This is a genomic window from Arthrobacter sp. 10T419, from assembly GCF_056394105.1.
Genome location: NZ_JBFTHF010000003.1, coordinates 1 through 55,268, shown reverse-complemented (window position 1 = coordinate 55,268; position 55,268 = coordinate 1). Strand labels below are relative to the sequence as shown.

Sequence of the window (55,268 nt, the reverse complement as noted above, 5' to 3'; positions counted from 1 at the left end):
CTGCTCCGAGACCTGCAGGGCGAGCGAGGACGGGAACGCCAGCGGCATCATGCCGGAGTTGAACTGGCCCAGGTAGATCTCGTCGATCTGGCCCGGCTCGACGCCCGCGTTGCCGATCGCCTCGGTGGCAACCTGGACGATGAGGGACTCGAGGGTCTCCTCCGTGAGCTTGCCGAAGCGGCTGTGGCCCCAGCCGGTGAGCAGGACATCCTTGCCGAACTGGTCCTTGAGGCTCATGCCGTGGCTCCTTCCAGGCTGCCGGCGGCACGCGTCGGGGCTGCCTCGAGGGAGGGGTCGACGTCGAACTCGGCTTCAGTCTTTTCGCGGATCTCCGCCGCGGTTACGCCGGGGGCGAGGCGGGTGAGCGTGAGCTGGCGAACGCCCGTTTCCGCATTTTTCACCAGGTCAAACACTGCGAGGTCGCTGATGATGCGGTCCACGCAGCTCAGCCCGGTGAGCGGCAGGGTGCATTCCTTCACGATCTTGGCGGTGCCGTCCTTGGCGTTGTGTTCGGTGAGGACCACGACGCGCGGGGTGCCGGCCACGAGGTCCATGGCGCCGCCCATGCCCTTGACCATCTTGCCGGGGATGGTCCAGTTGGCCAGGTCGCCGGCGCCGGAGACCTGCATGGCGCCGAGGATGGCGACCTTGACGTGGCCGCCGCGGATCATGCCGAAGGAGGTGGCAGAGTCGAAAATGCTGCCGCCGGGCAGGACGGTGACCGTCTGCTTGCCGGCATTGATCAGGTCCGCGTCCTCCTCGCCCTCGTAGGGGAACGGACCCATGCCGAGCAGGCCGTTCTCGCTCTGCAGCACCACGCGGACGCCCTCGCGCAGGTTGTTGGCGACGAGCGTGGGGATGCCGATGCCGAGGTTGACGTAATCGCCGTCATTGAGTTCTTCGGCCGCGATGGCGGCCATTTCGTTCCGGGTCCAAGCCATGGTGTTTCTCCTGAAAAGTGTGGGTGGCGGCGCTCAGGCCGGATTAGACGGTGACGGCGGAGGCGGCAGCGTTGTCCGTCTCGGCCGCTTCGGCGCGGGGCCGGACGGTGCGCTGCTCGATGTCCTTGGCCCGGTCGCTGGCCTGCACCAGGCGCTGCACGAAGACGCCGGGGGTGACGATGTGGTTGGGATCGAGTGCGCCGGGTTCGACGATCACCTCGGCCTCCGCAACGGTGACGATGCCGGCCGTGGCGACCACGGGATTGAAGTTCTGCGCGGTGTAGCGGTAGATCAGGTTGCCGTCCGTGTCGGCGGTGTGCGCGTGGACCAGGGAGACGTCGGCCTTGATGGCACGCTCCTGGACATACGTTTCGCCGTCGAACTCCGCCAGCGGCTTGCCTTCGGCGACGAGGGTGCCGACGCCGGTCTTGGTGTAGAAGGCCGGGATGCCGGCGCCGCCGGCGCGGAGGCGCTCGGCGAGGGTGCCCTGCGGGGTGAACTCGACCTCCAGCTGGCCGGCGAGGTACTGCTCCGCGAAGAGCTTGTTTTCGCCCACGTAGGAGGCAATGACCTTGCGGACCTGGCCCGCCTCGATGAGCACGCCGAGGCCCTTGCCGTCCACGCCCATGTTGTTGGAGACCACGGTGAGGTCCTTGACGCCGGAGTCCCGGACCGCCTCGATCAGGTCTGCCGGAATGCCGCTGAGGCCGAAGCCGCCGACCGCCAGCGTCATGCCGTCCCGCAGCACGTCCTGCAGCGCCGCTGCCGCGCCGGATTTCACCTTTGACATTTGCATCTCCTCATTGAGCTTCTGAGTAACCGGCGGCCTGGCCACGGGACCGCCGCCGTGATCCACTTTGTGGACTGTTCGCCTGAGGAAGGAGCCTATGGTGTGGCGTAGAGCACTGTCAACGCCGCAAATCCGCAACTTTCCGTGCTTTTTTACAGTGTGGACGCTAGGCTGGGCACTGTCCACAATGTGGATGGGTTGATGATTGTTTTGAGGAAATGCGAGGAAAAGATGAACTCCGTCCCCGTACAGGGAGCCCAGGTGGTAAGCCGCGTCGCGGCCCTGCTGAGGATCGTGGGACGGAAGCCGGAAGGCTCCCCGCTCGTGGAACTGGTCCGCGAATCCGGTCTGACGCGTCCCACCGCCCACCGGCTGCTCACTTCCCTGGCCGCCGAGGGACTGCTGGACCAGGATCCGCACAGCGGCAACTGGGTGCTGGGCCCGGAGATCCTGCTGATGGGATCGGTGGCTTCGGCGCGTTTCCCGCTGGAGGACATTGCCCGGCCCAGCCTGCGCCGGCTGGCAGAGGAAACCGGGGAGAGCGCCTTCTTCTCGATCCGCCGCGGCGCCGAGACGGTGTGCCTCCTGCGGGAGGAGGGCAGTTTCCCGGTCCGCTCCTTCGTGCTGCATGAGGGTGTCCGTTTTCCGCTGGGCGTTGCCTCCGCCGGCACCGCCATCATGGCGTTCCTGCCCGCGGCGGAGCAGGAAGAACTGCTGGCCGGCTGGGCCACCCACGCCGGGAGCTTTGCCGCCGCCCACAGCGAGGAAGTGGTCCGCGCGAACCTGGAAGCGACGCGGCAGGCAGGCTATTCGGTCAACCCGGGCCTGGTGCTGGAAGGCAGCTGGGGAATGGGCGCCGCCGTATTCGACCAGCGCGGCCGGCCGGCGTGGGCGCTGTCCCTGACCGGGATTGAACCGCGCTTCCGGGCGGACCGCCGCGAATACCTCGGGCGCCTGCTGATGGACGAAGCGCACCGGATATCCCTGCAGCTGCAGGGCAGTTGAGCCGCCGCCGGCGCCGTCTCGACAAACCGGCTGGCGCGGAGCACGATTGGAATTGCAGCCGTGGCTGCATGCGCTTTAGACAGCGCCCATTCCCCAGTCCGGGTGGCGCGTCTGGCCCAAAAACTACTTCCCCGCCTTAATGCTGGGGGACTGGGAGCAGGAGAAGAGAGCGGCGGACGCGGTCCAGGCCGGAGCGAAACGGCGTCGCGGGAAGCGGCGTCGGCGCACCAGATGAGCCGGTTTCCCGGCCGCAATCCTCCAGCCCCAAAAAGGAATGAGTCCCATGACTCGCCGAGCAGAATCCCCCCACGCGCCGCGCTTGCTGCGCGTTCTCATCGCTTTCATCGCCGCGCTCGTGTTGCCATTTACCGTCAGTGCTCCAGCCGTCAGCGCTGCCGCCGTCGCGGGTGGCGAAGAATCCGCCAGGACGTGGACGGTCCAGGTCGGGTCCGAATCCTCGAGCCAGGCCATCCAGGGCATGGCCTTCCTGCCCGGAAACATCTACATCAACGCGGGCGACAAGGTCACCTGGGAGGCCAACTCCGCCGAGATCCACACCGTGACGTTCCTGGCCAAAGGCCAGTCCCTGAGGTCCACCCAGCCCTTCAACCCATCGCTGCCGCAGAACATCTACCAGCGCGGCGGCAAGGCCTATGACGGGCATTCGTATTACAACTCCGGGGTCATGACGAACGTGTCCGACAGTGGCTTTAAGCAAGTCACGAAATACACCCTGGCATTCCCGCGCAAGGGCAACTTCACCTATTACTGCCTGGTCCACGGCATGGCCATGAAAGGAGTAGTCCACGTCCGGGCGGCCGGAACCGACTACCCGTACAGCCAGGCGCAGTACGACCGCCAGGCGGAGAGGCAGGAACGGGCCATCCTGCGGGACGGACGCCAGGCATGGGAGGACGCCCGGGACCAGGCGGACGAACACACCGTGATCGCGGGAACGGATAACGGAACGTCCATGGTGATGCGCTTCGTCCAGCAGAAGGTGGAAATCCGGGTGGGCGAGAAAGTGACCTTCGTCAACAGCGGCATGGGCGCCCCGCACACCGTCACTTTCGGCAAGGAACCCGCCAATGTCTTCGTCCCCCGGGGCAACTCGGCGAAGTTTGCCGGTGGAGACCTCAACTCAGGAATCATGCCCCCGCACAGCAAGTTCACCGTGACCTTCACCAAGGCCGGCGAGTTCGACTACATCTGCGGCCTGCATGACTTCATGGGCATGGTGGGCACCGTGGAAGTCCGGAGGTGACCGGGCGGAACGATCCGGCCAGGAACCCTTAGCGGAGCGTCACTGCTTCCACCAGGTGTCGAAGATGGTGACCGGGACGGTGCGCTTGTGCCGCGTCCGCAGGTATTTCTGCTCGATCAGCTCGGCCGCGGCGTCGGGGATCTCGCGGCCTTCGAGGTAGTCATCGATGGTGTCGTAGCTCAGGCCGAGTTCTTCCTCATCGGTGCGTCCGGGCTTGTGGTCCAGGAGGTCCGCCGTCGGGACCTTCTCCCAGATGCGGGCCGGGGCGCCGAGTTCGGCCAGCAGGGCGCGGTTCTGGCGCTTGTTCAGGCCGAACAGCGGCAGGATGTCCGCGCCGCCGTCGCCGTATTTGGTGAAGAATCCGGTCACGGATTCGGCGCCGTGGTCGGTGCCGATCACCAGGTAGTTGTGCTCCCCGGCCAGGGCGTACTGGGCGATCATGCGTGTGCGGGCCTTGGTGTTGCCCTTGTGGAAGTCGGAAATGCCGTTGCCCACGGTCTTTTCGAATTCATCCTCGAAGCCGTCCACCGCGGCCGAGATGTTGAAGGTCCACTCCGTTTTGGCCCGCACAAAGTCCAGGGCCGCCTGGGCGTCGTCCTCATCGTGCTGCACGCCGTAGGGAAGCCGCACCGCGACGAAGTTCGCCTCCACGCCCTCGGCGTCGAGCTCCTCGACCGCGAGCTGTGCCAGCCGTCCTGCCAGCGAAGAGTCGAGGCCGCCGGAGATGCCTAGGACGAAGCCCTTGGTGTGGCTCGCCTTGAGGTAGTCCTTGAGGAACATGACGCGTTTGCGCACCTCCCCGGCGGGGTCGATCCGGGGCTGCACGCCCATTTCTTCAATGATCTTCGCCTGGAGTTCACGCATGCCTCACAGCCTAGCCAGCCGAGTCAATCGTGCTCAACTGTTGCCGACCGGCCGGGTGCCCGGTTTCGCTATGCTTCCGGACCGCCGCTGAGCTTCCGGACGGCCGCTAGGCGGGTCCGCGCTGCGTCTGTCCGGAACCGCCGCCCGAATCCGGAAGCGCCGCCAAGACCCCTCCCGCCGGCACCCCTCGCAGGCGTAGCGTATGGCCATGGAGACGACGGGATGCGTGGTGGTCGGCGGCGGTCCGGCCGGGATGATGCTCGGCCTGCTGCTGGCCCGGGCCGGGGTGCAGGTGACGGTCCTGGAAAAGCACGCGGATTTCCTGCGCGACTTCCGCGGCGACACGGTGCACCCGTCCACCATCCGGCTGATTGACGAACTCGGCCTCGGCCAGGAGTTCCGCCGCCTGCCGCAAAGCCGCCTGAAGAGCGTCGTGTTCCCGGTCCCGGGCGGGCCGCCGGTGACCATGGGCGACTTTGATTCGCTGCGGCCGCCGTACAACTACATCGCCATGATGCCGCAGTGGGATTTCCTCAACTTCCTGGCCGCAGCTGCTGCCGAGGAGCCCGGCTTCACCCTGCTGATGAGCCACACGGCCACGGGGCTGGTTCGCGACGGGGGCCGTGTCCGCGGGATCCGGTTCCGCGACCCGGACGGCGCGCAGGACGAGCTCCGGGCGGACCTGGTGGTCGCGACGGACGGCCGCCATTCCGCGTTGCGTGCCGCCGTCGGGCTGGCGCCGAAAGAGTTTCCGGTTCCTTTCGACACCTGGTGGTTCCGGCTGCCCCGGTATCCCGCCGAACTTGGCGAAGTGGCCGGGCTGGTGCCGGCGTTCGGTCCCGGAGAGGCGCTGGTGGCCTTGTCCCGCAACGATTACTACCAAATGGGCTACCTCGCCCCGAAAGGCACCGACGCCAGGATCCGTGCGGAGGGCGTCGAGGGCTTCCGGCGCCGGATCGCCGGGCTTCGGCCGGACCTCGCGGACCGGGTGGACGCCATCCGTTCCCTCGATGACCTGCACTGGCTCGACGTCCGCCTGGACCGGCTGCAGTCGTGGCACGTCAACGGTCTGCTCTGCATCGGCGACGCCGCGCATGCGATGTCCCCGGCCGGCGGTGTCGGCATCAACCTCGCCATCCAGGACGCCGTGGCGGCGGCGGAAATCCTCGCCCCCGCGCTGCTCCGCGGCCGGGTCACGGCGGCGGACCTCCGACGCGTCGAACGACGACGGCGGCTCCCGACCGTCGTCGTGCAGACGGGACAGCGGCTCATGCACCGCGCGGTCTTTGGCCCGATCATGGCCGGACAACGCACCAAGTTTCCGGCCGTCGCGCTCTTCCTGGCCCGGCGGATTCCAGCGGTCCGCCGCATCATTCCCCGGCTCATCGGCTTCGGACCCCGCCCGGAACACGCCCCCGCCTTCGCGCGCCGCGCCGAGGCCCGGCCCCAGCCGCACGCCTAGCCCCTAACTGAGGTCGATGGCTCCACAGGTGCCCATTGGCGTCACCAAAACGGCGGTTACGGAGCCGCGGATGCGCCTCAGCCGTGCGCGACGAGGTAACTAATGAGGCCATCGACCGTGGCGACTGCCGGATAGTCGCGCTCCGGGATGTCCACGCCGGTCGCCGTGTCGATGGTTTCAACGAGCCGCAGGAAATCCAGCGAGTCCAGCTCGAGGTCCTGCCGGAGCCGGGCCTCGCCGCCGACGTCGTCCAGCTCAACATCCGGTGCGACTTTCCCCAGCGCGGCACGCACCGCGGCCCGGGCATCCTGTTCATTCATGGTGTCTCCGTCTTCACAGTTCGTCCGGTTTCTGCAGCAGCTCTTGGATCCGGGCAAGGAAGCGGCCGCCGCGCAACCCGTCGCTGACCCGGTGGTCGGCCGAGAGGGTGGCGATCGCGGCGGCCCGGACGCCCAGCATCCCGTTCTCCGCCCAGGGTTGCTCCAGCACGCGGCCAAAGCCCACCATCGCCACCTGCGGCGGATAGATCACCCCGTAGACGCTGTCCACGCCGAGGTCCCCGAGATTCGTCACGGTGATGGTGGGGTCCGCCATCTCGGCGCGCTGCAGCCGTCCGGCCCGCGCGCGGCTGACCAGGTCCCGCAGCTGTTCCATCAGCTCGTCGAGGGCCAGGGTGTCGGCGTCGTGGAGCGCGGGGGCCACCAGGCCACCCTGGCGCAGGGCCACCGCGACGCCCAGATGCACCGCGGCGCTGGGCCGGTACTCCCCGTCCAGATAGAAGCCGTTGACCTCCGGGACTTCCTTGGCCGCGAGCGCCGCCGCCTTGAGCAGGAGGGCGGAGGGCACTAACCGGGACGCCACCGGCCGCTGCGCATTGACGGTCTGCATCCAGCCGACGGCGGCGCGCAGGTCCAGGGTTGTGCTCAGGTAGTAGTGCGGGATGGTCTGCTTGGAGCGCGACATCAGCGCCCCGATGGCCCGGCGCAGGGTGGCCACCCGTCCGCGGGCCTCCGCGGGCTTCTCCGCAGCCTGCGCCGGCGCTTCCGGCGGGGCCGCTTCGGCCTCAGCCGCTTCCGCAGCCTGCGCCGATGCCGCCGGCGCTTCCGCAGCCGCCCCTCGCGGTCCCGCCTCCCGGAGACCGGCCTCCGGCTGGCGGGACCCCTCGCGGTCCCGCCTCCCGGAGACCGGCCTCCGGCTGGCGGGCTGCGGCGCCCTGCACGTCTTCGACGGTCACGGCGCCCTCCGGTCCGGTGCCGGCGACGGACGAAAGCTCGACGCCGAGTTCGGCGGCGAGCCGTCTGGCCCGCGGCGAGGACCGCACCCGCCCTGCGGCCGCCGGACGGGCTGCCACGGCGTGCTCCACGTCGGCGCGGGTGATCGCGCCATCCTTGCCGGTGCCGTGGATCCGTCCGGTGTCGACGCCGAGCCGGTGCGCGAGGTGCCGGACCGGCGGCGCGATCGGAGGGGCTTCCGGGGGAGGGGCCGGCTTCGCGGCCGTGGGCCGGGGCGGCGGCGCCTCGCGGCTGGGAGCCCCGACCTCGGCCGGGGTCTGCGTGATCCGGGCCAGCGGCGTGCCCACCGGCACGGTCTCGCCGATGTCCACGAGGAGGTCCGCGACCACCCCCTCCTGGAAGGATTCGACGTCCATCACGGTCTTGTCCGTGTCCACCACGGCCACGAGGTCGCCGCGGCGGACGTAGTCGCCGGGCTTGACCAGCCATTCGACGATCTTGCCGTGCTCCATATCGGCCCCGAGCGAGGGCATCAGGAAGTCACCCACGTGCCCCGACCGCCTCCCGCGCTGCCGCGACGACCCGTTCCGCAGAGGGCAGGGCGGCGAGTTCAAGGTGCTTGGAGTAGGGGATCGGCACCTCGGCGCTGCAGACCCGGCCTACGGGCGCGTCCAGCTCGAAAAACGCGTGTTCGCTGATCCGGGCGCTGATTTCGGCGGAGATGCTGCCGCTGCGCCAGCCCTCGTCCACCACCACGGCACGGTGTGTCCTGGCCACCGAGTCGAGGATGGCGGTGTCGTCGAGCGGCCGCAGCGTGCGCAGGTCCAGCACTTCGGCGTCGATGCCTTCGGCGGCGAGCTGCCCGGCGGCCTCGAGGGTGAGGGGGAGCGTCCCGCCGTAGGTGATGAGTGAGACGTCGGCGCCGGGCCGCCGGATGGCGGCGCTGCTGATGTCCACCGCCCCGGCGTCCTCGGCGAGTTCGCCGGGGACGTTGTAGAGCGAGCCGTGTTCGAAGATCAGCACCGGGTCCGGGTCCTGGAGCGCGGTCCACAGCATCCCGCGGGCGTCTTCGAGGGTGGCGGGGGTGAGGATCCGCAGCCCGGGGATGTGCGCGTACCACCCCTCCAGGCTGTGCGAATGCTGGGCGCCAAGCTGGCGGCCGGCCCCGGTGGTCATCCGGATCACCAGCGGCACGTGGAACTGGCCGCCGGACATGTGCAGCAGGGATGCGGCGTTGTTCACGATCTGGTCGAGGGCCAGGAGGCTGAAGTTGACGGTCATGATCTCCACGATGGGTCGCATCCCACCGAGCGCGGCGCCGATCCCGGCGCCGACGAACCCGGACTCGGACAGCGGGGTGTCCCGGATCCGTTCCGGCCCGAACTCCTCCAGCAGGCCCAGGCTTACGGCGAAGGAGCCGCCGTAAGCGCCCACATCCTCGCCCATCAGGAAAACCCGCTCGTCACGCTGCAGGGCGTCGCGGATCCCGGCCCGGAGCGCCTCCCGGTAGCTGGATTTCATGACCCGTCCCCTTCCTGCCAGGCGCCGGGGTCGCTGTACACAAAACGAGTGAGGTCCTCGAGCGGCTCCGGCGTGCCGGCCTCCGCAACCTCGACGCCGGCCGCGACTTCCGCTTCGGCGTCGGCCTGCAGTTGCTGCCAGTCCGCCTCGGTCAGCTGGCCGGCGGCCTCCATCGCCGAGCGCAGCAGCGTGATCGGATCACGCTCCAGCCACCGCGCCACCTCGGCCTTGTCCCGGTACCGTTCCGGGTCGAACATCGAATGCGCCCGGAACCGGTAGGTGCGCAGTTCCAGGAAGTGCGGCCCGCCGCCGGCCCGGACCGCGTCGACGGCGCGACGGGCGGTCTCCTCGACGGCCAGCACGTCCATCCCGTCCACGGCCCAGGCGGCAATCTCGTAGCCGGCCGCCTTCAGCGCGATGTCGGTCTGCGACTCGGAACGGCCCAGCGCCGTGCCCATCGCGTAAAGGTTGTTTTCACAGCAGAACAGCACCGGCAGCTGCCAGAGAGCGGCGAGGTTGAGGCTTTCATGGAACTCGCCCTCCGCGACGGCGCCCTCACCGAAAAAGCACACGGTGACGCGGGACCGGCCGGCCATCTTGTCCGCGAGCGCCAGCCCGACGGCGAGCGGCAGTCCGCCGGCGACGATCGCGTTCCCGCCGTAGAAGCGCGTGGCGGCGTCGAACAGGTGCATGGAGCCGCCGCGGCCTCGGCAGCAGCCCTCCACGAAGCCGTACATCTCGGCCAGGATCGAGCCGGCGGACACGCCGCGCAGCAGGGCGTGGCCGTGCTCCCGGTAGGTGGCGACGACGGCGTCCTCCGGCGCGAGGGTTTCCAGCACCCCGGCCGCCACCGCCTCCTCGCCGATGTAGACGTGCAGGAAGCCGCGGATCTTGGCGGCGCTGTACAGCTCGACGCACTTCTCCTCGAGCTGGCGCACACGCAGCATCTGCAGCAGCAGGTGCCGGCCGTGCGCGGGATCCAGCGGCCCGGCGGACGCCGCCATTGGCCCGGTCACTGCGGTCCCTCCGGCGCCGTGCCGGCTGCCCGTCCCGCAGCGCCGGGCTGCCCGCCGGGCTGGCCGTCGGGCTGGCCGTCGGGCTGGCCGTCGGGCTGGCCGTCGGGCGCCGCCCCCGGCGGGGACTCGATGGTGGACGTGTCGCCCTCCGGGAGCCCCAGTTCGCGGGCCTTGATCAGGCGCCGGAGGATCTTCCCGCTGCGGGTTTTCGGCAGCGCCGTGGTGAAGTCCAGCAGCCGGGGTGCCACCGCGGGCCCCAGCCGTTTGCGCGCGAACCCGATGATATCCAGCTGCAGTTCCTCCGACGGCTCCCAGCCGGGGCGCAGCTCCACGAAGGCCTTGACCACCTCGCCGGCCACCGGGTCCGGAACGCCGATCACGCCGGCCTCGGCCACCGCCTCATGTTCCATCAGCGAGCTCTCCACCTCGAACGGGCCGATCAGGTGCCCCGAGGACTTGATCACGTCGTCGCCCCGGCCCACGAACCAGTAGTAGCCGTCGGCGTCGCGCTTGGCGAGGTCGCCGGTGAGGTACCAGCCGCCCACGAAGCACCGCCGGTAGCGCTCCTCCTCGTGCAGGTAGCCGCGGAACATCGAGGGCCAGCCGGGCCGCAGCGCAAGCTCACCCATCGTGTCCGGCGCGGTGACCAGCACCGCCTGCCCGTCCCTGAGCACCGGCTTGTCCTGTGCGTCCCGCACCACCAGCGCGGCTTCGATGCCGGGCAGCGGCCGGCCCATGGAGCCCGGGCGGATCTCGGTGGCCGCGAAGTTCGAAATCATGATGCCGCCGGTTTCGGTCTGCCACCAGTTGTCATGCACCGGCTGGCCGAAGGCTTCCTTGCCCCAGACCACGACCTCCGGATTGAGCGGCTCGCCGACGCTGGCGACAAAGCGCAGGGCGGACAGGTCGTGCCCCGTGGCGCGGTCCGCCCCGGCCTTCATCAGCATCCGCAGCGCGGTGGGCGCGGTGTACCAGACGGTCACGTGCTGCTCGGCGAGGATCCGGTACCAGCGGTCCGCGTCCATCTCCTCCTCGTCCACGATGCTCGTCACGCCGTGGCTGAGCGGGGCCAGGACCCCGTAGGACGTGCCGGTCACCCAGCCGGGATCGGCCGTGCACCAGTAGATGTCCTCCGGATGCAGGTCCAGCGCAAAAGTGCCGGTCGCGTGGTGGGCGGTGACGGCGTCGTGGACGTGGATGGCGCCCTTCGGTGTCCCGGTGGTGCCGGACGTGAAGTGCAGCAGCGCCATGTCCTCGGGCCGGGTCGCCGCGATCTGCCCGTCGGCCGGGGCCGTCTGCAGCAGCGCGGCCAGGTCCAGGGTGCCCGGTTCCGGGCTGCCGTCGGCGTCGATCAGCAGCACATGCCGCAGCTCCGGCAGCGAGTCGCGCAGCTGGGCCACTTTCCGCCGGTAGAGCGCCCGGGTGGTGATGAGCGCGCGTCCGGAGCCCAGCTGCAGCCGCTGCCGCACGGGCTCCGGCCCGAAGGCCGAGAAAAGGGGGCAGAACACGCTGGCGTTCTTGAAGGTGCCTAGCATCGCAATGTACAGGGACGGGTTGCGGCCGGTGAGGGAGAAGACGCGCTCGCCGCGCCCGACGCCGAGGCTGCTCAGCACCGCGGCGAACCGGCTGCTTTGCTCTGCCAGCTCCGCGTAGCTGAGCGCATGGCTGCTCCCGTCGGCCCGGATGAAGCGCAGCGCCTCGCGGCCGCCGAGCCCGCCGGCCGCATGCCGGTCGGCCGCCTCAAAAGCGATATTGAGGCCCCGGCCATCCGGCAGGCCGGACAGCTCCCGGCGGGCGTGATCCCAGGAGAACGCCGCGCAGCTGGCGTCATAATCCAAGAGGTTGGGCCGGACCCGGAAGCTGCCGGGGTCCTTGGGGATTGCCGGCCAGCGGGTGGAAGGTTCGGTTCCTGCCGTCATGCTTACATCGGACGCCCGCCCCGCGCCGGCTGCCAGTGCCGTAAGTCCCGTGCGGGCAGGCCGGCACGGGAGGAGGCCGCCGCGGTGCCGACATCTGGCGTCCGGACTGGGATCCGGGCCGGCGCCTGCCACTAAACTGGGTCCCATGACTGCCACCAGTGACTTTGCGGCCGACGCCGCTGCCGCCCGTGCCCGCCTCCTGGAACTGATCAAGGAGCTGGCCGTCGTGCGCGGCAAGGTCATCCTCTCCAGCGGCGCCGAGGCCGACTACTACATCGACCTGCGCCGCATCACCCTGCACCACGAGGCGTCCAAGCTCGTCGGCCAGGTCATGTTGTCCCTGCTGGACGACGCCGGGATCGACTTTGAGTGCGCCGGCGGGCTGACGATGGGGGCGGACCCGGTGGGCACCGCCGTCATGCATGCCGCCGTCGACGCCGGCCGCCCGGTGGACGCCTTCGTGGTCCGCAAGGCCCAGAAGTCCTACGGCATGGGCCGCCAGGTCGAGGGGCCCTCGGTTGAGGGCCGCAAGGTCCTGGTCCTCGAGGACACCTCCACGACGGGCGGCTCCGCGCTGACCGCCGTCGAGGGCGTGCGCAAGGCCGGCGGCAACGTCGTGGCCGTCGCCGTGATCGTGGACCGCGACACCGGCGCCAAGGAAAAGATCGAAGCCGAAGCCGGCGTCCCCTACCTGTTCGCTTTCGGCAAGGACGAACTGGGCCTGAGCTAGGGTTTCACCGGCGGCGGACACGTATGGACGGTGCTTTGGGGGTGACTTATCATTTCTTAAATACCCCCATCGGTACCTCTGTACCCGTAGTTGGAGAAACGCGCTATGCTCCCGCCCCAGGAATACCCTGCAACCGTCAGCACCGTCGACCAGGTCCAGAACCTCATCCTCGACAGCACTGACTTCGAAGAGTTTCTCAACGAACTCGCGCGTTTTTCCGCGCACCAGGTGGCAGGCAAGGGCGACGACGCGCTGTGCGGGATTACCCTGCTGCGGGACCGGAAGGCTGCGACCATCGGCTGGAGCAGCGAATCCGCCCGGGAAGTGGACGAGATCCAGTACCGGCTGGCGCAGGGTCCCTGCCTGACGGCGGCGCAGGAAGAGCGCGAGGTCTACGTCCCGGACCTTTTCGAGGAAGACCGCTGGGGCCCCGATTACGCCACCGCCGTCGCCTCGCACGGGCTGCGCTCGGTGCTTTCGGTGCCGTTCCACCTGCAGGGCGAAGCCCAGGCCGCGCTGAACCTGTATTCGGACGCACCGCACAAGTTCGACGGCGACGTCGCAGACCGGGCGCGTGACTTCACCCGGCAGATCTCCCAGGCGCTGCGCATGGCCGTGCGCTTTTCCCTGCACACGGACAGCGCCACGAACCTGCGGGCCACGCTCGAATCCCGCACGGTCATCGATATGGCGGTCGGCATCGTGATGGCGCAGAACCGCTGCAGCCAGGAAACGGCGGTCCAGATCCTCACCGACGCGTCGAGCCACGGCAACGTGAAACTGCGCGACATTGCCACCTCGCTGGTGGAGTCCGTTGGCGGTTCGGCGACGCGGACGCACTTCCAGGAGCCGGGACGGCAGGCCGCCGGCTGACTAGCCGGCTGATCCGGGGACTTGTGCCCGCCCCGTCCCGCCGTTACGCTGAGTGAGGTTGAGCCGTCGGCCATAGACACTTTCTTTGGAGTACCTATGGACCAATCTCTCAATGCCCAGGTGAAGCTCGATGTCGCCGCAGACGTCATCCGGATCGATGTCCGGGGCAGCCTCAGCCAGGATTCCCGCCCCGCCCTGATGCAGCTGATCCAGCGCATCCGACGCATGGGCGTCAGTTCACACATCCGCGTCGATCTCGCGCACGCCGACTTCGTGGAATCGGCCGCCCTTGCCGGTCTGCGCAACGACCTCAACGCCATTGACGGAGGACCCGGCCAGTTCGACGTTGCCGGGGCCATGCCTGTTGCTGCCGGGGTTTCGCTTGAACTGCAGATGTTCGGCGACGACTTCGGAAAGGTGTTCCAGCCGCTGGACCTCTCCGCGGATTTCGTGGCCTCGATTAACCCGTCCGGGACCCGACCGCTGGCCCGCTACTCCGACGATGAGCTGCTGGCCGCCAGCGACTGTGTCTTCGGCAAGCTGGATGATCCGCGGAACGGTGCGCCCTCGGAGCTCCTGGCCAGGTACGAAGACATCAGCCTGGAGCTCGCCCGGCGCGAAGTCGGCCGCGCGCCCGAACCGGCCTAGGACGATCCCTCCGTTCCGCGACGCGGATAGTCCTCCGCGACGCGGAAAAGTCCGCTCGACGCGGGATTTCCGGCGCGCCAGGAATATTGCGCGTCGCCGGGCCGGAACCGCGTCGCGGATCGCTGTTTCACCCTCCGTTTCTGCTGCACCGTCGCAGTGGCTACGGTAGAGGTGTGCCGCATGAGACGGAAGCGAACGACGGGCGCGAATCCCGGGACGCCGAGGCCCGCGTACTCCGGCATGCCGCTGAACTCGAACGGTTTTCGCGGCGGAACTTCCTGATCGGCGCGGGTGCCGCCTCGGTCCTGGCCGGGGACATGCTGTTCACCCGCCGGGTGCAGGCCGAGCGGCGGGTGAACAAGATCCTCCCGGTGCCCGACGACGTCGCGGAACTGTATTTCCCCCACGCCAGCTGGTTCCTTTTCCCCGGCTACAAGACCAGCTGGGAAGAGGCGCAGTGGATCCTGAACTCGCTGCGCGGCGCGCTGACCAAGCGGGGCCAACTGGCCGCCGTCGGCTATTCCAACCTTGGCCTGGACATCGACAAGATCGTGATCGCGGTCATCGAGTACATCCGCGCCCACCAGCTCGACACCATCTACTTCTACGGCCACAGCTTCGGCGGCATGGTCGCGGTGCAGGTCGCCGCCCGGTTGCTGGAACTGCATGGCGTCAAGGTGGCGTTCATCCTGCTCGACTCCAGCCCTTCCAGCCGGTATGACGTCCTGGACCAGAGCTGGTTCGAGGGGGTGGTGTTCCTGTACGAGAGCGGGTTCCGGTTCCCCACCGTGCTGCGCGGCGGCTACGAGCTCGGCGAACGCATGCTGAACAAGCATGAACGCAGCTGGGGCCAGGTGCTGGACCAGACCCTGGAACAGCTCTCGCCGATTGCCCCGTCCAGCGTGCTGATCCAGACCGAATCGGCCTACATCTACCACTTCGACCTGAACCGCTTCGTCGGCAAGCTGGGGGACGCGAAGATGGCATTCATCGGCAACCCCGGGGACCAGACCGTGAGCTACGAGACGGCGCGGGACACCTGGATGCTGCGGTTCAAGGCGAACATGGTCTCGGATTCATTGCGGACGGACGGGGCGCGGCCGGCGCATGCCAGCCCGCAGTGGAACCCCTCGGTCTACCGGCCGCTCATCGAGGAGCTCCAGGACGAGTTCCTGCCGCTGCCGTCCGGCGGCGGCAAGAAGACCGCCTTCTAGGACGAGGGCGGACCCCTCGGACTAGTCCGTTCAGATCTGGTTCTTCAGGTCCGCGACCGAGTTCAGGATCTGGTTGGGCCGGAACGGGTAGGCCGCAATGTCGTCCTTATGCGTGATGCCGCTGAGCACCAGCACCGTGTGCAGCCCCGCCTCCATGCCGGCGATGATGTCCGTGTCCATCCGGTCCCCGATCATGGCGGTGGTCTCCGAGTGCGCGTCGATCTGGTTCATCGCCGAACGGAACATCATCGGGTTCGGCTTGCCCACAATGTAGGGTTCGCGGCCGGTTGCCTTGGTGATGAGCGCGGCGATCGCACCGGTGGCCGGCATCGGTCCGTCCTTGGAAGGCCCGGTGGCGTCGGGGTTGGTCGCGATGAAGCGGGCGCCGCCGAGGATCAGGCGGATGGCCATGGTGATGGCTTCAAAGGAGTAGGTCCGGGTTTCGCCGAGCACCACAAAGTCGGGGTCCTGGTCGGTGAGGATGAAGCCGGCCTCATGCAGCGCCGTCGTCAGCCCGGCCTCGCCGATCGTGTAGGCGCGGTTGCCGGACTCGGAGCCGCGTACCTGGTCCTTGAGGAACTGCGCCGTGGCCAGGGCCGAGGTCCAGATGTTCTCCTCCGGGATTTCCAGGCCGGAACTCTTCAGCCTCGCCGCGAGGTCCCGGGGGGTGAAGATGGAATTGTTGGTCAGGACCAGGAACCGCTTGGACGTGTCCACCCAGCGCTGGATCAGTTCCGAGGCGCCCGGGATCGGCTGGTTCTCGTGGACCAGCACGCCGTCCATGTCTGTCAGCCAGCACTCGATCTCCTGGCCGCTGCGGTACACCGAGGACGTGGACCGCACGTCATCGGAGTCTGAACGCTGGTCTGTCCCTTGGTCTTCATACTGGTCCGCCATGGTGCCCTCCGCCGATAGTGTGCCGCAACAGGTCCCAGTCTAATGTTGAGTCGTGACTGAACCCGAGACTCCCAGCGAACCCACTGCCGGCAGCGTGGCCGTTCCGGACGGCGAGGCGGAGCCCAAGGCGGAGGTCGGCGTCGGCCCCTGGCAGGGGCAGTGGCCGGAGGGCGAACACTGGGACCCGGACCTGCTCGCGGACGGCGACCGCCGCAACGTGGTGGACAAGTACCGTTACTGGAAGCACGAGGCGATTGTCGCCGAGCTGGATTCGCGGCGCCACAATTTCCACATCGCGATTGAAAACTGGCAGCACGACATGAACATCGGCACCGTCGTCCGCACCGCCAACGCGTTCCTGGCCAAGGAAGTCCACATCATCGGACGACGCCGGTGGAACCGCCGCGGGGCGATGGTCACCGACCGCTACCAGCACGTCCGCCACCACGCCACCGTTGAGGACTTTGTCGCCTGGGCGCACGGGGAGGGGCTGGCCGTGATCGGGATCGACATCTTCCCCGATTCCGTCCCGCTGGAAACCTACGAGCTGCCCCGGGACTGCGTGCTGGTATTCGGCCAGGAAGGCCCGGGCCTGACGCCGGAGGTCCACGAGGCCGCCGTCGCGACGCTGTCGATCGAGCAGTTCGGTTCCACCCGCTCGATCAACGCCGCCTCCGCGGCCGCGATCGCGATGCACGCCTGGATCCGCCGGCACGTCTTCAACCAGCTCCCGGGGTAGCGGCACCCCGCGAAGTGACACTTGACGGCAGTGTTTGCGCCCGACACTGCCGTGAAATGCCACCTCGGCGCGGATTGCGGCAAAGGGCTGTGGATAACCGCATCGGACAGTGCCCGAAGCGGCAAGACTGGGCCCATGCGCCGGGCACCGCTTCCGTTCCATCTGACCACCGGATCCTTCTCACTCCGTGCCGCGGACAAGGCCGGCGTCACCCGTACGCGGACCGCGGCGCGGGATCTGGTGACCGTGTCCCGCGGCATTCGGGTCCCGACGGACTCGGCGGCCGCCGGAGCGGCCGCCCTGCGCGCCTATACCGACCTTGATGACGATTCCATCCTCGCGCTCGGCTCGGCGGCCCGCCTCTGGGAAGCACCGCTGCCGCCCTGGCAGGGCGAAGACTGGCGCATCCACCTTGCCCGCCGCAGGGGCTCCAGCATGCCGCGTCAGGCAAACGTCGTCGGGCATCTTCTGACGCTGCTGCCGGACGAAGTGGTGGAGCTCGACGGCGTCCGGCTCACCTCGCCGGCCCGGACGTGGCTGGACCTGGCCGCGGTTCTGGGGCCGGAGGAACTTGTTGCCGTGGGCGATTCCCTCGTCTGCGAACACGGTCAGGGACATCCGTTTCCCCGCCGGGCATTGTGCAGCGTCGCGGACCTGAGGGAGATGGCGGCCCGGCACCCGGGAGTCCGCGGCGTGCGCAAGGCGAGGACCGCCGCCGAACTCATCCGGGTGGGCGCCGACTCGGCGCCGGAAACGCAGATGCGCCTCGCCCTGGTGCGCGCGGGCCTGCCCGAGCCGGTGCTGAATCACGTGGTGTGGGGCGAGCCGATGTGGGGTGGGGACACGGCCCCCGTGCTCTGGCCCGACGCGGCGTACCCGCAGTGGAGGCTCGCGCTGCAGTACGACGGGGCGCACCACAACGGGGAGGAACAGTACCTGAAGGACATCCGCCGGGCCGACACCACCGCGAGGTTCGGCTGGCTGGAGCTCCGGGTTTCCCGTTTCGACCTCGCCGGTGACCGCCCCGCCGTCGTCCGCAAGGTCCGGGCGGCGCTGGAGAGCCGGGGCTGGCGCGCGAAGTGACAGTTGGCGGCAATGTTGGGCGGCCACACTGCCGCGTGGTGCCATCTCGGCGGGAGGCGACGCAAGGCGCGGGAGCGAGTGTTACAGCCCCCGCGTGACCGGAGACACTGCCGTGCGCAGGAATGGCTAGGATGGTTCGTAGCCGACGAGGTTCACTCCAGGGTCAACCCAGCCCGCAGACGAAATTCACTTTAGGAGTCAGCATGCCCATTGCAACCCCAGAGATCTACTCCGAGATGATCGACCGCGCAAAGACGGGCGGCTTCGCGTTCCCGGCCGTCAACGTCACTTCCTCCCAGACCCTGAACGCCGCCCTGCGCGGCTTCGCCGAGGCCGAGTCCGACGGCATCGTCCAGGTCTCCACCGGCGGCGCCGCCTACTGGTCCGGCGCCTCCACCAAGGACATGGTGGCCGGTTCCCTGGGCTTCGCCGCGTTCGCCCGCGAAGTGGCCAAGAACTACGGCGTCAACATCGCCCTGCACACGGACCACTGCCCCAAGGACAAGCTGGACGGCTTCGTCCTGCCGCTGCTCGCCGCCTCCGAGGCCGAGGTCAAGGCCGGCCGCAACCCGCTCTTCAACTCGCACATGTGGGACGGCTCGGCCGAAACCCTGCAGGAGAACCTCCGGATCGCGCGTGAACTGCTCGCGCGCACCGCCGCGGCCAAGATGATCCTCGAGGTCGAGATCGGCACCGTCGGCGGCGAGGAAGACGGCGTCGAGAACGCCATCAACGACAAGCTCTACACCACGGTCGAGGACGCCCTCGCGACCATCGACGCCCTCGGCTCCGGCGAGAACGGCCGCTACATCACGGCCCTGACCTTCGGCAACGTGCACGGCGTGTACAAGCCGGGCGGCGTCAAGCTGCGTCCGGAAATCCTCAAGGACATCCAGGAGCAGGTCGGCGCGAAGATCGGCAAGGCCAACCCGTTCGACCTCGTCTTCCACGGCGGCTCCGGCTCCTCCGAGCAGGAGATCGCGGACGCCGTCTCCTACGGCGTGATCAAGATGAACATCGACACCGACACCCAGTACGCCTACACCCGCCCGGTGGTGGACCACATGTTCCGCAACTACGACGGCGTCCTGAAGGTCGACGGCGAGGTCGGCAACAAGAAGCTGTACGACCCCCGTGTCTGGGGCGCGTCCGCCGAAGCCGGCCTGGCCGCCCGCGTGGTCGAGGCTGCCCAGCAGCTCGGCTCCACCGGCAAGACGTTCTAGTCATGTCGGACGAGTTCCGCAAGAACCTGATGGGCCCCGAGCCCACGCTGCTGCCTGCCGAGACTGAGGTCAACGCGGGGCTGGATGCGGGCCAGGAGGCGCTGGATCTGGTGGAGAAGCACCCGACGTCCTCGCTGCTCTGGGCCGTGCTGGCCGAGGAAGCGTGGAAGGAAGGCCGGACCATCGATTCCTACGCCTACGCCCGGGTCGGCTACCACCGCGGCCTGGACTCGCTGCGCCGTAACGGCTGGCGCGGCGTGGGCCCGATCCCGTGGGAGCACGAACCGAACCGCGGCTTCCTGCGCGCCCTGTACTCGCTGGGCCGCGCGTCCGCGGCGATCGGCGAGGCCGAGGAGCCCGAGCGGATCGAGAAGTTCCTCAAGGACTCCGACCCCACCGCCAAGGCAGCCATCGAAGCCGAGGGCTGACAGGCACCGCGACTTAACGCAACGCGGGGTCACTTACGGCCCATTCCGCCACCGCGGATGGGCTGTAAGTGACCCCGCGTTGGGGTTTAAGCGACGACGGCGGGCGCTCACCTTTCGGTGGGCGCCCGCCGTCGTTAACGCGGGTGGGTCAGCTGGCCTTGGCCAGTCCGGTGCGGGCCATGGCGTCGGCGTAGGCGACGCGCATGTCCTCGAGGTACTGCTCCTGGCGGGCCGGGGTGCCGGCGAACGCGCGGCCGCTAAGCGAGCGGACCTTGTACGTCTTCAGGCCGCGGCGCCAGATCATCGGCACCTCGGTCTTGAGCAGCAGGTTGGCCAGGCGGTTGGCTTCGGTTCCGTGCGCCACAATGACGGACGCGCGCGGCACCAGGGCGAGGAACTTCAGCAACGGCTTGAGGCCGGCCGAGATCTGGTCCGGGGTGAACTTGCCGTTCGGCTCCTCGCCCACGTGCCACGGGTGCACGTTCCACGGCATGACGAACTCCGGGCGCAGGCCCAGCTTCCACTGGATGCCGAGCATGCGGGTGGCAGCTTCCTCGTCCCCGGCGGTGATGAAGCCGGACGGATCCGCCGTGCCGATGTTGGAGTACAGGCTGATGATGCGGCACTCGTCAATGTCGTGGGCGGGATCCACGTAGGGGACCGTGGTGCCAGCTTTGGCGGTCTGCAGTGCGTCGCACAGTTCGTTGACCGGCGCGACGTTAGCTTCGTAACGGCGGCTCAGGAGCTGTTCGCGGAAATTTTCAGTGGCCAGGGCTGTCATGTATTGCTGGGTCTCCTGCGGATTGGTAAAGCTGCCAGACCGGCTGCGGGCACGCCAAAGACAGGGCGCGCGGAGGCCGGAGTGGTTTGAAAATGTGGTGTGGACCGATTCCTGTTCGGTCTCTACCAGTCTATCAAGCCCCGCGAAATGTCCGGCGAGTTGCCCGGGCCGGCAGCGGCCGGCCGGCCCGGTTCGGCTACCAGAGCCGCTTGCTGGCCCGCTGTGCGCCTTCCCCGAGCGCTTCGAGCTTGGCATAGGCGATCTGTGGATGGACGCGGCCGCCGAGGCCGCAGTCCGTGGACGCAATCACGTTTTCGCGGCCCACCAGGTCCGCGAAGCGCACGATCCGGTCCGCCACCAGGTCCGGGTGCTCCACGACGTTGGTGGCGTGGGAGACGACGCCGGGGATGATCGACTTTCCCTCGGGAAGCTTGGTGTCCTCCCAGACCCGCCATTCGTGCTCGTGCCGCACGTTGGCCGCCTCGAAGGAGTAGGCGCCGGCGTTGATCTGCAGGACGGAGCCGATGATGTCCGCGAAGGGGATGTCCGTGGTGTGCGGTCCGTGCCAGGATCCCCAGCACACGTGCAGTCGGATCTGGTCCTGCGGGAGGTCGCGCAGCGCCCAGTTGGTGGCTTCGACCCGGAGCTGGATGAACTTCAGGTAGTCCTCGAGGCTCGGCTCGGGGTTGATCTGGTCCCAGCTCTCGGCCAGGGAGGGGTCGTCGAGCTGGACGGTCAGGCCGGCGTCGATGATGGCCTTGTATTCCTCGCGCATGGCATCGGCGCAGGCGTAGAGGAGTTCCTCATCGCTCTGGTAGTACTCGTTGGCGACGCGGGCGCAGGAGCCGGGGGAGAGGGAGGCGACGAACCCCTCGGTGAGGCCGGCCGCGGCCAGGCCGGTCTTGAGGTTGGTGATGTCCGAGGCCACGAGCGCCTGGCCGGTGTACGTCAGTGGTCCGGCGATTTTTGGCTGTGTGACGGCTTTGCGGTGGGCCAGGATCCCGGAGGAGGGGTCGTTGTACGCGTCGTTGAACTTTTGCCGGTCACGGCGGTCCGGGAACGAGGTGAGGACGATGTGGCCGGGCGAGGAACGGTGGACCTTGGCGTCGGCCCAGCGGTCCACCTCGGTGGGTTCCAGTCCGCCGAGCCGGGAGAAGGAGTAGTTCCACCAGGCGCCGTAGTCCACCGTGCTGGACATCGTGTGGCCGTACTCGCCGTCGTTGGGGATGTCGACGCCCAGATCCTTCTGGCGCTGCACGACGTCCACCACCGAGGTCTCCAGCAGATCCAGGAACTCGGGGGTGACGCCGTCGGCTTCCTTGGCCTCGTTCGCGGCGATGAGCTCCGGCGTCCGGGGCAATGAGCCGGCGTGGGTGACGCGGATGTGGTCGGTGTTCTGGGACATGGCGCGGTTTCCTTCCATCGGTCCTGGCGGTAGCACCCTCGCTGGCAGGCCGGCCACGGAGGCAGGCTGAGTCCGGCAGGGTTGCTGCGGCGTCAACGGTCCAGGTCCCTCGGCCGCTCGGGATGGTCACTCTCACTTAATTCCACCCACGCCTTTGCCGCAAGTCGTGCCCGCTATGTGTCGCAGTGTCCACGCGGGGAGCAAAAACGGTGCCGGCCACCGATTTCGGCTAAACTTGGGTGGTAAGAGCCCCGGACTCTGGCGTTGATGGTAAGAGCACAGCGGTAGATCCGGGGCATTCTCATGAACGGTGCTGAGCTGCGGTGACCACCTGGTGGATCACACACAGTCCGGCCCGAACGAATGGGGGAGGATCCCATGCCAGCAATCGTGATCGTCGGAGCCCAATGGGGCGACGAAGGCAAAGGTAAGGCCACCGACCTGCTCGGCGGCCGTGTCGACTACGTCGTGAAGCCCAACGGCGGCAACAACGCCGGGCACACCGTCGTCGTGGGCGGTGAGAAGTATGAGCTGAAGCTCCTTCCTGCCGGCATCCTGAGCCCGAACGCAGTCCCGGTGATCGGCAACGGTTGCGTGGTGAACCTTGAAGCCCTGTTCCAGGAGATCGATGGCCTCGAAGCCCGCGGCGCGGACACCTCCAAGCTGCGCGTCTCCGCCAACGCCCACCTCGTGGCGCCGTACCACCAGGTGCTGGACAAGGTCACCGAACGGTTCCTCGGCAGCCGCGCGATCGGCACCACCGGCCGCGGCATCGGCCCCGCCTACATGGACAAGGTGGCCCGCCTCGGCATCCGCGTCCAGGATGTGTTCGACGCCTCCATCCTGCGGCAGAAGGTCGAAGGCTCGCTGCGGCAGAAGAACGAACTGCTGGTCAAGGTCTACAACCGCCGGGACATCGAGGTGGACGAGATCGTGGACTACTTCCTGTCCTTCGCCGAACGCCTGCGCCCGCTGGTCATCGACAGCACCTTCGTGCTGAACAAGGCGCTGGACGAGGGCAAGGTGGTCCTCATGGAGGGCGGCCAGGCCACGTTCCTGGACGTCGACCACGGCACCTACCCGTTCGTGACCTCCTCGAACCCCACCGCGGGCGGAGCCTCCGTGGGCTCGGGCATCGGCCCCACCCGGATCTCGCGCTCCATCGGCATCATCAAGGCCTACACCACCCGTGTCGGCGCCGGACCGTTCCCCACGGAGCTGTTCGATGAGATGGGCCTGTACCTGCAGAAGACCGGCGGCGAGTTCGGCGTTAACACCGGCCGTCCGCGCCGTTGCGGCTGGTACGACGCCGTCCTGGCGCGCCATGCCTCCCGCGTGAACGGCTTCACGGACTACTTCGTGACCAAACTTGACGTGCTCACCGGCATCGAGCAGATCCCCGTTTGCGTGGCGTACGACGTCGACGGCGTCCGCCACGACGAAATGCCGATGACCCAGACCGAGTTCCACCACGCCAAGCCGATTTTCGAGTACTTCGAGGGCTGGACCGAGGACATCACCGGCGCCCGCACCCTGGACGACCTGCCGGAGAACGCCCGGAACTACGTGCTGGCCCTGGAAAAACTCTCCGGCACCCGGTTCTCCGCGATCGGCGTCGGCCCGGACCGCGACCAGACGATCGTGGTCAACGACCTCATCAACGACTGACGCTTCAGCAACCGGCGCACGACGGCGGCGGCGGGTCACCTGCAATGGTGACCCGCCGCCGTCGTCGTTAAAGCCGCAGTTCGGGACCGTCGCGGGGGCCGCCCAAAAAACAAAAAAGAAATTCTCATCGATGCGTAACCTTTCGGTGTGCCCCAGCGATTACTCCTTTGTAAGCGCCGCCCGGAGCCCTGGTCCCCCCACCAAGTCCGGCCGGCCTTGTAGCTGAAGATCCGACCGGCGCCTGCCCCCATCAGGCGCCGGGGACTTCGAGAGAGATCCGACGGGCACCTGCCCCATCAGGTGCCGACAGGACTTCGACCGTAAGTGCCGGCTGGCGCCTGCCCCCATCAGGCGCCGGCCAGCCTTCAACCAACCAAAGGATGTACGTTTTTCATGAAGAGTGTTAGCAAGACCACCAAGATTGCTGTCGGCGCCGCGATTCTCGCGGTCGGAGGTTTCTCCGGAATCGGCCTGGCCAACGCGGCCCAGACGTCCAGCACCCAGCAGGCTGAAGTGAACCAGGCTACGCCCGCCACCCCCGCTGTTCCGGCTACCACGGAACTGCCCGACGCACCGGCCACCCCGGCCGTTCCGGCCGTTCCGGCTACCCCGAACGCTGACGGGTCCGCCAAGGGGGACGCCGACGTCGAGGGCACCGAGGGTGCCGCTGAGGGCTCCGTGTCCGCTGACAAGGACGGCGTTGCCGTCGACGGTGCCGCCAATGCCAAGGGCGCTGCCGAGGCCAAGGCCCACGCCGGCGTAACCGTCGCCACCCCGGCCGTTCCCGCCGCCAAGGGCGCCCCGGCTGTCAAGGCCGTGCCGGCTGTTCCGTCGGTTGAGCAGCCCAAGCTCGACAAGTAAGCACCAAACGCCTCTCTTCGGAGGCGACGGGGTGCGGCCGCTAGACTATCGGGGGCCGCACCCCCTGCAGTAACGGAAGGAAAGCCTCTTGGCAGACCAGCTGAGCGACGACGAACTGTCAGCAGCTCTGGCTGGCGACCCGTCAGGATTCAGCGCCGTCTACACCGTGATCTCCCCGGCGGTGCTCGGCTACTTCCGGGCCAAGGGCGTTGACGACGCCGAGGCCCTCACCCAGGACGTCTTCGTGGACGTTCTGCCGAGGCTGGCCAACGTCACCGGCGGCCACACCGGGTTGCGGACCTTCATCTTCTCCGTCGCCCATGCCCGGCTGGTCGACCACCACCGGCGCGCCGAGCGCACACCGTACCTGGCCGAATATGACCCGCTGAACGACGCGCGGTGTTCCGCTTCCGCGGAGGACGAGGCGCTTGGTTCCCTGGGCGGCCTGTCCCACACACTTGCCCGGCTCAACGAAGAGCAGCGGGAAGTCCTGGTCCTGCGGATCGTCGCAGACCTCTCCATCGATCAGGTGGCCGGCATCATGGGTAAGACCCCGGGTGCCATCAAACAGCTTCAGCGGCGCGGGCTCAGTGCCCTGCGCGAACTTGTAACCGAAAAGGACCACGCAGCATCATGACCGGCACGCGCGACCCCCAGCAGGATGGCAGCATCCAGGCGATGCTCCGTGACTCCGGCCTCGAAGCTGCCGCCGAACTCCGCAGCACCCTCGAGCAGCTGCAGGCCCTGGTGCCGGAACAGGCACCGGCGCCCCGCGCAGACCTTGCCGCGCTGCTCTCCGCCGGTTCGGCTGATGCGGTGGCCCGCTCCGCCGACGACCTTCCGGCCGGTGTGAGCAGCCTGGCGGACCGGCGGCGCGGCCACAAACGCCGGATGGCCCTGATTGGTGGCGCCGTAATCGGTGCAATGAGCCTCGGTGCCGGCGCCGTGGCGGCCTCCAGCCACGACTTCCGTGAGAATGTGGGCCACACCCTCGGCGTTATTTTCCACCCCGCCGCACCCAGCCGGACCCCTGCCCCTTCCGGCGGCACGCCCTCGGATCTGCCGGCGGCCCCGGTTCCGGTGCCGGCTGGCACGTCTCCGTCCCTGGCTGGTCCGGCGGCGCCCTCGGCCCCCGCAACGGCGCAGGTCCCGAAGCATGCCGGCCCCGTCGCTACTCCTCCCGCCGTCGGCCGCGGCGGAGTTCTTCCGACGCCGGGACACCGGCCCGTAAAGCCCGGCTCCCAGGGCCAGAACGGCCGGGGCCTCGTACCCGGGCCGCTGCCGACGTCCCCCGCACTTCCCGGGCTTCCGACGGCTTTCCCCACCGCCAAGCCGTAGCGGTCGCGCCGCCTGGGCATCCCGGTTAACCCAAGTAGCTCGCAGTTGTTGTCGTTTTGAGTGCTCAATACGACAACAACTGCGAGCTAGTTGGGTTAAGGGCCCCTCGTTAGGCGAGGACCTGCCGCTTGGAGGAGATGACACCGGTGTCGAAGCCTGCCAGATGCAGGCCGCCGTGGAAGCGGGCGTGCTCGATCTTCACACAGCGGTCCATCACGACGTCGAGTCCGGCCGCTTCGGCTTCCTTCGCGACGTCCTCGTGCCACGAGCCCAGCTGCAGCCAGAGCGTCTTGGCGCCCGCGGCGATGGCCTCGTCCAGCACGCCGGGCAGGTCATCATGCTTTCGGAACACGTCGACGATGTCCGGGCTTTCCGGCAGGTTAGCGAGCGAAGCGTACGTCGGCTCGCCCAGGATCTCCTTCACCACCGGGTTCACGAAGTAGACCTTGTAGCGGGTCGAGGACTGCAGGTAGGTCGCGACGAAGTAGCTCGCCCGCGACGGCTTGTCCGAGGCGCCCACAATCGCGATCGACTTGGCCTGGCGCAGCAGGGCCAACCGCTCGGGCGCCGACGGGCCGGTCCAGGTACGGGTTTCTTCGGTGCTCATGCGTTTGCTCCGATCGTGCAGGTATCCGCGGGAAGGACTTCCCCGGCGGATGTGTCCGGGGCTGGCTCTTCGGTTGCCGCGTCCAGGGCCTGGTCGAGGTCCCAGAGGATGTCCTCGATGTCCTCGAGGCCGATCGAAATCCTGACGAGGTCCTCCGGGATGCCGGCGGATTCGAGCTGCGCCGGGCTGAGCTGCTGGTGGGTCGTGGAGCCGGGGTGGATCACCAGGGTCCGCGAGTCGCCCACGTTGGCCAAGTGCGAGGCCAGTTGCAGGGACTCGATGAACTTCTGGCCCGCGGCTCGGCCGCCCTTGACGCCGAAGGAGAACACCGAGCCGGGGCCCAGCGGCAGGTACTTCCGGGCCCGGTCGAAGTGCGGGTGCGAGGGCAGGCCGGAATAGTTCACGTAGGCCACCCGCTCGTCGGCTTCAAGCCATTCGGCCACCGCCTGGGCGTTCCTGAGGTGCTCGTCCAGGCGTTGCGGGAGCGTCTCCACGCCCTGCAGCAGCTGGAACGCCGACTGGGGGGGCAGTGCGGGTCCGATGTCGCGCAGCTGCTCGCAGCGCAGCTTGGTGAGGAAGCCGTACTCGCCGAAGTTCCCCCACCAGGAGACGTTGCCGTAGGAGGCCACCGGTTCGGTCATGGTGGGGAACTTGCCGTTGCCCCAGTTGAAGCGGCCGCTTTCGACGATGACGCCGCCGAGGGTGGTGCCGTGGCCGCCGAGGAACTTCGTGGCGGAGTGGATCACAATGTCCGCGCCGTGCTCGATCGGCCGAACCAGGTACGGGGTGCTCAAGGTGGCGTCGACGACGAGCGGGATGCCGGCGTCGTGTGCAACCTTGGCCAGCCCCTCAAGGTCCTGGACCTCCGACGAGGGGTTGGCCACCACCTCGACGAAGATCGCCTTGGTGTTGTCCCGGACTGCGGCGGCGTAGTCCGCCGGGTCGGTGCCGGCCACGAACGTGGTGTCCACCCCGAAGCGGCGCAGCGTGACGTCCAGCTGAGTCACTGTGCCGCCGTAAAGCTGGGATGCCGCCACAATGTGGTCGCCGGACTGGGTGAGCGCGGCAAAGGTAATGAACTCCGCGGCCATGCCAGAGGATGTGGCCACCGCGCCGATGCCGCCCTCCAGCGAGGCGATGCGCTCTTCAAACGCGGCCACCGTGGGGTTGCCGATCCGGGAGTAGATGTTGCCGTATTTCTGCAGCGCGAACAGGTTGGCGGCGTCCTGGGTGTCCTTGAACACGAACGACGTCGTCTGGTAGATCGGCACGGCCCGGGCGCCGTGTTCGGCGTCGGGCGTGCCGCCGGCGTGCAGGGCGCGGGTGCGGAAACCGAACTTGCGGTCAGCCATTACGCGTTCACCAGCTTGCTGGCAGTGCCGGTGGCGGCCGGGGTGCCGGACAGGTCGAGCTCGAAGCCGTGCTTGCGGGCGAGGTCCGCCTCGAGTTCGCGCACGATCGGCAGGATGTCCGCACCGAACGCGGCGACCTCCTCCTGGAAGTGCAGGTAGCCGGTGAGGAAGAGGTTCACGCCGATCTTCTTGTACTCCACAATCCGCTCGGCGATCTGCTCCGGGGTACCGATCAGCTGGGTCTTGAAACCGTCGTTGTACTGGACCAGGTCCTCGAAGCTGGAGTCGGCCCACATGCCCTTGCCGTCCTTGGTGGACGCGCCGGCCTCCTGGACGGCGGCGCGGAAGCCCTCGACGGCGGGCTTGTGCGCCTTCGCGACGATCTCGCGCAGGGTGTCGCGGGCTTCCTTCTCGGAGTCGCGGGCGATGACGAAGCCGTTCAGGCCGAACCTGGGGGAGGGGAGAGCGGCCGGGAGGGTTCCCTGGGCACCGCGCCCGGTGTCACCGGCAGCGGCAACCACGCCGGCGATGTTCTCCTTGAAGCCTTCCAGGTCCTTGCCGTTGGAGAAGTACCAGTCCGCGACCCGGCCTGCCGTGGCCTGGGCCGCGGTGGAGTTGCCGCCGAAGAAGATCTCCGGGTGCGCCCGCCCGGGCACATCCACGGGTGCCGGCTGCAGGGTGAAGTCGGTGATGTTGTAGTACTTGCCGGACTGGCTGTACTCCTGCTCGGTCCACAGCCCGCGGAGCACGCGGATGAACTCCTCGGTCCGGACGTAGCGCTCGTCGTGTTCGAGCCATTCGAGGCCGAAGTTCTCGAATTCGGCCTTGAGCCAGCCGGAAACGATGTTCACGGCGGCGCGGCCGTTGGAGATGTGGTCCGCGGTGATGATGAATTTAGCCAGCACGCCGGGGTGCCACATGCCCGGGTGGACGGCGGAGATCACCTTGAGCCGCTCGGTGGCGGCCAGCAGGGCGAGGCTGAACGAGGTGGCCTCGTGCTGCTTGTCCGCGCCGTAGGAGGCGGCGTAGCGGGTCTGGGTCAGCGCGTATTCAAAGCCGGAGTTCTCGGCGATCCGGGCCAGCTTCTTGTTGTACTCGAAGTCCCAGCCGGTGCGCTGTTCGATGGTGGACACCACCAGGCCGCCGGAGACGTTGGGGACCCAGTAGGCGAACTTCAGGGGTTCGGAAAGACGGGCGACGCTGCTGGTGTCAGTCATTGGTGTTCCTTACTTCTGGGGTATTTCCGGTGTTATTGCGGTCGCGCAGGACGGTCTGGATGCCGGCGATCGACGGTTCATTCTGCAGGGAGGTCGTGTCGCCGAGCGTGGTTCCTTCGAACAGTTGCGTCAGCAACCGGCGCATGATCTTGCCGCTGCGGGTCTTCGGCACGTCGGGAACGACGACGACGTCGCGCGGCTTCGCGATCGGCCCGATCCTTTCTCCGACCCAAGCCTTCAAATCGGCGGTGATTTCCTCCGTAGCCGCGCATCGCGCGAGCGAGGAACGAGCGAGTGAAGTGATCGGACCGGGGTCCCCGGGCGAGCTTGCGAGCTCGGGGGAGTCCGGGAACGCTAAGCGGCGGGAGGGGATCATCGCCGATTCCCGAAGCACAACGAACGCCACAATCGCGTGCCCGGTCTTTGGGTCGGCGACCGGGCAAACGCCGGCCTCCACGACGTCCGGGTGCGAGACGAGGGCAGATTCGATCTCGATCGTGGAGAGCAGGTGCCCGGAGACGTTAAGGGTGTCGTCCACCCGCCCGAGGATCCAGATGTCGCCGTCGTCGTCGTACTTGGCGCCGTCGCCGGCGAGGAACCAGCCTTGCTCGGCGTACTGGCGCCAGTAGGAATCGAAGTAGCGTTGCGGGTTCCCCCACACGGTCCGGGCGATGGCAGGGCCGGGGGCGTCCACCACGATGAAGCCCTGGACTCCGGGCGGGACGGTGTTGCCCGCCTCGTCCACGATCCGGGTGCCGACGCCGGGCAGCGGCCGGGCCGCGCAGCCGGGTTTGAAGTCGGTGTCCGTCGGGGCGGGGGAGAGGATGGTGGCGCCGGTTTCGGACTGCCACCAGGTGTCCACCACCGGCGCCGTGCCGGCGCCCACGTTCTCCCGGAACCAGCGCCATGCCTCGGGGTTGACGGCTTCGCCGACGGTGCCCAGCAGACGGATGGAGGAGAGGTCGTAGCCGGCCGGGACGCCGTCCGGGAACCAGCCCATCAGCGACCGGACCAGGGTGGGGGCGGTGTAGTACTGCGTGACGCCGTAGCGTTCGATGATTTCGAAGTGCCGGCCCGGGTGCGGGGTGTTGGGCGTGCCCTCGAAGATCACCTGCGTGGCGCCGTTGGAGAGCGGGCCGTAGAGCTCGTAGGTGTGGGCGGTGACCCAGGCCAGGTCCGCCGTGCACCAGTGCACATCCAGGTCGCGGAGGGCCGGGTCCGGGTTGCTGAAGAGATGCTCGAAGCTCCAGGACGCCTGCGTGAGGTAGCCGCCGGAGGTGTGGACCAGGCCCTTGGGCTTTCCGGTGGTTCCGGAGGTGTACATGATGAACAGGGGTGTCTCGGCGTCGAACGCCTCGGGTTTGTGGACGTCGGAGGCGGCCCCGACGGCGTCGTGCCACCACACGTCACGGCCTGCGGCCATCGGGACGGCGGCCAGGTGTTCCGGCGCGGTGGTGCGGTTGACCACCAGGACGTGTTCGATCGCGTTGTCCCCGGCGACGGCCGCGTCCGCGTTCGCCTTCACCGGCACGGCGACGCCGCGGCGGAACTGCCCGTCGGTGGTGACCAGCAGCTTGGCGCCCGTGTCTTCCACCCGGAACTTGAGCGCCTCGGCCGAGAAACCGCCGAACACGAGCGAGTGGATGGCGCCGATCCGGGCCACGGCCAGGGTGATGATCACCGTTTCGGGGATCACCGGAAGGTAAATGACCACCCGGTCGCCCTTGGCGATGCCGAGCTCCAGCAGGGCGTTGGCGGCCTTGGCCACGTCGCGCTGCAGTTCGGCGTAGGTGATGGTGCGGCGGTCGCCGGGCTCGCCCTCGAAATGCAGTGCCACCTTGTCGCCGCGTCCCGCCGCTACATGACGGTCGACGCAGTTGTAGGCGACATTGAGCTTCCCGCCGTCGAACCAGCTGATCTGCGGGCCCATGCCCGCCGCGGCGTCGGCCGGGACGCAGCGGTGCGCGGTGTGCCAGGGCTTGTCCTGGCCCGGCACGTCCGCCCAGTCGAGCCGGAGGGCGGCCGCCTCCCAAAACGCGATGCGCCCTTCCCCGGTGGAGGGGAGACTGGCCGGTGCTGTCTCGGTAGCTACGCCCATCGTTTCACCGCCCATTTTTCGGCGAGGCCCAGCAGGGCGTCGGTGACCTTGCCGATCACGGCCAGCAGCACGATCGCCAGCAGGAGCCGGTCCGTGCGGCCGTTGTTCTGCGAATCCGTCAGCAGGAAACCGAGCCCCATTGAGGAGGCGATGAGTTCGGCGGCGACCAGGAACAGCCAGGCCTGGGCCAGCGCGAGCCGGAGCCCGGAGAACACGGCCGGCACGACCGCCGGGAGCTGGACCGTGGTCAGCAGCTTCACGCCCTTGAGCCCGAAGGCCCGCGCCGCTTCGACCAGGTTCCGGTCCACGTGACGCAGCGCGAGTGAGACCGTGGTGAAGACCGGGAAGAACGCGCCGATCAGGATCAGGGTGATCTTGGAGTCCTCGCCGATCTTCATCCAGAGGATCAGCAACGGCACCCAGGCCAGCGACGGGACGGCCCGGAGCGCGCCGATGGTGGGCGCGAGCAGGGCATCCGCGAACCGGGACAGGCCCACCAGGGACCCAAACACCAGTCCCAGCGCCGCGCCGGCCGCGAAGCCGATCAGCACGCGCTGGGTGGAGATCGCGATGTGCTGGCCGAGCTGGCCGCGCTGGAGCAGGTCTAGGCCGGCCTCCAGCACCATGGCCGGCGGCGGAAGCTGGACCACGCTGAACACCCCGGCGGCCGTGGAGAGCTGCCAGGCGGCCAGCACCGCAGCGGGAATGATCAGTCCAAGGAGCAGACGCGCCCAGCCGTTGGCCAGGATCCCGGCGGGGGACCATCCGTTCGCCGGGGAGCCGCCTCCACCCGTGACGGGGGAGTCCGGCTGGGCGGCGTCTGCCGGAGTTGCGGGGACGGCTGCAGCGCGCCCGTCCGCAACGTTGTTGCCGGTGAGGTAGGGATTTCCGAGGTGGGTCATCAGGAATCCTTGATGGCGGACGCGTCCGCCTTCTTCACCAGCGAGTCATCGAGAAGCGAGGCGACGGCGTCGTCGATCTGCTTCTGGCGTGCAACGTCCCCGGTTTCCACGAAGGTCGGGCCGATCTTCGCCAGCACCTTGCGCTGGGCCTCGCCCGGCGCCGGGTTGACATCGAGGTTGCTGCGCTGCAGCACCACGGTCTTCGCGACGGCGAGGTCCAGGCCTGCGGCGTCGGCGAGGATCTGTGCGGTTTCCTCCGGGTTGGCCGCCGCCCAGGCACGCGCCTTCTCGTAGGCGTTGACGACGGCCTGCGCCTGCCTGGGCTTCTCCTTCAGGAAGGATTCGGTGGCGTTCAGGAAGCCGTAGGTGTTGAAGGAGAGGTTCCGGTAGAAGAGCTTGGCGCCCTTCTGCTCGGCCCCGGCCATGATCGGGTCGAGCCCGGACCACGCATCCACCGAGCCGTTTTCCAGCGCCGCACGGCCGTCGGCGTGCTGCAGGTTCTGCACGGTCACGTCCTTGGCGGACAGGCCGGCTTCGGAGAGCGACTGGAGCAGGAAGAAGTACGGGTCGGTGCCCTTGGTGGCCGCCACCGACTTGCCCTTGAGGTCGGCCACCGTGCTGATGCCGGAGCCCGGCTTGGTTACGAGCGCCGCCCACTCCGGCTGCGAGAAGATGTCAATCGCCTTGATCGGCGATCCGTTGGCCTTGGCCAGGAGGGCAGCCGAGCCGGCGGTGGAGCCGACGTCGATCGCGCCGGACCGCAGCGCCTCGTTGGCCTTGTTCGAGCCGGCGGACTGGACCCAGTTGACGGTGACGCCCTGGTCCTTCAACGCTGTCTCGAGCCAGCCCTTCTTCTTGATCACGAGGCTCAACGGGTTGTAGGTCGCGAAATCGATGTTCAGTGCGGCGGTCCCGGCGGCGCCGCTTGCTGCGGGCTTGCCGGAACCCTCGCCGGCGACGCAGCCGGTGAGGGCCAGGGCGGCGGAGACGGCCGCGGCCGTGAGGACCGAGCGGCGGGTGACGGAGCGGCGGTTGGTCTTGCGGGCGAAGGGCATGGAGGTTCCTTTGAGAACGGTGGATGCGGATGCGGAGGAGGGGAAGGACGGTGGGGCGGGCCGGCGCGGCAGGCTCTGGCTGTGGCGCGGCCCGCGGCCGGTTGTCCGGGGAGCGGTGGGTGGTTAGTGGCCGTCGACGCCGAGGCTGGCCAGGAGCGAGGCCCGCATTCGGGCCAACTCCGCGGAAGCCCGGTCCCGGGGACGTTCGCCGGGGACCACGACGGTGCGGACAATCGTCGCGCCCGGCGCCGGGGTGCCGGATTCGGTTGCGCGGGCCGGTTCCTTGCCGAGGACGATGATGCGGTCGGCCAGCTGGAGGGCTTCGTCGACGTCGTGGGTCACCAGCAGCACGGTGGTGGGCTCCGCCCGGTGGACCTGCAGCAGCAGGTCCTGCATCTTGATCCGGGTCAGGGCGTCGAGGGCGCCGAAGGGTTCGTCGAGCAGCAGGACGCCCGGGTTGCGGGCCAGGGCGCGGGCCAGGGAGGCACGCTGGGCCATGCCGCCGGAGACCTCGCGCGGCCGGTGCTTGGCGAAATCCTCCAGGCCCACGAGTTCAAGGAGCCGGGCGACCTTGGCCTTGCCGTCCCTGACACCGGTGGGCAGGCCGATGGCGATGTTGGCCTGCAGGGTGTGCCAGGGCAGCAGGCGCGGCTCCTGGAAGGCGAAGGCGCAGCGCGCATCCACACCCTGTACCTGGACGCCGTCGATCTCGACGGCGCCGGCACTGGGGGCATCGAGGCCGGCGGTGGCGCGCAGCAGGGTGGACTTGCCGCAGCCGGACGTGCCCAGGATGGCGAGGACTTCACCGGCCAGGACATCGAAGTCCACGTCGCGGAGCACGGTGTGGGCCTCGCTGCCGGAACCGAACGCTCGGCGCAGGCCGCGGAAGGACACCGGCAGCGCGGGCGTGCGGGTGGTTTCCCCGGCGGAGGCGTCCGCGGACGCGACAGTTGCGGAGGGGGACAGGACAGCAGTCATAGGAGTACTCCATCGGTCCTGGCAGTAGCACCCTACGGAACGAGCCTCCGGCACGGGTGGTCAGTCCGGCCGTTCCCGTGGCTCGCTACCTTGCTATCGGCGGGTTCCGGGGAGGAACTCCGACGACCAGGGTTGCTGCGGCTTCATCGATCCAGGTCTCTCGGCCGCTCGGGATGGTCACTACCCACTAAAACGGAATCACCGATTTCCCCCAAATCCGGCGCGTAATATTCGGACACCTGCCCGCGTTGCGCGGGCTGCCGGTCGATTGTTCGAAATGCGGCCCGGGCGGCCCGGTGCGGCACGGCCCAGTCAGTGGTCGGCCATAGGCTGTCTACATGACCCATGTGAACGACCCCGCGGTTATCGAACGGCTCCTGCGCACCAAGGGCAGGTGGGCGATCGTGGGCCTGACCACCAACGAGTGGCGCGCCGCCTATGACACGTCGCTGTATATCCGCGACCGGCTCGGCATGGAGATCATCCCGGTCAATCTTCCGGCCGACCCGGTACACGGCGAGACGGGCTACGCCAGGCTGTCCGACATTCCGGCGGCCAAGCAACCGCTCGACGTCGTGGACTGCTTCGTGAATTCGCACAGGGTGGGCGACGTGGTGGACCAGGCGATAGCCGTCGGAGCGAAGGCTCTCTGGCTGCAGCTGGGCGTCATCGACGAAGCCGCCGCCGCACGTGCCAAGGCGGCCGGCCTGGACGTGGTCATGAACGCGTGCCCGGCCCAGGAGGCGCCGCGCTTGGGGCTCTGACGGCCGCCGTCGCCGACGGCGACCACTGCCGGTAGCTGCGCTGACGGCCGGGCTAGGCTGGGAGCATGGACGCAGCAGCACTCCGCAGGATTTGCCTGGGCTTCCCGGGCGCCTTCGAGGACTATCCGTTCGGCCCCGATACCGCGGTCTTCAAGGTCCGCGCCGCGGTGCCCGGCGGGGCGCGGCACGAGGCCAAGATGTTCGCCCTGTCCGCACTGGACCCCGCGGACTTGGTCGTGAGCTTGAAGTGCGAACCCGCGCTCGCCGAACAGTTGCGGGCTGCGCATCCGGAAATTACCGGCGCCTGGCACCTGAACAAGCGGCACTGGAACGGGGTGCGGCTGGACGGTTCGTTGCCGGATTCCATGGTCCGCGACATGGTGGAGGACTCCTACGACCTTGTGGTCGCCGGCCTGAGCCGCCGCCAGCAGGAGCAGCTCGGCTGGGCCCGGCTGGCCCGCGGGGAGGCGCAGCCGTGACCGGGCCGCGGATTGCCGGCGGCGAGCTGAACTATGCGGGGATCGGCGCCACCGAGACCGGCGCCCTGCCGGACGGGATCGAGTGCCTCGTCACCCAGGCCTACGTCGGCGACGGTGAAGCCGCCTACCGCCGGGCGGTGCAGGGCCTGCTGACCTGGCAGCTGCACAAGCGCGCCGGGTTGCGCGTCCGGGCGGAGTCCGGCGTCGTGCGCCCGGGGACGCGCGTGGTGAGCGGGTTCGGCGTCGGCCCGTTCCGGATCAACGCGCCCTGCGAGGTGGTGTGGGTGCGCCGACCCGTAGCCGGCGGCGGGCCGCAGTCCGCGGGATTCGGCTACGGGACCCTGCCCGGGCATCCGGTCCGCGGCGAGGAATCGTTCGAAATTTCGCTCGACGAACAGGGTCTCGTGCTGATCAAAGTCACCGCTTTCGGGGTTCCGGCCAACTGGTTCTACGCGGCCGGGGGCGCCGTCACCGCCGGGGCGCGCCGGATCGTCACTTCCCGATACCTTAGGAGTGCGCAAGAACTGGCCGCAGGTGTGAACTGAGCAGTAGCAGGAAGGCCGTAGCGGCTGCTCCAAAGCAGTGAATTCGCGGTACATGCGATTTGTGGCTTCCTTCGGCCTTCTGTCCCGGCAAACCGGTGAGCCAGCACACGGCCGTCCAGATCGATCGCGGCAGCGACACCCCAGAACATCAGACGGGGCCCCGGACCGAAAAAGACGCCGGCAATCCAAAACGGCGCGCCCATACACCCGGGTGGAATGGTGCACCGTCCTGGGCGAAGTCGTCGGAATCAGCGGGGCGCCCCGGTGATTCGAGGGCTTGGGTCCGGTCGAATACCGGCCCCAAGCCCCCGCGTTTCGGGATTAGTCAGCCAGTCCAACTTCCGCGGACCAGTTCAGCGCGGACGCAGCCGCTCCTGTTGAGCCGGCAGACGGAATGCCTTCCGCCCCCGTGCCGTTAGACGGTCGAAGTTAACGAACGAGGTTCAGCGCCGCGTTGACGATGGATGCTTCGTCGATGCCGTGGATCCGGTAAGCGTCCTGTAGATCGGAGGACTGCCCGAAGTCCTTCACTCCCAGGGAGACTGTCCGGTCGCCTCGGGCCCCGGCCAGGAAGGACAATGTGTGGGGGTGTCCGTCCTGGACCGTGACGAGGGGCGCGGGGGCATGTCGTGGAAAGAGTCCGTCGATGATGTCGAATCCAAGTGCCTTGGTTCCTTGGCCTAGCGAGTTGCGGCGCTGGAGCGATTCAAAGACCAGATCAGGGCTGGTGAGGCAGACGACGCCGGCCATGATGCCAAGTGCCTTCAGCCGCGCTGCCGAGGCGATGACTTCGGGCATCATTGCCCCGACGCCGACCAGAGTGACGCGGTCCTCGACCGGGTCGTGATCGCTCAGCCGGTAACCGCCGGCCACCGCGTGTCTGCGGCGCCGCTCCAACAGCACCGCATCCGTCGGCATGGCGGCCAGAGCCTGATCCATTGGACGGGTGGTGAGCCGGAAGTAGGCCGAGCGTCCTCCGGGAATGCCGATCCGGCTCATGGCTTCCAGCATGCACCATTCCAGATCCTGGGCGAAGGCTGGCTCCCAAGCTGTGCACTCCGGCTGTTCCAAGCCGATGGACGGAGTGGTGAGGGACTGGTGCGCGCCGCCCTCCGGTGCCAGAGTCACCCCTGACGGCGTCCCGATCAGGATGGACTGGCCCCCGGCGTACATGCCAAAGGACCACGGCTCGAGGGCGCGGGCCACGAATGGGTCGTAGATGGTGGCGATAGGAATCAACGGCTGGCCCCAGCGGCTCCAGGTCGTTCCGAGTTCGGAGACGAGACCCACAAGGTTGGTCTCGGCGATGCCGAGTTCGATGTGTTGGCCAAGGGAGTTTTCAATCCAGCGGAGGACCCGTCCGACGTCGTCCGCGAACCAGTCTTGGCGTTCACCGACGGACCAGACTCCGGTTTTGTTGATCCAGCCGCCGAGGTTGGTGGAGGAGGCAACGTCGGGGCTGCAGGTGACGACACGGTGGGCCACCTCGGGCGCTGCCCGTTTCAGGTCGGACAGGAACCGTCCTAGTGCGGCCTGGGTGGAAATTCTGTCGCCGTAGCCCCATGGCAGGGAAACCGGGATCTGGAGGGGCGGGGCCAAATCGGGGTGCCGGCGCTTGAGCCGGAGGGATGCCCGGGCGCAGGCCCGTTCTTCGACGGTGCCCGGCTGGAACTTGCGCCATGGATCGTCAAGGTCCACTCCGGAGATCTCCGCCAGTGTTTCCATCTGATCTTTGGACAGGAGTGCTGAGTGGTTGTTCGGATGTCCTTCGGTGGCAAGGCCGCGGCCCTTGATCGTGTAGGCAAAGATGACGGTGGGCCGGGCGGGGTCGACCTGGTTGTAGGTGTCGAGCAGCAGTCCGATGTCGTGTCCGCCGAGATCACGTACCGCCGCAGCCTGTTCCGCGGCCGTGAGCGAACCGAGCAGGGTTTCCATGGCCGGGGTCGAACCGCTGGCACGCAGTCGGTCGAAGACCTCCGAATCGGGGGAGCGGAGCAGGCGCTGGTATTCCTCGTTGGGCATGGTCTCCAGCCGGCGGTGTAGATCCGCACCGCCGGGCCGGGTGAAGAGTTCCTGCACACGGGTCCCCCACTTCCGGGTTAGGACCTGCCAGCCGGCGGCTTCAAACATGCCTTGCAGACGCATGATCTGCGAGTCAGGTACCACCCGGTCCAAGGACTGCCGGTTCAAATCAACGATCCAGAGCAATTCGCCGAGTTGCGAGACGGTTGGGTCGGCGACAGCCTCCCAGATGGCGCCTTCGTCCAGTTCGGCGTCGCCCAGCAGACCGATGAAGCGACCGGATATGCGGGATTCAGCATACCTGTCGCTGACGAAGCGGTGCGACATAGCCGCCCAAATAGTGGCCGTGGCCCCGATGCCCACACTCCCGGTGGAAAAGTCCACCGTGTCAGGGTCCTTGGACCGACTGGGGTAACTCTGCAGGCCGCCCTTCTGCCGAAGCGTGCTGAGTTTGTCTTCATCCAAGTCGCCTAGGAGGTAATTGATGGCGTGAAGGACAGGGGAGGCGTGGGGCTTGACGGACACACGGTCCGACGCGGTCAGCTCCGAGAACCACAGGGAGGTCATGATTTCCACCATCGAGGCGCTGGAGGCCTGATGTCCGCCGACTTTGATGCCGCTGGTGTTGGGGCGTCCTCGGTTGGCGGCATCCACGATGGCCGCGGCGGTCCAGCGAACCCGCTGGGCGATACTCTCGAGAACGGCTATCCCGGACGCTGCATCCACAGCGCCCGCGGGGTCCGGGTGTGCGGCTGGGGTCTGAAAATCTTCCACCTTCATGATGGTCTCCTCTATACGTAAGCGTTCGGCGCCGAATGCGGTTCTCTGCTGCGGATCCGGGGGCATCCCCTTGTGGGGAGGGCCGATTTCTACAACCGGATTTTCGATCGGGTGATCAGCGGGATTGAAAAATTGACGGAGCAACAAACCGGTTTGGATCTCCTCCATCGGGTCTGCGAAATTTGGTTGGACTGGAGCTGCCCTGGGCCAGTGCAACGATGTGTATCCGCACAGCCGAAGGAATTCTGGAACGGCGCCAGCGCGGCGATGCCCTGAGCTCCTCGTATCACCGGCTCCTGACGGGGATACTCGATCAGCTCATTGCGGCCGGCGTGATCCCGGCGCTGGACACCGACTATGCCGTCTTGCTGTGGCTGACGATCTTCGATGAGCGGGTCTTCGTCGGTCTGCACTGACCAGGCGGATGGAGCCCTATGAAACAAGCCACCGCTTGGGCATGTCCCTGCTCAATGTCCTGAAGCAGGGTGACCAGTACTCAACTTGGCCACCCCGCCACCGGTCCCGGCGGGCTATACCGGTTTAACGCCGATACCCTCTATCTGTTGATGCGTCGAGCCCCGGTTTGTTCGTCAGGGCACGAGGATGGCCCGGCCGCGCACTTTGCCCGCGTCGAGGTCGCTGATCGCCTGTTGGAAGTCGTCGAGGGCGTATTTCTGGGTGTGAAGGGTGACGGCACCCCGTGCCGCCAAGGCCATCAGGTCCTGAAGGTCGTTGTAGGAGCCGACGAGGTTGCCGATGATGTTGATCTCGGCTGAGACGATGTCGATGGTAGGGACGTCGATGTTCTCGCCGTAGCCCACCACGTAGTAATCCCCTGCCTGGCGCAGCATGGCGATGCCTTGAGCGGTCGCCCCTCCTTCGCCAACGAAGTCGATAAGTGCCTCCGCTCCATGACCGCCGGTGAGGGCAAGGACCTGCTCGACCTGTGACCCGTCAGCCAGGACGCCCTCATGTGCTCCGATCTTCTTCGCCAGGTCCAAGGCGGCAGGGTTACGGTCTACCACGATGATGCGGGCCGGTGTTAGCGCTGTGAGGACTTGGATTCCGATGTGGCCGAGCCCTCCGGCGCCGATGACAACGCATGTGTCCCTCGGGGTCAGCCGCTCGGCCGCCTTAGCGGCCGCGTGATAGGCCGTAAGGCCTGCATCGGCCAGGGCGGCGACGTCTGCGGGTTCCAGGGAGTCGTCGATTTTGACGACGGAGCGGGCGGATGTCAGGAGGTATTCGGCGTATCCGCCGTTGGTGTCGATACCCGGGAACTTGCTCTGCTCGCAGTGCACGTCGTCCCCGGAACGGCAGGCACGGCACAGACCGCACGTGATGAGGGGGTGCAGGATGACTTTGTCGCCTTCCTGCACATTGGTAACGGCGCTACCGACTGCGTGCACCCATCCGGCGTTCTCGTGGCCGATGGTGTACGGCAGGTGGACCTGGGATTTTTCCGCCCACTGGCCCTCGAGAATGTGCAGGTCCGTGCGGCAAACCCCGGCTCCCCCGATTCTGACGACGACATCATACGGGCCTGTGACTTCGGGGACCGGCACTTCTGCCATTTTCAGGCCGTTGTGGTAGCCAACGACCTGGACGGCTCGCATGGTGCTCATGGGTGAATCTCCTTGACTATTAGCGGAAGTAGTTCGTGGTGGTCTGCGGGCTCGGCGCCATCGGGCCGCCCGCTCTGGTCTGCGCCGGATCCTTCATAGCGTGTGCGCAGCAGACCCCGGCAAAAATGCGCGTTCCCGTCAATGGAAATGCGGGTCGAGCGGGCCCGGCGCAGTGCCATCGGAACGGCATCAGGGGGATAAGGGTGCCCTTCGTGGTTAACTAGGACAATCGAATCCGCCGCCTCGGGCAAGCCAAGCGCTGACCGTCGGCGCAGCAGCGCTTCCTTGTTCCTTCCAGCCGGAAGGTCCCAGAGTCGAATGGTTCCCAGCTCCGTTTCCACGAGACTTGCGTCGGCACGCAGGAGATCAGTAAGGCATCGCTCCATTGCAGCGGTGTGAGCCTTGCGACGAAACGTCCACCGCAGCTCTTCCAGACTGTCCTCAGCCTCGTGCAGGAAAGTGCCGCGGTACCCTGCCTCCGCGGCCAGCCCGGCGTTGATGAGGTCGGAGTCGTGGTGATCGTCCAGCTCGACGACCACCTGCGTCACAGTCGGCAGCGCCGAGATCACGTCCTTGCTGTCGGACGCCATCAGATAGGCGAAATTGGGCGAGCAGAAGGAGGTGGGCAGGCGCAGGTGAACTTCCACCCGTGCACCGCCGACACCGGCCTGGACCTTGAGGGAACGAACGAAGCCAAGATCAGTGATCGGTTCGTCCAGTTCCGGGTCGAAAACCGAGTCCAAGGCACGGCGGACGTCCTCCTCGGTCACATCCCAGCGGGTTTCAGCTGCAGGATCGACGTGCAGAGCTGTCACCGGACGCCCGCCAGGTCGGCGCGTTCGGGCTGTCGCGGCCCTGTCTTTGTCTCGTCCGCGTCGGGGAGTTGGAGCTCTGCGGGCACCGGGATGTCGTACATTTTCGCGGCGTTGAGTCCCAGGATCTTCTTCTTCTGGGCAGTGGTGAGCGGGGCGTATTCGGTCATGTCTCCCGGGATCTGGAAGTCGACGAACCGCTCAATCAGCCAGCGGGGTGACCAGATGGCGTAGTCGCTGGAGAACTGGATGCGGTCCTCCCCGATCCAATAGATGAGCTCGCCGATGATCTGGGCGAAGTACCGCGGCCGGGTGTGCATGAAGGGCATCGCGACGGCCAGGCCGCCATGAACGTTGGGTTCCTGGGTAGCGATCCAGCAAAAGTCTTCCAGCCGGGGCAGGCCGACGTGCTCGACCACAAAGTTCAGGTCGGTGAAGTCGGAAGCGGCGTGGTCGACGTCAGCGACGTCGAAAGCGTCCCGGTCCAGCGGGCGGACAGTAGGACCCTTGTGAATGTGGACGTTCTTGATCCCGAGCTTGCGGCACTCCTCGAAATACCGGTAGGACCAGGGGTCCGAGAGCTTGAAGCCGCGGGACTCTCCGTGCCATTCAGCGGTGTAGAGCTTGACCCCCTTGAACTGCATCTTCTCGTGGTCCGCGCGGAGCCGGTCAAGGCCTGCCTCACCATCGCGGGGGTCATAACAGTGGTTGTATGTCAGCTTGCCCGGATTCGCCGCGGCAAGGCCGTACGCCTCCTCCACCTGCGCGAATCCGTTCTTGTAGAACGCGCCGAGGTAGGCCGGCTGAAAGATCGCGTGGTCGACGTAGCCGTCCTCGAACAGATCCTTCATGAGGCGTTCGCCGCCCTGGTAAAGGAATTCCTCGTAGGACCAGTGTTCCTCGTCCGGGCCGAGGTTGCGGTGGTAGTCGTAGAAGCAATCGATGAACTGCTTGCCATGGATATTCCGCTGGTTTTCCGGGCGGGCGTCCCACAATGCGACGTGGGCGTCAACAATGAAGTAGTTTTCGCCGTCTTTGCTATACATGTCCGGTCTCCTTCTGGCGACTGCCGTAGTCGCGACACCATCGAGACTAGGCTGGTCGAACAGCTGTCAACATGTGGTGTGTGTCTCATTTTGAGACGGCCCTCCTCCACTTGGGATCGCGAGATAACGTAACCTCGAAGTAGGGAGACGAGGAGGACGGCGATGATGCCGAACAAGGACGAGGGGACTGTCAGCCTGGCGCATGATTACGCCGGCCAGCTCGACACTTCTGCCAAACGCCTCCTCGCTTCCTGGCAACGGAGCGAGGAATACGGTGTTTCCGCCGAAGAAGTGGATCCGATGTGGGCTGGTTCCACGGGGACTGACTCCCTGTTTTTCCAGTGCGGTCAGGAAGTGCTCAGAGGACTCCACGGAACTCTGGCGAACGAACCCTTGAGCCTGATGCTCACCGATGCCAACGGTTTGCTCCTGAACCGCTTCAGCGGAGACACCTCCCTGTTGCGGGCGCTCGACAAGGTCCATCTGGCGCCGGGTTTCGCATTCTCCGAAAGGGAGGCCGGGACCAATGGCATGGGATTGGCGCTGGCGGACCGCATCCCGACCCTTGTCCGCGCGGAAGAACACTACAGTGCCAGCCTCCGGACCTACACCTGCGCGGCAGTCCCTGTCTTCGACCCGGTCAGCGGATTGCTGGAGGGGAGTGTCAACATCACTACGTGGTCCCGCTCGTCCCCGCAATTGCTCCTGGCGCTAGCAGAATCAGCTGCGGGCAACACCTCGGCCCTGATGCTCGCAAGGTCACAGGGCCGCAAGGGAAGACCCGGACCAAAGGGCGGCGTCTTCCGCATCCAGAGAGGCAAACTCGAGCCGGCAGCCGGAACAGTCCGCAAAATGTCGTCGGCCTGGACGAACGCCCTCGACCAGGCGACCGAGGCCCTGGCGGCCGGACGAGTAGCTGCCGCCGTAGGGGAGCAGGGTACGGGGCGCGCAACTCTGCTGGCCCAGGCCTTGCGGCAAATTCACCCCGGGAGCCGTATCATCTCAGCGGCCGCCCCCGCCCCGGCCGACGTCGACGCCTGGCTGTCCTTGTGGGCCCCTGAACTGGCCAAACCGGCAACCGCTGTCATAGTCGAAAACGTAGACCTGCTGCCCGCGTGGGCAGCGCAAGAGCTCCACGCCCGGGCCCAGGACGCAGTTCGGTCGCTTCCCCTACCCCACAGCGGGAGCGGGCCAACGCTCGCGTGGGCCGTCACAGCTGCGAGTCACGACGGTATCCCGCAACCCCTGGCCTCCATGGTCGACACGGTGATCTCTGTTCCCGCTCTGCGGGAACGCGGCGAGGATGTCCTGCACTTGGCCAGGTACGCCGCCCGCCAAACCCGCCTGCGGGAAATCCACTTCACTGGCGCCGTGGAAAAGGCATTGATCGCCCATAGCTGGCCGGACAACATTGACGAGCTTTTCACCGTCATCCACGCCGCCGCTGTCCAGACAGAGACCATCGACGTCCATCATCTGCCGGCCTACCTTCTGGGCGGGAGCGGCCGGCACCTGAGTCGGATCGAGGCGGTGGAACGCGACGAGATCGTCCGCTGTCTCTCCAAGCACGGAGTTACCGTAAGCGCGGCCGCAGCAGAACTGGGCATCAGCAGGGCGACGATCTACCGCCGCATGGCAAGGCTGGGGATCACAATGCCGAAATAGGCAGACCCGGAAGGGAGCCTTCGGACCCTAAGTAGCGCACCGTGTCACCGCGAGAGGCGACTGTCCCCGACGAGCCTCGACATCAACTTTCTAAGCGAGAACGGGGACTGCCCGATAAGGGGTGTGTGGGTGGGATGGTTCTTCCGAAGCTCCGACAGGCCTCTCCGCCACCGGACATTGAGCGCCCCGATCGCGGTCGTCTCGCAGATTACCTGCCCGGTCTATGTCGTACTGTCCCAGGGCTTCCACGCGGAGAGCGTTTTGGGGTGGAAATACCCGCTCGTCAACGCGAATAAGTTGCGGTCAAGGCGTCCAGGTTTTCCGGGGCAAGAACGTAGTCGATAGCCATGATGCCTGCCCCAATGACGCCGGCGTCGGCCCCGGTTCGGGCTTGAACAATCGACAAGTGTTGCGTCGCCAGCGGGGTAGACCGCGAATAAACGACCTCTCGCATCCCGGCAATCAGCTGTTCGCTCGCGTCAGCCATGGAGCCGCCAATGACGATCAGCGATGGATTCAGGATGCTGACGCACATGTTGAGAACTTCACCGATATCCCGCCCGGCCTGCCGTACAACTTGGCCCGCAAGGAGGTTGCCCTGCCGGACAAGGGCGGCAACATCCCCGTCCCGCTCCAGCTCGACGCCTTCCGCCCTTAAGGCCGCTGCGATGGCAGGTCGGCCGGCGACTGCCTCGAGGCATCCGACATTGCCGCAGCGGCAGGCGATGCCGGCTGCCCTCGCAATTGAGATGTGCCCGACGTCGCCCGCCGAACCGTCGGCACCGCGCTGCAACTGCCCGCTGCTGATGATGCCGGATCCGATGCCTGTCGCGACCTTGAGGAAGATCATGTTGTCGACCTCGGGCCAAGCCGCCGCGCGCTCCCCTAGGGCCATGATGTTGACGTCGTTGTCCACTAGGACCGCCACATCGTAGCTGCGCTGGATGTAGCGTGGAACATCGAAGCCGTTCCAGCCCGGCATGATCGGCGGCTGCGACGGCTTTCCGGACGAGTGCTCCACCGGACCGGGAAGGCCGATACCCACTGCGATGACATCATCCTTCTCCCGCCCCAGCCCGTCCAGGAGGGCATTGACCGTCTCCACAAGCCTTTCCAAGACAGGCTCCGGCCCTGCTGCGATCTGGATTTCTCCCGTGACCTTGGCCAAGGTACTCCCGGCCAGGTCGAGCAAGGCCACCGTCGCGTGGGTGGCACCGATGTCCGCCGCTGCCACCAGGCGCGCTGCCGGGTTGAAAGCCACCAGCGCCGACGGCCGGCCGCCGGTCGACGCAGCATCTCCCACCGGGGCAATGAAACCAGTGTCAATCAGCTCATCTATGCGGGAAGTGATCGTCGAGCGCGCAAAGCCAGTCGCTGCCGACAACTCCGAACGTGTCCGCGGCCGTCCATCCCTTAATATTTGAAAGAGTTCGCTGGCACCGAATCCTGGCGTCGGTTTTGTGACCTTCGTGCGTGGAGATTTGCGGCCTCCGTCAGCCACCGTCTGCGTCAAGGTAATCAAAGGCCTTTACTGCTGGGGCTCCTCGCGCCTGCGGGAGCCGTTTTTGTCGTCGAACCCTCATGACCCGGGCTTACCGCTGCTTGAGTTCCTTCTACCATCAAACCAAAAGTCGCCCTGCGTCCGTTAACCGGAGACCAGCCCGAAGTTTCCGAACCCGCGAGCCCTCTGCCCGCGACTATTGGCGCCGCTCACGGTCGCCATACGTGGCTAATGCATTGTAGGCGTCGCGGACGTAGGCATCCGAAGCCCGGAGCTCACGGCCGATCTTCTCCAGGCTCCACCCGTGAGTTCCGTGGCACTTCAGGCTGGCGGCGCCCTGGTATCCTGCGCGGTGCAGTTCTGACAGCAGGAATCTGTGGTCCAGTGTCCCCTCGGGTGAGGGCAGCTGCTTCTCGCCGGGCCCGAAGTTCAAGCCATCCACACCGTGGCGGTAGCCGCGGTCGACGTCCCAGATGTAGTAGTAGAAAAGCCTCTTGCGTTCGGTCAGGAACGTGATGACCTCGCTGATCGTCTCCTGCATGACCCACAGGTGGGGCGGCGCCAGGCAGACGCCCAGGTAAGGGTCGTCGATGTCGCGCACGAGGCGCTTGATCTGGGCGAACGTGTCGACACCCTCGTCCCACCGTTTGTCTTCGTTGCCCCCCGCTTCAAAGTCGGCGGAAAAGGGAACCGTCAGGTGGTTCTCAACCGCAATCCGCACACCTGCGCGGGCCCCTGCTTCCACTATCGGCGGCAGAAAGGACCCGACAAAGTCCGGGTAGTTTGCTTCGCAATCGAAGATGACGGTGTCGATCCCCAACTGGGAAGCGAACTCAACGCGTTCCAGTATCTCGTCCTGGTTCTTTCCATAGACGGTGAGACCGGAAGGCTTCATTCCGTACTTATCGAGGAGGTCGCGGATCTTTCCGGGGTCGTCCCCCGGGTTGACGTGATGAGCCAAGGGAGCCGCCGAAGACCATAGGTTGACCTCCTTAAAGCCGATGTCAGCTAGGTCTCTGAGTGCCTCTTCAAGGGACATGTCGTGGTACGGGAGGATCTCTGCGGTATAGCGGAACATGTTGCTTGTCCTTTTCCTAGGTGCCGGGTGCGGGGTTAGCTCCACACAAATACGGCTTTTTCGGTCTCACGCCGGTCGAAGGCGCCGAAGGCCTGCTCGGCATCTTCCAGTGAATATTCATGGCTGATAATCGCTTCGACGTCGACCTTGTTGTCGTCGACAAAGCGCAGAATCTCCTGCCATTCACCGATTGGGAAGTACCAACCGCCGACCACGGTGAGGAGTTTGCGGATGACCTGGTCACTGGGGTTGATCTGTGTGGCACGGGACTCGCCGACAAAAGCAACGCATCCCAGCTTCGCCGCGGCGTCCAAAGCGGTGTTCTGGCCCGCCGGGTTGCCGGAACAGTCGATTGCCGCCTCAACTCCGCGGCCGCCGGTCATGGCGAGGATCGCTTCGACGGCGTCCGAATCTTTACTGTTCACGACGTCGTCCGCGCCGAGGGCACGCGCTTGCTGCAAACGCTCATCGAGGATGTCGACGGCAATCACGCGGGCACCGAAGGCTTTGGCTACGAGAACGGCCGCCGACCCCATGGGGCCGAGGCCAATGACGGCGACGGTCTTGTTGCCGCTGACTCCCATCTTTTTCTGCACGTGGTACTGACTGCCGATCATGTCGGTCATGACAGCGCCGGCTTTGAAGCTGAAGTGGTCAGGCAGCGGCAGAGCATTCCTGGCCGCAATGGTGAAATAGTCAGCGTCCCCTCCGGGGAAGTCGAACCCGAAACAACTCCATTCGGCGCACAGCATCGAGTAACCCTGGCCGCAGTACTCACAGTGGCCACACCCGACAGCAAGATGAGCCGCGACGCGGTCTCCCACACGGATGCCACTGACCGCTTCTCCAACCGCCACCACTACCCCTGCGGCCTCGTGGCCTGGCACGACGTCTCCAGTCCCGGCGGCGTCTCCTCCGACGATCGGGTTGCCATAGTAAAGGCTCATATCGCTCCGGCAGATTGCAGAGGCACGGGTCTCCACCAAGACTTCATGGGATGCCGGCTCCGGCCGTTCACGGTCTGCAACCAGGACCTTTTTGTCCCCCGGAAGAATTACTGCACGCATCTACGCGACTCCTTCTTGTCATCTTTGTCCCGGTGAGCACTGCCCGCTGAGTTGGCGTGCCGGCCGGTACCTTACGGCCCGCCCTGTGGTTTAGTCCGGATGCCTGTATCGAGTATGACATCGGACACACAGCCTATGTCAAGACGCATACAAAAGTCCGCGCAACTTTTGCTTGACCGTAGACAAAAGTTCTCCTAGTCTGTTGTGAGACGGATCACCGTCCGCACGAACGGGAAGCATGCCGGCTGTGTTCCAAGGGCCGACGTCCGGATACGAAAGACAGGCACATGTTCAAAACTCAAAGTCGAGTGGCCAAATCTCGCCTGGTTACGGGGCTTGGCGTCGTCGCCACGGCAGCCCTGCTAACAACGGGGTGCACGTCCAACTCCCCGGCCCCCAGCGCCAGCGCTGCGAAACCGGCCGAACTCAAGATGCTGTACACCACCGACGAGGCCAACAGCGCTGCTGTGGCGTCTCTTGTCCCGCAGTTCAAGGAAAAGTTCGGCATCGATCTTAAGATCGACAACCAGCCGTATGACGCTCTACAACAGAAAGTCTTTTCCGAGTTTGCGTCGGGCAGCAGTTACTACGATGTCGTGGTCGTCGACACGCCTTGGGCACCTGCCCTGGTGCAGAATCTGGAACCACTGAGTCCTTACCTTCAAAACAAGGACCTGAACCCTGAGATCCCCGAATCCAACGTGGGTGACTTCGTTCCCAAGGTCTTTTATGACACAGCTGTTTACAACGCCGAGTCGCCGGTAAAGCGGTACGCGGACGAAACGGCCAAGCCCGACGTCTCCGCGATCAAGAACGCCGGGTTCGACGTTTACGGGCTTCCCATCCAATCGAATGTTGCCGTCCTGGCATACCGCAGCGATCTCTTCAACGATCCGCAGCAGAAGGCCAACTTCAAGGCGAAGTACGGCAAGGACCTGAAGGTGCCCACCACTTGGGACGAGTACGCCCAGGCAGCCGAGTTCTTCACCCAGCCTGACAAGAAGCTCTTCGGCACGACGGTCATGGCCGGTGTAGGCGACTGGGCGACCGATGACTTCAAAACGCTCCTGGCGTCCTTCGGCGGCGACGGCACCCTTGTCAACCAGGATCTCGAACTCTCCTTCGACTCGCCGGAAGGTGTGGAGGCCTTGAACTATTACTCCAAACTGGCGCAGAGCGGCCATGTACCGCCTGGCAGCACTTCCGCCGACTGGGGCACCACCGCCGAGTCATTCGACAGTGGACTCACCGCCATGACCATCAACTACCACGACCTCAAACTGGCAGACAACGTCAAGGGGGGCACCATCGGATATGCCCCCGTGCCGAAAGCGAAAGCAGCAGGGCCGCACTTTGGAACCTGGATGCTGAGTGTCAACAAGAACTCGAAGAACAAGGAATGGGCCTACCAGGCGATCAGCTGGCTGACTGCCGCAGAGCAGCAGACGGCGATGACGGCGAAGTCCCTCCACCCGAGCCGTTCCTCGGTCTACTCCTCCATCAAGAGCGACAATCCGATGGCGTCGTTTTACGAGACCCTCGGGAAATCGCTTGAGGTAGGCGTGGGCCGGGCCCGCCTGACCAACTACACCGAGGTCAGCCACGAGGTTGCTGTAGCCGTGAACAATGCGGCTACGGGTTCCTCCTCGCCCCAGGACGCTTTGAAGACCGCATCCGGCAAGGTTTCCACCCTCCTTAAGTCTGCAGGCTACTGAGTGATATCAACGTTCTCCAAGGAGCACCAATCATGAAATCCACAGCAGTCGTTTCCGATGCTGGATTGCAGACTCGGCCTTCCCGCCGCGAGAACGGTCACAACCCGACCGTTCCGCGCGGCGGGAAGCGCCCGTCGTGGAAAAGAAGGTCGGCCCCCTGGGCCTACATGGCACCCTCCATGATCGTCCTGCTGCTGATGACGGTCGCTCCGGCCATCTTCATCTTCTACTCGGCCTTCCGCAACGACAAGATCCTCGGCGGCGCCGGAAAATTCGTGGGGCTGAACAACTTTGTCGAGGCAGTCACGAACGCCTCAGTCCGCCATGCGTTCCTGATTACGTTCGCCTTCGTGGCAGTTGCCGTCACCCTTGAGATGCTGCTCGGGTTTGCGCTGGCGCTGCCCTTGGCGGCCCAGACGACGGCCAACAAAGTGGGGGCGGCGCTGATGCTGCTGCCCTTCGCGGTGACGCCTGCTGTCGCTGCGATGGTCTTCAAGCAGCTGCTTAACCCGAACTACGGATGGGTTGGCTACTACCTGGGCTACCTCGGATTCCCCCGGGGGATCGATCTTCTGGGTGACCCGACTTCGGCCTGGATCATTCTCATCATCCTGGACATGTGGCAATGGACGCCCTTCATCGCGCTGATCCTGATGGCGGGACTACAGTCGCTGCCCGCGGAACCACGGGAAGCCGCGCTGGTTGACGGCGCGACTCCTTGGCAGATGTTCCGCCACATCACGTTGCCGGCGATGATGCCTTTTATTGCTATCGCGGCGGTCCTGCGCACCATCCAGGCGTTCAAGACCTTCGACGCATTCAAGATCCTGACCGGCGGAGGCCCTGGCGAGTCCACCGAAATTATCAATCTCGGCATCTTCCGCGTCGGACTTCAAAGCTTCAACGTGGGCCTGGCCTGCGCCCTGGGCGTGATCTTCCTGATCATTCTCTCCCTTCTGGTACCGATCATGCTGCGCGTCATAGGGCGCCAGTCCGATCCTGAGGAAATGTAATGACAACCACTTCACCATCCGTTCGGCGAGGCCTGATTGCTCGAGTGATCATCGGCCGCACGTTCCTTTGGGCTTGGCTCATTGTGGGCCTGGTGCCACTGCTGTTCATGTTCGTCACCTCTGTCAAGCCGGCCGGTCTGGCGAACCAGATTCCGCCGGCCTGGCTGTTTACACCGACCCTTGAAAACTATGCCTCGGTCCTCTCGGCCGGCGGCGGAAAATCCGAAAGCTTCGGGCAACTCCTGCTCAACAGCGCGGTAGTGAGCCTTGGCGCGACATTGCTGGCCATCGCGGTCGGGGTCCCGGCCGCCTACGCCTTGACGATGAGGGAATTCCGCGCGCGGAAGGGGTTGTCCTCCTGGATTCTCTCCACCTACATGTTTCCGCCCATTGTCGCGGTCATCCCGATCTTCGTTTTCGCCGGCCGTCTTGGCCTCATCGACACTTATCCTGTGCTCATCGTCCCCTACGCCGCTTTCAATCTGCCGATCGTGGTGTGGATCCTCCGCAGCTCGATCCTGCAGCTCCCGTACGAGATCCAGGAGGCGGCCATGGTGGACGGCGCTTCCAGCTGGAATATCTTGCGGCGGATCATCTGGCCGCTGCTGGTGCCATCCGTTGCGACAGCAGCGGTGCTGACGATCGTCCTGTCCTGGAACGAGTTCCTTTTCGCCCTGTCGCTCACCCGCAGCGGTGCCAAGACAGCTCCGGTGGGCCTACAGCAGTTCACTGGCATGTACGGAACCGACTGGGGCAACATCACGTCAGCCGCCACGCTCATCGTCGCGCCGATTCTTGTCCTGATGATCATCCTGCGGCGCCAGATGGTCGCCGGACTTTCTTTCGGTGCCGTGAAGTGACGGTTTCCGTGGGAAGCGCCGCCACACCCCGGCCCCTTGGCGTGGCAATGATCGGCTACGCCTTTATGGGCAAGGCCCACTCGAATGCCTGGCGGAACGTCGCCAGCTACTTCGACGTCCCCCCGTTGGAGCAGAAAGTCCTCGTGGGCCGGAACTCCGCCGGCGCTGCTGCCGCGGCCGCCAAGTACGGCTGGGCCGAGTCGTCCACGGACTGGCGCGCGGTCATACGCCGCGAGGACATCGACATCGTGGACATCTGTGCCCCGGGTTGGCTCCACGCGGAAATCGCGGTCGCCGCGCTCGCCGCAGGCAAGCATGTTCTCGTGGAAAAGCCTTTGGCCAACACTTTGGCTGAAGCCGAAGCCATGGCCGCGGCCGCAGGCGAGGCCCGTGCCGGAGGCGTGCAGTCCATGGTGGGCTTCAACTACCGCCGCGTCCCGGCCCTCGCCCTGGCGCGGGAACTCATCGCCGAAGGCCGTATCGGAACCGTCCGGCACGTGCGTGCAGCGTACCTACAGGACTGGCTGGCGGATCCGGAGTCGCCCATGAGCTGGCGCCTCAAGCGGGAAGCGGCCGGCTCCGGAGCGCTGGGCGACATTGCCTCCCATGCGATCGACCAGGTGCTGTTCCTGCTGCGTGACCACGTCACGGAGGTTTCCGGGCGGACGCACACCTTCACGACGCACCGCCCGGGGACGGAGGGGCTGGAGGAAGTAACGGTCGACGACGCTGCTTGGGCCACGTTGACTTTGGCCTCCGGGGCGGTCGCCTCGGTTGAGGTTTCCCGGGTGGCCACGGGGCAGAAGAACTCGCTCAAACTGGAGATTTACGGTGACAAGGGCTCGCTCGTGTTCGATCTGGAGGACCTGAACGAACTTCGTTTCCTGGACGCCACCGTGCCCGTGCGGGAACAGGGGTTCCGCCGGATCCTCGTTAATGAACCCGAGCATCCATACATCGGTGCCTGGTGGCCGCAGGGCCACATTCTCGGCTGGGAGCACACTTTCACTCATGAAATTCGGGACTTCCTGACGGCCATCAACAGCGGGGCCGAACCGTCGCCGTCGTTCGACGACGGACTTGCTGTCCAGCGGATCCTGGCCGCGGTGGAGGAAAGCGCGGCTGCAAAAGGCACGCTTATCCAGTTGGCGTCGCCCGTTGACGAGGGAGCCTGACATGACGGATCCGCTCCGGATCGGGGTGCTGGGGGCATCCCGCATAAGCCCAACCTCCATTGTTGAGCCCGCCAAGCTGACGGGCGCACGCCTGGTCGCCGTGGCCGCACGGGACCGCGGGCGCGCGGACAATTTCGCGAAGCAGCACGGCGTCGAACGGGTCCACCAGACCTATGCCGACGTCATTTCCGACCCGGAGGTGGAGGCCATTTACAACCCCCTCGCCAACGGCCTCCACGCACATTGGAACCTGGCTGCCATTGCGGCCGGAAAACACGTCCTGTCGGAGAAACCCTTCGCGGCCGACGCTCCCGAGGCCCGGGAAGTGCGCGACGCCGGTAAGCGCGCGGGCGTCGCCGTCGTCGACGGCTTCCACTACCTTTACCACCCGGTGACACGACGGCTTCACGAACTGCTGAGCTCCGGTGAACTCGGGGAACTCCAGCGGGTCGAAACGATCATGAGGATCCCCGCTCCGGCACCCGATGACCCGCGCTGGTCGCTGGCCCTCGCCGGCGGCGCCCTCATGGATCTGGGCTGTTACAGTCTCCACGCCGTCCGGGCGATAGCTCCGTGGGCGGGTGGTGAGCCCCGGCTCGTCGCTGCCCGCGGCGGCGAACGTGCGGGACTTCCGGAAGTGGACGAGTGGGTCGATGCCGATCTGGAGTACCCCTCGGGCGTGACTGCATCGGCACGGTGCCACATGGCGGCGGAGGGCCGGGAGATGAGTTACTCCATCGTCGGCAGCAAGGGCCAGGCGACGGTGGCGAACTTCGTTCTCCCGCACACAGATGACCGTCTTTTCGTGAAGACAGCCGCGGGAGAGCGTGTGGAGCAGCTCGGAACCCGGTCGTCCTACACTTATCAGCTTGAGGCGTTCACCGAACTGGTGCGCAACGGAGTTCCGATGCCCACCGACAGCGACGACGCCGTCCAGACCATGGAGCTGGTCGACGAGTGCTACCGGGCCATCGGCTTCGAGCCTCGACCCCGCCACCGTCCCGAAGGAGCCTGATATGCCCCGCCCCTACACCCTGTTCACCGGCCAGTGGGCCGACCTGCCCTTCGACGAAGTCGCGCGCTTGGCCTCCGGCTGGGGGTACGACGGCCTGGAAATTGCCGTCTCCGGTGACCACCTGGACGCCTGGCGCTGGGACGAGCCCGGCTACGTGGAGTCCAAGCTCGCAGTGCTTCAGAAATACAACCTCAAAGTCTGGGCCATCTCCAACCACCTCAAGGGCCAGGCCGTCTGCGACGACCCCATCGACTTCCGCCACGAAGCCATCGTCGGTGCGCACGTCTGGGGCGACGGCGACCCCGAAGGCGTCCGCACCCGCGCCGCGGAGGAAATGAAACACACCGCCCGGCTCGCCAAGGCCCTCGGGGTCGATACGGTGGTCGGGTTCACCGGATCCTCCATCTGGCAGTACGTTGCGATGTTCCCGCCCGTCCCGGAAAAGGTGATCGAAGCCGGCTACCAGGACTTCGCGGACCGCTGGAACCCCATCCTTGACGTCTTCGACGAATGCGGGGTCCGCTTCGCCCACGAGGTCCACCCCTCGGAGATCGCCTACGACTACTGGACCACCGTTCGCGCCCTTGAGGCGATCGGCCACCGCAAGGCCTTCGGCCTGAACTGGGACCCGTCCCACTTCATGTGGCAGGGCATCGACCCAGTCTCTTTCATCTGGGATTTCAGGGACCGGATCTACCACGTGGACTGCAAAGACACCAAGCTGCGGCCCACTGGCCGGAACACCGTGATGGGCTCGCACCTGCCCTGGGGTGACCCGCGCCGAGGCTGGGACTTCGTTTCCGCAGGCCGCGGCGACGTGCCGTGGGAATCCTCTTTCCGGGCGCTCACCGCGATCGGCTACGACGGCCCCATCTCTATCGAATGGGAGGACGCCGGCATGGACCGGCTTCATGGAGCACCGGAGGCCCTCGCCGCCCTGAAGAAGTTCGACTTTCCCGCCTCGAACACATCCTTCGACGCCGCCTTCAAGCAGTAGCCGTTGTGGCCCATACGACGCTTCGTGGAACCCGGACGGCGCCGTGCAGAACACGGCAGAACACGGGCTATGTCGTGGCGCCCTGGGCTCTCTATACCGTCGGAAGGATGGTCGACTCGTTTCGGCCAAGCGTGGCACCCCTGGCCCGCCCGGAGTCTATGACTGTCTTGGAACGTCATTGTTCTTTGAGGGTCGATAGCGAACAGATGAACTAGGTGTTCGTAGAACGTACTCAATCTTTTTGCTGCATGCTGGCACATTGAGTCTCGGTTCGGCTGGAAGGTTCCAAGCCCATGGAAAACATATCTCGCGGCAACGTCGTTGCCGGCGGTCCGGACGCGTCACCGCACGGCCAGATCAGACGCTACAGTGTTCCCCCCGGGCTGAAGCCCGAGGAAAAATTCGAACATTGGCGGAGCTGGTACGGCAGCGCCATTGATGCTCCTGTTCGGCTGGAAAAAACCGAAAGGCTCGTGCGTCCAGGTTTCAATCCGACCGCCATGAGCCTCGATTGCACCGGGTTCAGCCTTGTTGACGTCACGAATGAACCCGCCAGTTGCTACTGGAACGGGGATACAAGGCCGAGCGACTGGCTCGTGTACTTCAGGACTTCGTGTGACAAGTTCAGCTTCTCGGGACGCTCCGAGGCCGTCTCTCCCGGAACGGCCAGGTTCTTTGATCTTTCCCTGCCGGGCAACTTCCATGCGCCGGCAGGCTTAAGCGCGGTGCGGGTCCGATTCGATCGAGGCCTGCTGGGCTTGGACGACAGATCAGTCAAACGGCTCCAGGGGCTGGGCGACATCAGGGCAAACCCCCTAATACGTGGGCTGATCATGCCAGCCCTGTCCGGCTGGCAGCGGACAGCCATAGCGCAGGAGATGCAGCATCTCCAACCGGTCGTCCGGTCGATGATGACGGCCCTGGTCAGCTCCTTGCTCGAAACCACGGCCGATCCCGGCGATCTAAGACTGGCCCGCATCGCAACGATCAAGAAATTC

General features: G+C 66.5%; 54 protein-coding genes (1 of these 54 running past the window's edge). 27 read left to right on the top strand and 27 right to left on the bottom strand.

Annotated elements, in window-relative coordinates:
* The 3 genes in view from AC1DBD_RS06520 to AC1DBD_RS06510 are tightly spaced (at most 43 nt apart) and all read right to left on the bottom strand, a layout consistent with a single transcriptional unit that may run on beyond the window.
* Positions 1-237 carry the beginning of an acetyl-CoA acetyltransferase gene (locus AC1DBD_RS06520; protein ID WP_476981691.1) on the bottom strand. Its footprint begins 960 nt before the window's first position, so only the first 237 of its 1,197 coding nucleotides appear in the window; the start codon lies at positions 235-237; the stop codon falls past the left edge of the window.
* Entirely contained in the window at positions 234-941 is a 708-nt protein-coding gene (locus tag AC1DBD_RS06515; protein WP_476981690.1) for a CoA transferase subunit B, read from the bottom strand. The genes AC1DBD_RS06520 and AC1DBD_RS06515 overlap by 4 nt, the downstream gene beginning before the upstream one ends.
* A gap of 43 nt (positions 942-984) precedes the next feature.
* A complete protein-coding gene (locus AC1DBD_RS06510; RefSeq protein ID WP_476908971.1) occupies positions 985-1,731 on the bottom strand; it encodes a CoA transferase subunit A in 747 nt (248 codons plus the stop codon).
* 231 nt (positions 1,732-1,962) lie between these two features.
* Here AC1DBD_RS06510 and AC1DBD_RS06505 point away from each other — a divergent pair, with 231 nt between their 5' ends.
* Positions 1,963-2,736, top strand: a complete 774-nt coding sequence (locus tag AC1DBD_RS06505) for an IclR family transcriptional regulator (RefSeq protein WP_476892896.1) — start codon at positions 1,963-1,965, stop codon at positions 2,734-2,736.
* A 283-nt stretch (positions 2,737-3,019) separates the two neighbouring features.
* Positions 3,020-4,000 carry a plastocyanin/azurin family copper-binding protein gene (locus AC1DBD_RS06500; RefSeq protein ID WP_476981689.1) on the top strand — a complete coding sequence of 327 codons (981 nt, stop codon included), beginning with the start codon at positions 3,020-3,022 and terminating at the stop codon, positions 3,998-4,000.
* Positions 4,001-4,039: 39 nt separating this feature from the next.
* Here AC1DBD_RS06500 and nadE read toward each other — a convergent pair whose 3' ends face one another.
* The gene (nadE, locus tag AC1DBD_RS06495) at positions 4,040-4,864 is read right to left on the bottom strand and encodes an ammonia-dependent NAD(+) synthetase (RefSeq protein ID WP_476981688.1); all 825 of its coding nucleotides are present in this window, start codon (positions 4,862-4,864) and stop codon (positions 4,040-4,042) included.
* Positions 4,865-5,072: 208 nt separating this feature from the next.
* Here nadE and AC1DBD_RS06490 point away from each other — a divergent pair, with 208 nt between their 5' ends.
* A complete protein-coding gene (locus AC1DBD_RS06490) occupies positions 5,073-6,326 on the top strand; it encodes an FAD-dependent oxidoreductase (protein WP_476981687.1) in 1,254 nt (417 codons plus the stop codon).
* Between the two features lie 77 nt (positions 6,327-6,403).
* Here AC1DBD_RS06490 and AC1DBD_RS06485 read toward each other — a convergent pair whose 3' ends face one another.
* The 6 genes from AC1DBD_RS06485 to acsA all read right to left on the bottom strand — a co-directional run bounded on the left by AC1DBD_RS06485 (position 6,404) and on the right by acsA (position 12,014).
* Complete coding sequence (locus tag AC1DBD_RS06485) at positions 6,404-6,646, bottom strand: acyl carrier protein (RefSeq protein ID WP_441417933.1); 243 nt, start codon at positions 6,644-6,646, stop codon at positions 6,404-6,406.
* A gap of 13 nt (positions 6,647-6,659) precedes the next feature.
* The gene (locus AC1DBD_RS06480) at positions 6,660-7,322 is read right to left on the bottom strand and encodes a 2-oxo acid dehydrogenase subunit E2 (RefSeq protein ID WP_476981686.1); all 663 of its coding nucleotides are present in this window, start codon (positions 7,320-7,322) and stop codon (positions 6,660-6,662) included.
* A 67-nt stretch (positions 7,323-7,389) separates the two neighbouring features.
* The gene (locus AC1DBD_RS06475; protein ID WP_476981685.1) at positions 7,390-8,106 is read right to left on the bottom strand and encodes an E3 binding domain-containing protein; all 717 of its coding nucleotides are present in this window, start codon (positions 8,104-8,106) and stop codon (positions 7,390-7,392) included.
* A complete protein-coding gene (locus tag AC1DBD_RS06470) occupies positions 8,099-9,079 on the bottom strand; it encodes an alpha-ketoacid dehydrogenase subunit beta (protein ID WP_476981684.1) in 981 nt (326 codons plus the stop codon). The genes AC1DBD_RS06475 and AC1DBD_RS06470 overlap by 8 nt, the downstream gene beginning before the upstream one ends.
* Positions 9,076-10,083 carry a pyruvate dehydrogenase (acetyl-transferring) E1 component subunit alpha gene (pdhA, locus tag AC1DBD_RS06465; protein ID WP_441418172.1) on the bottom strand — a complete coding sequence of 336 codons (1,008 nt, stop codon included), beginning with the start codon at positions 10,081-10,083 and terminating at the stop codon, positions 9,076-9,078. Before pdhA ends, AC1DBD_RS06470 begins: the two co-directional genes overlap by 4 nt.
* Before the next feature lie 8 nt (positions 10,084-10,091).
* On the bottom strand, positions 10,092-12,014 hold the full coding sequence (acsA, locus tag AC1DBD_RS06460; RefSeq protein ID WP_476981683.1) for an acetate--CoA ligase: 1,923 nt from the start codon (positions 12,012-12,014) through the stop codon (positions 10,092-10,094).
* Positions 12,015-12,159: 145 nt separating this feature from the next.
* On the opposite strand from acsA, the gene pyrE reads away from it, so the two are divergent.
* The 4 genes from pyrE to AC1DBD_RS06440 all read left to right on the top strand — a co-directional run bounded on the left by pyrE (position 12,160) and on the right by AC1DBD_RS06440 (position 15,479).
* Positions 12,160-12,744: an orotate phosphoribosyltransferase gene (pyrE, locus tag AC1DBD_RS06455; RefSeq protein WP_175322180.1), complete on the top strand. Its 585-nt coding sequence runs from the start codon at positions 12,160-12,162 to the stop codon at positions 12,742-12,744.
* A 105-nt stretch (positions 12,745-12,849) separates the two neighbouring features.
* Positions 12,850-13,617: a GAF and ANTAR domain-containing protein gene (locus AC1DBD_RS06450; RefSeq protein WP_441417929.1), complete on the top strand. Its 768-nt coding sequence runs from the start codon at positions 12,850-12,852 to the stop codon at positions 13,615-13,617.
* Positions 13,618-13,713: 96 nt separating this feature from the next.
* Positions 13,714-14,265: a hypothetical protein gene (locus tag AC1DBD_RS06445; RefSeq protein ID WP_441417928.1), complete on the top strand. Its 552-nt coding sequence runs from the start codon at positions 13,714-13,716 to the stop codon at positions 14,263-14,265.
* 173 nt (positions 14,266-14,438) lie between these two features.
* Entirely contained in the window at positions 14,439-15,479 is a 1,041-nt protein-coding gene (locus AC1DBD_RS06440) for a thioesterase domain-containing protein (protein WP_476981682.1), read from the top strand.
* 30 nt (positions 15,480-15,509) lie between these two features.
* On the opposite strand, the gene AC1DBD_RS06435 is transcribed toward AC1DBD_RS06440, so the two are convergent.
* Entirely contained in the window at positions 15,510-16,376 is an 867-nt protein-coding gene (locus tag AC1DBD_RS06435) for an HAD-IIA family hydrolase (protein WP_441417926.1), read from the bottom strand.
* A gap of 52 nt (positions 16,377-16,428) precedes the next feature.
* Here AC1DBD_RS06435 and AC1DBD_RS06430 point away from each other — a divergent pair, with 52 nt between their 5' ends.
* From AC1DBD_RS06430 to AC1DBD_RS06415, 4 genes are all read left to right on the top strand, one after another.
* On the top strand, positions 16,429-17,115 hold the full coding sequence (locus AC1DBD_RS06430; protein ID WP_476981681.1) for a TrmH family RNA methyltransferase: 687 nt from the start codon (positions 16,429-16,431) through the stop codon (positions 17,113-17,115).
* A 135-nt stretch (positions 17,116-17,250) separates the two neighbouring features.
* Entirely contained in the window at positions 17,251-18,198 is a 948-nt protein-coding gene (locus AC1DBD_RS06425; protein ID WP_476981680.1) for a hypothetical protein, read from the top strand.
* Positions 18,199-18,401: 203 nt separating this feature from the next.
* Positions 18,402-19,421: a class II fructose-bisphosphate aldolase gene (gene fbaA, locus AC1DBD_RS06420; protein WP_175322196.1), complete on the top strand. Its 1,020-nt coding sequence runs from the start codon at positions 18,402-18,404 to the stop codon at positions 19,419-19,421.
* 2 nt (positions 19,422-19,423) lie between these two features.
* Positions 19,424-19,849 (top strand): DUF3151 domain-containing protein, encoded by a 426-nt coding sequence (locus tag AC1DBD_RS06415; protein ID WP_476917830.1) that lies wholly within the window; start codon positions 19,424-19,426, stop codon positions 19,847-19,849.
* A gap of 148 nt (positions 19,850-19,997) precedes the next feature.
* On the opposite strand, the gene AC1DBD_RS06410 is transcribed toward AC1DBD_RS06415, so the two are convergent.
* Positions 19,998-20,630, bottom strand: a complete 633-nt coding sequence (locus AC1DBD_RS06410) for a uracil-DNA glycosylase family protein (RefSeq protein WP_441417922.1) — start codon at positions 20,628-20,630, stop codon at positions 19,998-20,000.
* A gap of 196 nt (positions 20,631-20,826) precedes the next feature.
* Complete coding sequence (locus tag AC1DBD_RS06405; RefSeq protein WP_476981679.1) at positions 20,827-22,035, bottom strand: cobalamin-independent methionine synthase II family protein; 1,209 nt, start codon at positions 22,033-22,035, stop codon at positions 20,827-20,829.
* A 378-nt stretch (positions 22,036-22,413) separates the two neighbouring features.
* On the opposite strand from AC1DBD_RS06405, the gene AC1DBD_RS06400 reads away from it, so the two are divergent.
* The 4 genes from AC1DBD_RS06400 (at position 22,414) to AC1DBD_RS06385 (ending at position 25,902) form a co-directional block, all read left to right on the top strand.
* Positions 22,414-23,703, top strand: a complete 1,290-nt coding sequence (locus tag AC1DBD_RS06400; protein ID WP_441417920.1) for an adenylosuccinate synthase — start codon at positions 22,414-22,416, stop codon at positions 23,701-23,703.
* 393 nt (positions 23,704-24,096) lie between these two features.
* A complete protein-coding gene (locus AC1DBD_RS06395) occupies positions 24,097-24,564 on the top strand; it encodes a hypothetical protein (protein ID WP_476981678.1) in 468 nt (155 codons plus the stop codon).
* An 88-nt stretch (positions 24,565-24,652) separates the two neighbouring features.
* On the top strand, positions 24,653-25,201 hold the full coding sequence (locus AC1DBD_RS06390; RefSeq protein ID WP_441417918.1) for an RNA polymerase sigma factor: 549 nt from the start codon (positions 24,653-24,655) through the stop codon (positions 25,199-25,201).
* Positions 25,198-25,902, top strand: a complete 705-nt coding sequence (locus AC1DBD_RS06385; protein WP_476981677.1) for a hypothetical protein — start codon at positions 25,198-25,200, stop codon at positions 25,900-25,902. The genes AC1DBD_RS06390 and AC1DBD_RS06385 overlap by 4 nt, the downstream gene beginning before the upstream one ends.
* A gap of 109 nt (positions 25,903-26,011) precedes the next feature.
* Here the strand turns inward: AC1DBD_RS06385 and AC1DBD_RS06380 are convergent, their stop codons facing one another.
* The 7 genes from AC1DBD_RS06380 to AC1DBD_RS06350 all read right to left on the bottom strand — a co-directional run bounded on the left by AC1DBD_RS06380 (position 26,012) and on the right by AC1DBD_RS06350 (position 34,111).
* Positions 26,012-26,509 (bottom strand): CoA-binding protein, encoded by a 498-nt coding sequence (locus AC1DBD_RS06380; protein WP_476981676.1) that lies wholly within the window; start codon positions 26,507-26,509, stop codon positions 26,012-26,014.
* Positions 26,506-27,861: an O-acetylhomoserine aminocarboxypropyltransferase/cysteine synthase family protein gene (locus AC1DBD_RS06375; protein ID WP_476908984.1), complete on the bottom strand. Its 1,356-nt coding sequence runs from the start codon at positions 27,859-27,861 to the stop codon at positions 26,506-26,508. The genes AC1DBD_RS06380 and AC1DBD_RS06375 overlap by 4 nt, the downstream gene beginning before the upstream one ends.
* Positions 27,861-29,078, bottom strand: coding sequence for a dimethylsulfone monooxygenase SfnG (gene sfnG, locus AC1DBD_RS06370; protein ID WP_476981675.1), 1,218 nt, complete (start codon positions 29,076-29,078; stop codon positions 27,861-27,863). Before sfnG ends, AC1DBD_RS06375 begins: the two co-directional genes overlap by 1 nt.
* Positions 29,071-31,176: an acetate--CoA ligase gene (locus tag AC1DBD_RS06365; RefSeq protein WP_476981674.1), complete on the bottom strand. Its 2,106-nt coding sequence runs from the start codon at positions 31,174-31,176 to the stop codon at positions 29,071-29,073. Before AC1DBD_RS06365 ends, sfnG begins: the two co-directional genes overlap by 8 nt.
* A complete protein-coding gene (locus tag AC1DBD_RS06360; RefSeq protein ID WP_441417912.1) occupies positions 31,167-32,078 on the bottom strand; it encodes an ABC transporter permease in 912 nt (303 codons plus the stop codon). The genes AC1DBD_RS06365 and AC1DBD_RS06360 overlap by 10 nt, the downstream gene beginning before the upstream one ends.
* Complete coding sequence (locus tag AC1DBD_RS06355) at positions 32,078-33,133, bottom strand: aliphatic sulfonate ABC transporter substrate-binding protein (protein WP_476981673.1); 1,056 nt, start codon at positions 33,131-33,133, stop codon at positions 32,078-32,080. The genes AC1DBD_RS06360 and AC1DBD_RS06355 overlap by 1 nt, the downstream gene beginning before the upstream one ends.
* 123 nt (positions 33,134-33,256) lie before the next feature.
* On the bottom strand, positions 33,257-34,111 hold the full coding sequence (locus AC1DBD_RS06350) for an ABC transporter ATP-binding protein (protein WP_476981672.1): 855 nt from the start codon (positions 34,109-34,111) through the stop codon (positions 33,257-33,259).
* A 338-nt stretch (positions 34,112-34,449) separates the two neighbouring features.
* On the opposite strand from AC1DBD_RS06350, the gene AC1DBD_RS06345 reads away from it, so the two are divergent.
* From AC1DBD_RS06345 to AC1DBD_RS06335, 3 genes are all read left to right on the top strand, one after another.
* A complete protein-coding gene (locus tag AC1DBD_RS06345; protein ID WP_441417909.1) occupies positions 34,450-34,875 on the top strand; it encodes a CoA-binding protein in 426 nt (141 codons plus the stop codon).
* Between the two features lie 65 nt (positions 34,876-34,940).
* Entirely contained in the window at positions 34,941-35,354 is a 414-nt protein-coding gene (locus tag AC1DBD_RS06340; RefSeq protein WP_441417908.1) for an MmcQ/YjbR family DNA-binding protein, read from the top strand.
* Positions 35,351-35,899 carry a DUF1990 family protein gene (locus tag AC1DBD_RS06335; protein ID WP_476981671.1) on the top strand — a complete coding sequence of 183 codons (549 nt, stop codon included), beginning with the start codon at positions 35,351-35,353 and terminating at the stop codon, positions 35,897-35,899. Before AC1DBD_RS06340 ends, AC1DBD_RS06335 begins: the two co-directional genes overlap by 4 nt.
* A gap of 429 nt (positions 35,900-36,328) precedes the next feature.
* On the opposite strand, the gene AC1DBD_RS06330 is transcribed toward AC1DBD_RS06335, so the two are convergent.
* On the bottom strand, positions 36,329-38,701 hold the full coding sequence (locus AC1DBD_RS06330; RefSeq protein WP_476981670.1) for a transketolase-like TK C-terminal-containing protein: 2,373 nt from the start codon (positions 38,699-38,701) through the stop codon (positions 36,329-36,331).
* Between the two features lie 218 nt (positions 38,702-38,919).
* Here AC1DBD_RS06330 and AC1DBD_RS06325 point away from each other — a divergent pair, with 218 nt between their 5' ends.
* A complete protein-coding gene (locus AC1DBD_RS06325) occupies positions 38,920-39,117 on the top strand; it encodes a hypothetical protein (RefSeq protein WP_476981669.1) in 198 nt (65 codons plus the stop codon).
* A 174-nt stretch (positions 39,118-39,291) separates the two neighbouring features.
* Here the strand turns inward: AC1DBD_RS06325 and AC1DBD_RS06320 are convergent, their stop codons facing one another.
* From AC1DBD_RS06320 to AC1DBD_RS06310, 3 genes are read right to left on the bottom strand one after another with little or no spacing between them, the layout of a single operon-like run.
* Positions 39,292-40,326, bottom strand: coding sequence for an NAD(P)-dependent alcohol dehydrogenase (locus AC1DBD_RS06320; protein ID WP_476981668.1), 1,035 nt, complete (start codon positions 40,324-40,326; stop codon positions 39,292-39,294).
* Positions 40,323-41,141 carry an iron-sulfur cluster assembly protein gene (locus AC1DBD_RS06315; RefSeq protein ID WP_476981667.1) on the bottom strand — a complete coding sequence of 273 codons (819 nt, stop codon included), beginning with the start codon at positions 41,139-41,141 and terminating at the stop codon, positions 40,323-40,325. Before AC1DBD_RS06315 ends, AC1DBD_RS06320 begins: the two co-directional genes overlap by 4 nt.
* A complete protein-coding gene (locus AC1DBD_RS06310; RefSeq protein WP_476981666.1) occupies positions 41,138-42,184 on the bottom strand; it encodes an amidohydrolase family protein in 1,047 nt (348 codons plus the stop codon). Before AC1DBD_RS06310 ends, AC1DBD_RS06315 begins: the two co-directional genes overlap by 4 nt.
* Positions 42,185-42,346: 162 nt before the next feature.
* Between AC1DBD_RS06310 and AC1DBD_RS06305 the strand changes: the two genes are divergently transcribed.
* Positions 42,347-43,849, top strand: a complete 1,503-nt coding sequence (locus AC1DBD_RS06305) for an AAA-type ATPase lid domain-containing protein (protein WP_476981665.1) — start codon at positions 42,347-42,349, stop codon at positions 43,847-43,849.
* Positions 43,850-44,132: 283 nt separating this feature from the next.
* Here AC1DBD_RS06305 and AC1DBD_RS06300 read toward each other — a convergent pair whose 3' ends face one another.
* The 3 genes from AC1DBD_RS06300 to AC1DBD_RS06290 form a co-directional block, all read right to left on the bottom strand.
* Positions 44,133-45,233, bottom strand: a complete 1,101-nt coding sequence (locus tag AC1DBD_RS06300; protein ID WP_476981664.1) for an ROK family protein — start codon at positions 45,231-45,233, stop codon at positions 44,133-44,135.
* A gap of 313 nt (positions 45,234-45,546) precedes the next feature.
* Positions 45,547-46,428 (bottom strand): sugar phosphate isomerase/epimerase family protein, encoded by an 882-nt coding sequence (locus tag AC1DBD_RS06295; RefSeq protein WP_476981663.1) that lies wholly within the window; start codon positions 46,426-46,428, stop codon positions 45,547-45,549.
* Positions 46,429-46,463: 35 nt separating this feature from the next.
* On the bottom strand, positions 46,464-47,495 hold the full coding sequence (locus AC1DBD_RS06290) for a zinc-binding dehydrogenase (RefSeq protein ID WP_476981662.1): 1,032 nt from the start codon (positions 47,493-47,495) through the stop codon (positions 46,464-46,466).
* A 308-nt stretch (positions 47,496-47,803) separates the two neighbouring features.
* Here AC1DBD_RS06290 and AC1DBD_RS06285 point away from each other — a divergent pair, with 308 nt between their 5' ends.
* From AC1DBD_RS06285 to AC1DBD_RS06255, 7 genes are all read left to right on the top strand, one after another.
* A complete protein-coding gene (locus AC1DBD_RS06285) occupies positions 47,804-49,210 on the top strand; it encodes an ABC transporter substrate-binding protein (RefSeq protein ID WP_476981661.1) in 1,407 nt (468 codons plus the stop codon).
* Positions 49,211-49,242: 32 nt separating this feature from the next.
* The gene (locus AC1DBD_RS06280) at positions 49,243-50,223 is read left to right on the top strand and encodes a carbohydrate ABC transporter permease (protein WP_476981660.1); all 981 of its coding nucleotides are present in this window, start codon (positions 49,243-49,245) and stop codon (positions 50,221-50,223) included.
* The gene (locus tag AC1DBD_RS06275) at positions 50,223-51,083 is read left to right on the top strand and encodes a carbohydrate ABC transporter permease (protein ID WP_476981659.1); all 861 of its coding nucleotides are present in this window, start codon (positions 50,223-50,225) and stop codon (positions 51,081-51,083) included. The genes AC1DBD_RS06280 and AC1DBD_RS06275 overlap by 1 nt, the downstream gene beginning before the upstream one ends.
* 47 nt (positions 51,084-51,130) lie before the next feature.
* Positions 51,131-52,258, top strand: coding sequence for a Gfo/Idh/MocA family protein (locus AC1DBD_RS06270; protein ID WP_476981897.1), 1,128 nt, complete (start codon positions 51,131-51,133; stop codon positions 52,256-52,258).
* Position 52,259: 1 nt separating this feature from the next.
* Positions 52,260-53,273: a Gfo/Idh/MocA family protein gene (locus tag AC1DBD_RS06265; protein ID WP_476981658.1), complete on the top strand. Its 1,014-nt coding sequence runs from the start codon at positions 52,260-52,262 to the stop codon at positions 53,271-53,273.
* 1 nt (position 53,274) lies between these two features.
* Positions 53,275-54,270, top strand: a complete 996-nt coding sequence (locus AC1DBD_RS06260) for a sugar phosphate isomerase/epimerase family protein (RefSeq protein WP_476981657.1) — start codon at positions 53,275-53,277, stop codon at positions 54,268-54,270.
* 293 nt (positions 54,271-54,563) lie between these two features.
* A partial coding sequence (locus AC1DBD_RS06255) for an AraC family transcriptional regulator (protein WP_476981656.1) occupies positions 54,564-55,268 on the top strand: 705 nt, incomplete at its 3' end.

Bases quoted from the DNA above. Each gene is read 5' to 3' on its own strand.
- AC1DBD_RS06350 (WP_476981672.1), bottom strand. From the start codon at position 34,111: ATGACTGCTGTCCTGTCCCCCTCCGCAACTGTCGCGTCCGCGGACGCC.
- AC1DBD_RS06380 (WP_476981676.1), bottom strand. From the start codon at position 26,509: ATGAGCACCGAAGAAACCCGTACCTGGACCGGCCCGTCGGCGCCCGAG.
- AC1DBD_RS06485 (WP_441417933.1), bottom strand. From the start codon at position 6,646: ATGAATGAACAGGATGCCCGGGCCGCGGTGCGTGCCGCGCTGGGGAAA.
- pyrE (WP_175322180.1), top strand. From the start codon at position 12,160: ATGACTGCCACCAGTGACTTTGCGGCCGACGCCGCTGCCGCCCGTGCC.
- AC1DBD_RS06260 (WP_476981657.1), top strand. From the start codon at position 53,275: ATGCCCCGCCCCTACACCCTGTTCACCGGCCAGTGGGCCGACCTGCCC.
- acsA (WP_476981683.1), bottom strand. From the start codon at position 12,014: ATGACGGCAGGAACCGAACCTTCCACCCGCTGGCCGGCAATCCCCAAG.
- AC1DBD_RS06500 (WP_476981689.1), top strand. From the start codon at position 3,020: ATGACTCGCCGAGCAGAATCCCCCCACGCGCCGCGCTTGCTGCGCGTT.
- AC1DBD_RS06290 (WP_476981662.1), bottom strand. From the start codon at position 47,495: ATGCGTGCAGTAATTCTTCCGGGGGACAAAAAGGTCCTGGTTGCAGAC.
- AC1DBD_RS06265 (WP_476981658.1), top strand. From the start codon at position 52,260: ATGACGGATCCGCTCCGGATCGGGGTGCTGGGGGCATCCCGCATAAGC.
- AC1DBD_RS06425 (WP_476981680.1), top strand. From the start codon at position 17,251: ATGCGCCGGGCACCGCTTCCGTTCCATCTGACCACCGGATCCTTCTCA.
- AC1DBD_RS06375 (WP_476908984.1), bottom strand. From the start codon at position 27,861: ATGGCTGACCGCAAGTTCGGTTTCCGCACCCGCGCCCTGCACGCCGGC.
- AC1DBD_RS06405 (WP_476981679.1), bottom strand. From the start codon at position 22,035: ATGTCCCAGAACACCGACCACATCCGCGTCACCCACGCCGGCTCATTG.
- AC1DBD_RS06360 (WP_441417912.1), bottom strand. From the start codon at position 32,078: ATGACCCACCTCGGAAATCCCTACCTCACCGGCAACAACGTTGCGGAC.
- AC1DBD_RS06270 (WP_476981897.1), top strand. From the start codon at position 51,131: ATGATCGGCTACGCCTTTATGGGCAAGGCCCACTCGAATGCCTGGCGG.
- AC1DBD_RS06470 (WP_476981684.1), bottom strand. From the start codon at position 9,079: ATGAAATCCAGCTACCGGGAGGCGCTCCGGGCCGGGATCCGCGACGCC.
- AC1DBD_RS06305 (WP_476981665.1), top strand. From the start codon at position 42,347: ATGATGCCGAACAAGGACGAGGGGACTGTCAGCCTGGCGCATGATTAC.
- sfnG (WP_476981675.1), bottom strand. From the start codon at position 29,078: ATGACTGACACCAGCAGCGTCGCCCGTCTTTCCGAACCCCTGAAGTTC.
- AC1DBD_RS06400 (WP_441417920.1), top strand. From the start codon at position 22,414: ATGCCAGCAATCGTGATCGTCGGAGCCCAATGGGGCGACGAAGGCAAA.
- fbaA (WP_175322196.1), top strand. From the start codon at position 18,402: ATGCCCATTGCAACCCCAGAGATCTACTCCGAGATGATCGACCGCGCA.
- AC1DBD_RS06355 (WP_476981673.1), bottom strand. From the start codon at position 33,133: ATGCCCTTCGCCCGCAAGACCAACCGCCGCTCCGTCACCCGCCGCTCG.
- AC1DBD_RS06295 (WP_476981663.1), bottom strand. From the start codon at position 46,428: ATGTTCCGCTATACCGCAGAGATCCTCCCGTACCACGACATGTCCCTT.
- nadE (WP_476981688.1), bottom strand. From the start codon at position 4,864: ATGCGTGAACTCCAGGCGAAGATCATTGAAGAAATGGGCGTGCAGCCC.
- AC1DBD_RS06340 (WP_441417908.1), top strand. From the start codon at position 34,941: ATGGACGCAGCAGCACTCCGCAGGATTTGCCTGGGCTTCCCGGGCGCC.
- AC1DBD_RS06415 (WP_476917830.1), top strand. From the start codon at position 19,424: ATGTCGGACGAGTTCCGCAAGAACCTGATGGGCCCCGAGCCCACGCTG.
- AC1DBD_RS06490 (WP_476981687.1), top strand. From the start codon at position 5,073: ATGGAGACGACGGGATGCGTGGTGGTCGGCGGCGGTCCGGCCGGGATG.
- AC1DBD_RS06450 (WP_441417929.1), top strand. From the start codon at position 12,850: ATGCTCCCGCCCCAGGAATACCCTGCAACCGTCAGCACCGTCGACCAG.
- pdhA (WP_441418172.1), bottom strand. From the start codon at position 10,083: ATGGCGGCGTCCGCCGGGCCGCTGGATCCCGCGCACGGCCGGCACCTG.
- AC1DBD_RS06365 (WP_476981674.1), bottom strand. From the start codon at position 31,176: ATGGGCGTAGCTACCGAGACAGCACCGGCCAGTCTCCCCTCCACCGGG.
- AC1DBD_RS06325 (WP_476981669.1), top strand. From the start codon at position 38,920: ATGTGTATCCGCACAGCCGAAGGAATTCTGGAACGGCGCCAGCGCGGC.
- AC1DBD_RS06505 (WP_476892896.1), top strand. From the start codon at position 1,963: ATGAACTCCGTCCCCGTACAGGGAGCCCAGGTGGTAAGCCGCGTCGCG.
- AC1DBD_RS06395 (WP_476981678.1), top strand. From the start codon at position 24,097: ATGAAGAGTGTTAGCAAGACCACCAAGATTGCTGTCGGCGCCGCGATT.
- AC1DBD_RS06280 (WP_476981660.1), top strand. From the start codon at position 49,243: ATGAAATCCACAGCAGTCGTTTCCGATGCTGGATTGCAGACTCGGCCT.
- AC1DBD_RS06320 (WP_476981668.1), bottom strand. From the start codon at position 40,326: ATGAGCACCATGCGAGCCGTCCAGGTCGTTGGCTACCACAACGGCCTG.
- AC1DBD_RS06410 (WP_441417922.1), bottom strand. From the start codon at position 20,630: ATGACAGCCCTGGCCACTGAAAATTTCCGCGAACAGCTCCTGAGCCGC.
- AC1DBD_RS06310 (WP_476981666.1), bottom strand. From the start codon at position 42,184: ATGTATAGCAAAGACGGCGAAAACTACTTCATTGTTGACGCCCACGTC.
- AC1DBD_RS06510 (WP_476908971.1), bottom strand. From the start codon at position 1,731: ATGTCAAAGGTGAAATCCGGCGCGGCAGCGGCGCTGCAGGACGTGCTG.
- AC1DBD_RS06385 (WP_476981677.1), top strand. From the start codon at position 25,198: ATGACCGGCACGCGCGACCCCCAGCAGGATGGCAGCATCCAGGCGATG.
- AC1DBD_RS06445 (WP_441417928.1), top strand. From the start codon at position 13,714: ATGGACCAATCTCTCAATGCCCAGGTGAAGCTCGATGTCGCCGCAGAC.
- AC1DBD_RS06330 (WP_476981670.1), bottom strand. From the start codon at position 38,701: ATGAAGGTGGAAGATTTTCAGACCCCAGCCGCACACCCGGACCCCGCG.
- AC1DBD_RS06275 (WP_476981659.1), top strand. From the start codon at position 50,223: ATGACAACCACTTCACCATCCGTTCGGCGAGGCCTGATTGCTCGAGTG.
- AC1DBD_RS06345 (WP_441417909.1), top strand. From the start codon at position 34,450: ATGACCCATGTGAACGACCCCGCGGTTATCGAACGGCTCCTGCGCACC.
- AC1DBD_RS06435 (WP_441417926.1), bottom strand. From the start codon at position 16,376: ATGGCGGACCAGTATGAAGACCAAGGGACAGACCAGCGTTCAGACTCC.
- AC1DBD_RS06515 (WP_476981690.1), bottom strand. From the start codon at position 941: ATGGCTTGGACCCGGAACGAAATGGCCGCCATCGCGGCCGAAGAACTC.